The organism is Glycomyces rhizosphaerae (genome assembly GCF_042647865.1).
In the GTDB taxonomy this organism is placed as follows: domain Bacteria; phylum Actinomycetota; class Actinomycetes; order Mycobacteriales; family Micromonosporaceae; genus Glycomyces; species Glycomyces rhizosphaerae.
Genome location: NZ_JBHRWO010000008.1, coordinates 169,401 through 225,313, shown reverse-complemented (window position 1 = coordinate 225,313; position 55,913 = coordinate 169,401). Strand labels below are relative to the sequence as shown.

The following is a 55,913-nucleotide window of genomic DNA, read 5'->3' as shown; positions in this document are numbered from 1 at the left end:
CACGCGTGCGGGCCGCCACCCACCGGGATTACCGCGCGTCACCGCCGAAGGCGGTCCGGTACCAGTCGAGGGTCGCGGCGAGGGCCTCGCGCCACGGCGTCGGCTGCAGGCCGAAGACGGACTCGAAGTCGGCCGAGACCATGTTCTGCGGGATCCGGTGCTGGTAGAACATCTCGGCGTACTCGGCCATGAACTCCTCGTCGAACGGGCCGAACGCCACCGGCTCGGTGAGCGTCTCGACCTTCAGCTCCTGCCCGGTGAGCTCTTCAACGAGCGCATGGACGTCCTCGGTAGTCATCGCAGGGTTGGTGGGGAGGTGCCAGACCCGGCCGTCGCCGCGGGGGTCGGTGCCGAGCGCGGCGAGGCCGCGGGCGACGTCGGTGATGTAGGTGTAGCTGTGCGGCAAGGTGAGGTCGCCGATTCCCAGCGCCGTCCCGCCGGTGATCGCGCCGGGGAAGAAGGCCCCGCCGAAGCTGGAGTTGAGGACACCGGGACCGAAGAAGTCGGCCGACCTGCCGAGCGCCACGCTCACCTCGCCGCTGCGGTGGGCTTCGAGGTAGCGCCGGTCGAGATCGGCCCTGAGCTTGCCTTTGCGGCTCGTTGCGGCCCAAGGGGTCTGCTCGGTGATGGCCTCGCCGTCGGCTTCGCCGTACGGGTAGAGGGTGTCCAGGACGACGAGCCGCGCGCCGTGGCTCGCGGCCGCGGCGAGCACCGCTTCGGTGATGCCGGGCAGGAGGGACACCTGAAGGTGGTACGGCACATTGATCGCGTGGTAGATGACCGAGGCGCCCTCGGTGGCGGCGATGGCGGACTCGGTTGTCGAAAGGTCGGCCCGGACCCGCTCGATACGGTCGTCGGTCGACGGGATCTCGCCGCGGGAGATGTGGCGGACGCGGTGCCCTTGCCGGGCGAGTTCGGCGGTGATGGCGGTGCCTGCGGGACCGGCGCCGAGGACGACGTGAAGGGGCTGAAGGTTGGAGGACTGAGCGTTCATTGAAAACTCCCGGTTATTGAGTGGCTGACCACTCACTTAGTTGGCAAAAATTAGACCCGCCTCAGGCGGGTATCCGGTTTCGGACGGTCGAGGCGGTCAGGATTCTCGTTCGGGCGCATGTCGTTGCGGAGCCGAGTGGCGGATGCCTTCGGTGAGCAGGGAGGCCCATTCGGCGTCGGTGTCGAAGGCGTCGGTCACCGTGAGCAGGTGGCAGAGCTGACCGAAAGCCATGAACTGCTGGATCGCGGGGCCGTCCGCCTTCGAGCGTTCGGCGACGTAAGTAGTGATGTCGGCGAGGCCGCGGCGGACCGTTTCCGCGATCAGTGGTTCCGCCATCGCTGCCTGCGAGTTGACTTGCAGGATCAGCAGATCGCGGTCGGCGATGAGCTCGGCGTAGGCGCCGCCCATAGCCCAGAGCAGCGCCTCCGGCGAGTCGTTCTCGGCCTGTTCGGCGCCGCGTTCCAGCGCGGTCTTGATGCGCCGGTAGCACTCTTCGAGTGCGGTGGTGAAGAGCTGTGTCTTGGAGGAGAACAGCTTTGAGACGTAGGCGGGAGAGATGCCGGCATGCCGCGCCACGTCCGCGATCGTGACGGCGTGGAAGCCGCCGTGCGCGAAGGTCGCGATCGCGCTTGAGACGACGGTCGCCCGGCGGTCCTCCGCAGTGGAGAGCGTACGTGATGCTGGCATGTGAATGACTGTACACTCACTCTTTCGTCGACTGCAACCCCTCCCCCCGAAATGACCCGCGTTCACGCAAGCTCGGATTCGCGCAGGCCAGCGCTCAACTCCGGACCAAGCGTGGTCGGCCGGTTCGCCGGCGACCGGCCGGCGCCTCACTCCCGTCGCGGCCCAAATACGGCCTAGTCGTCCACGCGAGAGCCGAGTCAACCTGGCAGCGCGTCGAAGATCGCAAGGACTGCCAAGACCGCCAGGGCGATCATCGAGAGGATGGTGATCAGGATCGACACGGCGGCGAGCCAGAATTCGTCGGCGGGAATGCAGTCCGGACAGATCCATCCCTTGCGACGGCTGCGTTCCCAGCCGTCTACAAATCGTGCGGCGATTTCGGCAGTGTCCGGTGTCTGGGCTTCAGGCCCCGGTCTGCCGCATCGGCGGCAGCGGACGCGGTACATGGATGCTCCTGACCTTGGGTCCGGTGACGACCGCGGGGGTGCGCTCGTCGGAGACGAGGTGCGCTTCGGTTCCGGCCCCGATCGGTACGACCAGGCCGTGAACTGAGCTCGAACACACCGGGCAGCCGTACCGCCCGTCGCCTCTACCCGTTGTAAAGCATTGCACCTCAATCGAACACGCTAGAACTCAAGTCTTCCGGGTTTCGGCTGCGGGGATGCCGTCGCCAGGCACGGGACGGCCGTCGTGATCATTGTTGTTGTGAGGCAACTGAAGAGCACGACGGCCGCTGGAGCGCACCCTATTCGGGTGCGCTCTCTCCGCAGGTCCAGGTGACGGCGTTGTCGATGATCTGGCCGGCGTCGTCCTCGCCGATGTAGACGTCCCCGGCGATCAGGGTGCCGTCGGCGTTGATCTCCTGCGCGTAGTCGCCCAGGTGGCCCTCCACGTCCGGCTCGACGGCTCCCGGCAGTTTCACGACCGTCTCTCCGGCCTGGTAGGCCGCGGTCGCGGGCGTGCCCGGCACGTAGCCGGCCACGGTACCGTCGGAGCTGACCGCCACCTGCCGTTCGAGAGCGGTCAGCTCCGCGGTGCCTTCGGCCAGATTCCAGCGGACGCCCTGGGGTTGCGACCCCGAGCCCGGCACGAAGAACTGGCCGGAGGCCCAGTCGCCGTTGAGGTCCGTGGCGATGGAGAACCCCTCGCCCGGCTGGGCGCCATCGGGCGCCGGCAGCGGGGAACCGGTGCCGTCGGCGTCCCACGTGTACGCCGTCGCGGTGCCGTTCTCGTCGTACACCGCCCCGATGATCGTGCCGTCGTCGCCGATGTCATTGGCGACTCCTGAAAGCGCGCCGTCCGGCATCGCCAGCGCTACGGGATCGGACCCGTCGGCGGGCCACAGGAGCGGGACGCCGCCTTCGAAGGTCTGGCCGCTGCCGACGATGTCGCCGCCTTCGTTGATGCCCTCGGCGCGGCCGCCGTCCTCCCCGGGGAGGGGAAGCTCATTGAGGGCGCCCCCGCTCCAGCTGTAGGGGACGTCGCGCCCGTTGTCGCCGGTCGAGTATCCGGTGCCGTTCCCCGAGGAGTTCACGTCACGGATCCGCGGGTGGTCGCCGGGCATGGGCACCTCGGTGACCTCCCCGTTGGAGTACAGGCGCGGGAACGCCCCGAGTCCGTCGGGCCAGCTCTGGTCGAGCGGCAGTGCGTAGTAGGCGATGACGGAGCCGTCGTCGCTCATCCCGCTGACGCCGGTCGCGAGCAGGCCCTCTGGGATCGGGAGGGTCTCCATGACGCAGGTCTGCGCCGCGTCGGATGTGGTCGCTTCGGTCGGCTCCTCGGCCGAAGCGAGCTGGACTGAGACCACGGCGGTGGCTCCGGCCGCCGCAATCGCTGTCGTGGCCACCAGTGCTTTGCGGGCCTTGAACCTTCGTCGCACCTTCGTCGGCATCGCTTCGTTTTCCCTTTCGGACGGTGGATTCGACCGGCATCTACCGGTCTGTGCCACGGTACGGCGCGGCTTCTCCTCGAATCGGCGCTCCATTTCGGCCCGCGATTCGCGCCTGACATGACAAGTGCCTGGTGGCAAGCCATGTCACGCCGATCGCACGGCACACCTCCCGGCAACGGAGCCAGGCGAACTGCCGGTGTCCCGCCGGTTTTCCGCCTCGAAATCGTCGCGATCGACTGCTGTACTTGACGTATCGACGATGAGAAGGCGACCATGTTCAGCCAGGCCAAGTCCCTCGCGGCTCGCGCTGTCGGCGGCGACTCGTGATGCTCTTGCCCCGCACCGTGCTCTGGGTGCTGCTGATCAACGCCGTCCCAGTGGCGATGCTCGCCCTCATGGGCGGGTTGGTCTGGTTCAACGCCTGGTTCTTCACCGTCTCCTCCGTCATCGCGGTCAAGATCGCGATCTTCATCGTGCCGACAGTGCTGGTGCTCGGCCGCGGGCTGTGGGTGCTGTTCTCCAAGAGCGACAACTCGGTGCACGGCGTGCCGGTGCGCGAGCACGAGCAGCCGGAGCTGTGGGCGCTCGTCCGCAGGCTCGCCGTGGTCGCGGACACCAAGCCCCCGGACGACATTCATCTGGTCGCGGAGGCGAACGCCTCCGTCCGCGAGGACACCCGGCTGCTCGGGCTGATCTCCGCTCAGCGGCGCATGTTCATCGGCGCCCCGCTGGTAGCGACGATGAGTTCGGCCCAGCTCGCCGCGGTGCTGACCCACGAACTCGCCCACTACAGCAATCGCGACACCCGCTTCGCCGGCCTGGCCTACCGAAGCCGCAGCGCCTTCACACGCACGCTCGCCACGATCGATCGCGGCGACCGGCTCCAGCTGGGGCTGCATTTCCTCCTGCGGCACTACGGCGCGTTCGTGTTCCGTGCGTCGGCGAAGCTGAGCAGGCGCCAGGAGAGCCTGGCGGACGAGGCTGCCGCGGCCGCCGTCGGTTCGGCGGCCACCGCCTCCGCGCTCCGCGAGCTGGCGCCGATCAGCGGGTCGTGGGACGTGTTCGAGAACAACCACCTGGTCATCGGTTGGGACGCAGGCTATCTGCCGGCCGATGTGTTCGCCGGGTACCAACGATTGCACGTCTCACTGCACGACGCGCTGCACGGTCTGCGCACCGATCCGCCGGATGCGGCGGATCCGTTCGACTCGCATCCGCCACTGCGCGAACGGATCGCCGCCACCGACGCACTGGGCGCCGTCGGCACGATCCACGTCCCGGCCACGTCCGCGCTCGGCCTGCTGCGCGACCCCCTGCGGCTGCTGGACGCGGCGGTGCTGGCCGATCTGACGCCGGAGGCGAGGTCTAAGCGGCGCGCGGACTGGCCGACGTTGATCCGCATCAGCGGCATCAGTTCACTGACCGAGAACACCGACCGGGTACTGGCGAACGCCGCCCGGGTCACCGGCGGACCGCCGACGCTGCGCGCGTTGCTGGACGCGCTCGACGCGGGTCGGCTGATCGAACTGGGCGCGGACCCGGACCGGGCGGCCGATCCGTCGGACGGCCCCCGCGTGCTTCGTGAACGAGCCAGACTCATCGTCCACAAGGCATTGTTCGGCGCAGTCGCCGCGGCGCTCACCTCGGCGGGTGCAATGCACTGGACCGAATCCTGGCCGTCGGTCGGCACCATGCGGCTGGACGAGCGGTACCCCGACTCGCTGCCGGACCTGATCGACGCCGCCCTCGACGATCGCCCCGACACCTCGCGCCTGCGCGCGCTCCTCGATTCGGTAAGAGACTCACCAGGAAGGCCCGGCCATTATGGCGCTGCTGCTCGGTAAGAAGACCAAGGTCTTGATGGCCATGCGGAAGGAGGCCAAGCGCCGCGGCCTGTCGTGGAAGGCCTACCTCGAATCGACCAACGCCGAAGAACTGATCGCCTTGTGCCAGCAGATCGATCCGAGCATCGATCCGGCCGAACTGATCGAAGGCCTGCCCTCCGACCCGCCCGTCGACGTCGCCCAATGGGGCCTGCCGCCCAGGCACGCGCTGCGCACCGACCTGATCAGCCCCGTCCCGGTGATCACCACGGCGGTGACCGCGGCCAGGGCCGGCGATTGGCGACCGGCCGCCCACTTGCTCAACCGCAGCTACGGGGATTGGGCGTTGCGGGCCGCCGCGGTCCATGCGCTCGCCGAGACCGTGGCCGACGACCGCACCTGGCTGGAGGCGTGGAGGGCGTCCGGCACCGGCGACGACAAGCACATTGCGGCCGTCGATGCGCAGGGCCTGCTCTGGTTGGCCTGGAAGCTGCGCGGCGACAACAACAACGAGAACACCACGGCCCAGCAGTACGAGGCGTTCGTCCAGCTTCTGCCGCAGGCCGAGGCGGCGGCATGGAAAGCGGCCGAGCTGGCGCAGGAGGACCCGACGCCGTGGACCACGCTGGTCACGCTCGCCATGGGCCTCAACTTCGACAATGCCAAGTTCGGGGCGGTCTGGCGTGAACTGCTGGCCCGAGACCCGCTCCACCGCAGCGGACACGAGTTCGCGGGGCAGTACTGGTCCAATTTCGGCACGGACCGGATGCTCGGCTTCGCTCTCCAGGCCGCGCCGGCGTCCCCGTCGCTCGCCTTCCTGATCGTCCAGGCGGCGGCCGAGGGTGAGGACGAGAACGAGAACGTGTGGCAGCAGGCCGAGGTGCACCGCGCGCTCGACGCCATGCTGCACTGGCTGGGCACGCCCCAAGGCGGCGGCGGTGTGGACGCGAGCGCCGACCGGCGCTGGGCGGCTTACGGGCTGGTGAACGCCGGCCGGGGCGCCGAGGCACTGCCGCTGTTCCAGCAGTTGGGCATCGACGCCTCCGGCACCCCGTGGCATTACTGGGGGGACGCCGCGATCGCCAACTTCGACCGGTACCGTCGCAGGGCCTGCGCCGCCACCTCCGCCCGACAGTAGGACCGACATGGAAGACATCGTCGCCGGCGACCCGGACCGGAGCACCCGGAACGCCACGCCTCCACCTCGGTGGGCCCTGGCGTGGCGCCCGTTCGGATACCTGCTGGTCGGCCTGGTCTGGTTGGCGATCTGGGCGACCGTCTTCGCTTTGGGCTGGGGGATATTGATCTTCGGCGTCGTATCGGGTGAACTCACGGTCGCCGAGTTCACCGAACCCTCCATGTCGTCGGTGGGCTCCTTCCTCGCGATGGTCTTCCTCCTGGCCCCGCTGCTGGCCGTGATCATGGGCCCGGTCGTGCTGTGGTGGCTGCCGAACTGCTCCTGGCCTCTCGCGGCGCTGTCGTTCGTCTACATCGGCCGGTCCTTGCGTCCGTCCTTCCGCCACGAGAAACTGTCGTTCACCGCATATGGCGACCAGACCAACACGTTCGGTCGGCCCACGGTCTCGGGCACCTCGCTCTCGCTGCAGCCGGTGCGCAATACGGCGCTGACCCGTTTCCTCATGCGCTTCTATGTGGCCGGCTGGGAGCCCAGCGGCATCGGATTCCTCGCGATGACGCCCGCGGGAGTCGGCTGGCTGCTGCTCTTCCCCGCCATCGCGAAGGACGTCACCCTGACTACGAACATCGTGTGCGGCGTGCTCGGGGTCGGATTGATCGCATGGTCGTACGTATGGGCGCTGCGGACCACAACCCGCAGGCGGTCATGAGATCTGGGCTCCGCGAGTCAGTTCAGTCCCGAACACGTCGGTACCCGTTGACGGGCAGGTGGTCGAGCGAGGCGATCTTCACGGTGTCGCCTGGTTTGGTGGCATGGACTACCTGGTTCCGGCCGACGTAGATCGCGACGTGGCCCAACCCGTGTGAGAAGACCAGGTCGCCCGGAGCCAGTTCACCGCGGCTGATCGGCTCGGTCTGGTTCCATTGGGCTTGGGACGAGCGGGGCAGCGCTGCCGATCGCGAGTATGCGGCTACGACCAGTCCAGAACAGTCGTAGGCGTTCGGCCCGGTCTTGCCTGCACCGTACGGCTTTCCGATCTGGTCGTAGGCGAACTGGACGACCGAACTCGCGGATTCGGGGGCCTGTCCGGACTCTGGCGCAGGGGCGCTTGAGCGGGTTGCCGCCTCCTCCCGTTCGCGTTCTTCTGCTTCCTTGAGTGCGCGCCGGGCCCTTTCGATCTCGACGGTCAGCTGTTCAGACCGGTCGGTGAGTCGGGCGATCATCGGATTGATCACCTCGAGGCGCTCGCCGGCGCGCTCGGACGCCTCATAGCGGACGGCTTGCTCGGTCCGCACTTGCGCCAGCGACTCGATCTTGCTCGAGAGGTCATCGCTCGCTGTACCGATCGCTTCGGTAGCCCGCGTGAGCTGCGCCTCGACGGTGCCGAATTCCAGGTTGGCCTGCTCGACCAGAGCGTTGAGCTCCAGCCGTTCGGCCTCGAATCGGTCTGTCTCATCCTCAAGGGACGCGCGAGCTCGCACGAGATCGTTTACGTGCGCTCGAATCTCAGAGCTGTCGGCGTGGGCGAGGTCGATTTCATCAGCTTGCGCCGGAGTCACGGCGACCATTGCCGCGGTGAGGTGCGCCAGCGCCAGCGCGGCCATCCTGCGGACTGTTGCCGCTCGCACGAGTGGCTCGCTCCGCTGCGAATGATGGTCGGGGTCGACGGTGTTCGACATGGACATCGGCATCGGTTCATTCGCCTCGCTTGCGGTCGTCGGCGGAACCGGATGATGCGTATTCTGAGCGGGTTGCGCGTTCAGTTGCGATGGCATTCATAGAATTCCTCACTGTCGTTGGACCGGCGGGCCCCTCAGGAAAGGGGCGCCGCTTTCGTCCTACGCTGGCGCGGGCTCCGGGCGCCGGGAGGAGTTTTTGGAAGATTGATACATCGGGGTCCGGTCGCCGTATTGTGATCCGGTTTGCCCTCTCATGCGTCGAGCGTTCGCCTCGCACACCTTTGCGATTGGTAAGTGCCTCTTGCGGATCGGTCCTCACTCGGCCGTCGTCGCGAACGCTGCGAGCACCACACGGTGATACTCGCAGCGTTCACGCACTCCCTGCCGAGCAGGCTCCCGCAGGAGCCTGAAACCGTTGCGCCACTGGGGCACCCGGCGACCAAGATCGCCGGTGCCCCGCTCCCGACCAGACCTGCCGACCCGGACTCCTGTTCTAGGTGAGGAGGCCGGTGCGGAAGGCGATCGCTACAGCGTGGGCGCGGTCGCGAGCACCGAGCTTGCGGTACAAGTGCTTCGCGTGGGTCTTGACGGTGTCTTCGGAGACGAACAGGTCGATGGCGATCTCTGCGTTGCGTTTGCCTTCGGTCAGTGCGGTGAGGATCTGGAACTCCCGGTCGGACAGCGCTTTGAGCGCCGGCCGAGGCGGGCGCTGGCGTGGTACGGAACTGGTCGTGTTGGTCAGTCGCCGGCGGGCGAGGACGACCGTTTGGGCGAAGGCCACGAGCAGGTCGTCGCCGTCGCCGGTCATGGCCCGCATGACCCCGAGTGCTCCGGCGGCTGCCAGCATCGCGGCGGTGCGGGGGCTGGCGGCGCCCGTGAACACGAGACCGGTGGCCGGGAAACGGGTGCGAACGGTGCGGGTGAACTTGACCGGGTCGGGTGCGGCCAGGGCGACGTCGACCAGGACCACGTCCACGCGGCCCAGGCTGAGCTCGAGGAACAATGCCGGGGCGCAGTCGACGACCTTGACCTTCTGCGGCAGGTCCGTCTCGGCCGCGCACGCCGAGATGCGCTGGCCCGCCCCGGGAGTCTTGACATAGACGACAATGGTTTTCACATCACCGAGTCCTTTCTTGATGGGTGTGCAGCACGACAACCGGCTCGTCGCTCAAAGGGCCGGTTGCGGTGGCGCGGAGGCGGTGCCGGCAGCACCTGACGGGGCGTCTGCGACGCCCCGTCTCGGACTGGTGATCATCGTTCACACCTCGTGCCATGAGGGCTTAACGAACCAGCAGGGGAAAAGTGACGGAAGACACAGCAATTTGATGGTGAGCTCTCGTGTTAGCACTGATGCACGGCGGCAGGTCTCCTTCTCGAGCAATTGAGCCGGGATCGGTGCCTGCGCGGTCCAGCCGGGGCCCTGCCGAGAAGACATCCGAGGAGACAAGTGGTGGAAGGGTTGCGAAGTGCCGGTCTGCTCGTGAATTTCGCAAATCGGGGACGCGGCTGCTCTTCGTGAATAGCCTCAGGACGTCAGATTCGCAACTCCACTGGAGGGAGACGCCAATGAAGATGTCCAAGAAGAAACGTACGAAGGTCATTCGCCGGGTGGCGACGGGAGCGGTCGCCGCGTCGGCTGTAGGCGCGGCGGTCGCGGGGGTCGCCCTCGCGGCGCAGCGGACCGACCAGGCCGCCCCCAAGCTCCCGGCACCGGGCGCGACCATTGAGGTGGATCTCGCCTCGAAGGGGCTCGAGCTGGTCTTCGTGGGCCAGAAGGTCAAGACCGGCCCGCTCAAGGGTAAGGCGACCTTCGAGATCGAGTCGAACAAGGGCGACCCGTCCTCGGTGCAGACGAAGATCAGCGAGTTCTACCTGACCTCGCCGGCCAAGCAGGGCGGCGTCACCATCGCCATCGAACCGGCCAACCGGAACGTCAAGGACCGGTCGGTTCTGAGGCACAACCGGTCGGAGTCGCCGAAGCTTCAGCACACCCTCAAGGTGCCGCTGAACATCACGGTCCGGTACCCCGAGGTCCTGGGGCTGCCCGCCGACACCGAAGAGCCGTTGACGCTGAAAGCGGAGGAAGCGGCCGTCCTCGTCGGGACGCTGAGCGGTTTCCCGCCCAGAGGCACCCGCTACAAGCTCAAGGAGACGGCCGAGCTGTCGCTGCCGGGCCAGCCCGGCAACGATCTGGCGACGATCGTGAAGTTCCCGGTGAAGGTGGAAGGCTTTTAGGCCGCGTTCAGGGATGTCGCATGCCTCCGGCGGGATTGGTCGAGCCACGATTCGATCTCGGCCGGAGGCCTCAGTCGTCAGTCCCAACGGCACGGACGAGCAGTGAGGCCCTGCTCCCAAGGCCTGCCGTCAGGTGGCGAGCTCCTCATAGGCCTTCACGATGTCAAGGGCCTCGATCGTGGTCATTTCGGCCGTGCTCGGCGTGCCGCTGTCGCCGTATTCGCCGAGCAGCCGCAGGTCGCGCTGAGCGGCGGCCTTGTGGCAGAGTTCGCGGGCGAACCGGCCGTTGCCGAGCGCGTCGATCTGCCCCGAGTTCACGACGGCCGCACACCCGGCATGCAGGGCACGCTCGGCTTCGGCCGAGAGCGATTCGCCTGCGGCCGTCAGGATCGAGGTGCCGATGGCGGTGAGTTCCTCGGCCGAATACGACGGGAACTCGATCACTGTGGAGAAGCGCGATTTCAGGCCCGGGTTGGTGGCCAGCAATTCGTGGATCTCGTCGGTATAGCCGGCCAGGACGATGACGAGTCGGTCCCGACGGTTCTCGGCGGCCGTCAGGATCTCCTGCATCGCCTCATCGCCGAAGGCGTCGGCGTCGCCGTCATAGCCCTGGTTGGCCAGCGAATAGGCCTCGTCGATGAACAGGACACCGCCGGTCGCCTCGTCGATCTTCTCGCGGGTCTTCAGCGCGGTGGACCCCAGGTACTGGCCCACCAGGTCGCCGCGCTGGGTCTCCACGACCTTGCCGTGCTCGAGCAGACCAAGCCCCGCGAGGATCTCGCCCATGATGCGGGCGACCGTGGTCTTCCCGGTACCGGGCGGTCCGGTGAACACGAAGTGCTGCGGCCGACTCGAGCTCTGCAGTCCGCGTTGCCTCTTCAGGGCCGCCATTCGGAACTGGGCTTTGAGGGTGTGGATCTGGTCCTTGACCGGTTGGAGTCCGATCATGGCGTCCAGTCTCCGTCCGGCGTCGGCGAGCTGCTTCGCGCGATCATCCCCTCCCGGCCCGCCTCCGGAGAACGACCTCAGCGGTGACTCGGCGGTCGTCCGTGTCGTCCCGGCCGGGCGGGCGGCCTTGGCGCGCTCGGCGAACACCTCGTAGTCAGGAGCGAGACGGTAGGCGCGCTGGAACGCCTGCGTCGCCTGCTCATCCTCTCCCAGGGCTTCCAGTGCCGCTCCTCGCACGAAGTAGATGTGGGCGTTGTAGACGGGATCGCTGATGGCGGTCGGCAGGCCCTTGGCGGCGTTCAGTGCCTCATAGTGCGTCTTGAGTTGCACCAGGGACGCGGCGACATAGAACTGGGCCTCGTCGTGGAGCGATGCGTCCTTGATGCCGTGCGACTCCTCGAGCACCTCTTCCCACTCGCCTCTTTCGAAGGAGCAGCGAGTACGCAGCAACTTGATCCTGTCGTCCTGGTCGTGGTACTTGCTGTCGGCCGCGGCCAGCGCTTCACCGGCGCGTTCGAGCTGTCCGGAGTCGATCAGCCCGGCCATGAACGCCAGCCAGGCGTCGTAGGCATCGCGGAGGGGGTGGCTGACGAACATCCCGATCTCGAAGGACGACTTGAGGGCGAGTCCCGTGGCTTTTCGCAACCTGCCCAGGTTGGACCGATGTTCGAGCATGCCGAGCACCGCTTCGTCCAGCTGTTCCTGCCCGCAGGCGTGGACTCCGAGCCAGGCGTCCGCGGCGCGCGGATCGTATTCGAGGACGTGCTCGAAGCAGTCCGACGCACGCACGAGGTCGCCTTTGCGCAGAAGTTCGACCCCCCGGGACCAGACTTCCAAGACCGATGCCGTCGCCGTCGAGAAGGACATGTCCACTCCGGGTTGAGAAGGGGTGTAACCGGCCTCGCGCTGCTGCCCCGCCGCTCGGGCCATTCTGCCACCGGCAAGCGGGACTTGCGAGGCAGAAGACCGGCGGGAAACCGGCGGGAAATCCATGGCGCCCACCGATCGAAGACGCTGCGCAGCGAGGATCCGGTCAGACCCGAGCCGGGGGCGCGCCGGTGCGTCCGAAGTGCTCCTCGCTGAGAAACCCCGCACGAAAGGCGAGGGCGCCGAGCGCCTCCGGGGAAGCGGCGCCGAGCGTCCGGTTCAAGTCCCGGACCTCGCGGTTGACGGTGCTCCGGGACAGGAACAGCTCCTTGGCGATGACCTCCCTCGTCATGCCCCGCACCAGGTGGATGAGGATCTGGCGTTGCCGTGGAGTGACGTGGTCGTCGGGATCGAGATCCGGGAAGTGGGTGCCGGGCATCGGCATTCCTCCGTGCTGCATCGCATCGCCCGGGAGCCCGCGGGTCTCGCCGGTGATGTGGGGGACTGCTTGCGGCGATCATGATGTCGTCTCCCGCTTACAGCCGGCTTACACCCCTCGTCGGGCCACGAGTCGAGCAGTCGCCACTGCATTACCCTGTACCGAGACACGTACTCCTCGGCGAGGTCGGTGAACGAGTGCAGGCAGGTCTGGGCGCGCTGCGGTTCAAAGTACTGGGCCCCCTCGAAGTCGCCCGGGACGGCGAGCCGCTGCTCCAGCGCGCTGCGCTCCAGCGACGGCTGCTGGCGGCCCTGCTGGCCGGATCGGAGCGGGCCGTCCCGACCGACCTGCTCATCGAGGCGATCTGGGAAGGCTCGGCGCCCGGCAACGCCCGGGCAGCCCTGCTCGTATACCTGCATCGGCTGCGGCGGACCCTTGGCGATCCGCAGCGGATCTCGTTGGAGCCCAACGGGTATCGAATCCACGTGAGCGCCCTCGACTGCGACGCCCACGCCTTCGAGGACCTAGCGGCCACGGCGCGGCGAGAGCGAAGCGCGGGAAGGATCGAGCAGGCCGCCGATCACTATGCGCAGGCGATGCGAATGTGGCGGGGCGAACCCTATGCGGACGTCACGGGGACTGGTCTGATCGCCGCCGAGGCCGCTCGGCTCGGTGAACGACGGCTTCTCGCCCAGCAGGAACTCCTCGAAGTGAAGCTCGACCTCAGGATGCACGCCGCAGTGATCGGCGACCTCGAGGCGCTGGCGCGCTCGCATCCCTTCCGCGAGCGGCTGACCGCCTTGCGGATGCTCGCGCTGTACCGGGCCGGACGGCAGGCCGAGGCGCTGGAGGTGTTCCGCGAGAGCAGGGCAGTCCTGGCCGAGGAGCTGGGCATCGACCCGGGGCCGCTGCTGCAGCGCGTCCACGACGCGATCCTCCGCCGCGACGAGCACCTGGCGACGGTCGCGGCGGCGAGTCTGGACGGCACCTGGGTTCCGCTGGCCGACAAGGAGTCCGACGTCGCCGCTCCTAACGCGGCCACGCCGCGGGAGCTGCCGGCGGACGTCATCGGGTTCACCGGACGCGACGGCGAACTGCGCGAGTTGGAGGCCGCTCGGTCGGGACGCGCGGAGGACGGCATCCCGCCGTCCCCCGTCATCGTCCTTTCAGGAATGGGCGGGGTCGGCAAGACCGCGACGGCGGTCCACTGGGCACACCGCATCGCCGCCGACTACCCCGACGGCCAGCTGTTCCTCAACCTGCGCGGATACTCCACCGTCCCGGCGCGTCGGCCGATCGAGGCGCTGGCGGCGATGCTGCGATCGCTCGGACTGCCCAGCGACCAGGTGCCCGTCGAGGTCGAAGAGGCGGCCGCGCGCCTGCGGACCGAGACGGCCGGGAAACGGATGCTCATCCTCCTCGACAACGCGGCGTCGGCCGAGCAGGTGGCCCCACTGGTGCCGGGAAGTTCAACGTCGCTGGTGGTCGTGACCAGCCGGAACCACCTCGGCGACCTCCTCGCCCGGCACGGTGCCGCCCTCGTGGGCCTGTCACCGCTGACACCGGACGAGGCGACCGGACTCTTGAAGGCCCTGCTGCGGATCCCCCGCTCGGCGGACCGACCGGAGCTCGCAGAACTGGCCCGCCGCAGCGGCTTCCTGCCGCTGGCGCTGCGCATCGCGGCGGCGAACGCGGCCGGCCGGTCGTACTCCGCCGGCCCGAGCGAATACGCGGGGCGGGAATCGGCGGGCGGTCAGGCGACGCTCGTCGGCGGCCCCCATGCGGCCGTCAAGGCGACATTCGACCGCTCCTACCGGGTCCTGCCCGACGACGCCCGTAGAGTGCTCCGGCTGCTCGGCATCGTCCCGGTCCGATCGCTCGCGGTCGAAGCGGTGGCCGTGCTGGCGCAGACCGACACCGCCGCCACGGAGCGAGCGGTCGAACGGCTCGTCAACGCTCACATGGTCAATCGGGACGGACGCGGCAGGCTCTACCTGCACGATCTCATCAGGGACTACGCCGACGACCTGGTCGAAGCCGACGACCCCGTGCGAGAGGCAGCACTGAAGCGCCTGTTCGAGTGGTACCTCGACAGGGCGGATGCGGCGTGCCGCCGCAGGTACCCCGGCTCCGCAAGACTGTCGGATGCCGACCGGTCCGCCGGCTCCGCGGACGTGGCGGACGCGGCGCAGGCCGCGCAGTGGCTCGACGACGAGCGCGAGAACCTCATCGCCGTCGCCGTGTACGCCGGCGACCACGGCCACGGATCAGTGGCCTGGAAACTCGCCGACATCCTCCGCAGCCACGCGTGGGTCGAGGTGAGCGCCGCGGACTTCCTGGCGCTGGGGCAAGCGGCGTTGAACGGTGCCGGCGCAGTGGAGAGCGTCCCCGGGGAGGCGGTCGCCGAACTCTGCATCTCCACCGCGTACCTCAAGGCGCGCGACTACGCGGACGTGGTCCGCCACGCCGAACGCGCGATCGACCTCTCCCGCAGGGCCCGATGGGATTCCGGCAGAGCCTCGGCCCACCACAACATGGCGCTCGCCTGCTGGAACATCGGCAGGCTCCGAACCTCCCTCGCGCACGGCGAGGCCGCGCTCGCGATGAACCGAGCGTCCGGCAGGTCGCGCGCGGCCAGTGTCAATCTGGGCGTGCTGGGTGTGGTCCACGGCGAGCTGGGCGAATTGCGCACCGAGGCGCGACTGCACGAAGCGGCGCTCCGACTCGCCGAGGAGATCGGCAACCCCGGCCTCCAGGCATCGCATCTGCGGAGTCTCGCCGTGGTGTCGATCTGCCTGGGCTCAGTGGAGGCGGCACAGCGGCAACTGGACCGGGTCGTGCACCTCGAAGAGGGCGCGGAGGACGGCAGACTCAGCGGCCCGACGGCTGAGAACATGGCAGAAATCTGTTCCGTGTTCGGCAGGTACGACGAAGCGCTGGCCCACGCCGACAGGGCGATTCGGGAGGCGGAGCTGTGCGGCGACAGCAGCGGCAAGGCGCGCGGGCTGATCGCCGTCGCCTTGGCCCTCAACGGGATTGAGCGATTCGAGGGAGCTGTCGCCGCTGCCGCGCAGGCACTGCAGGTGGTGAATGGCGACTTGGCGGGTATCAGGATCAACGCCTTGATCGAGCGGTCCAAGGGGAGGCTCGCGCTCGGCGAGGTCGAGGCGGCGGGCGCGGACGCGGAGCTGATCCTCGAGCTGGCCGGGGCGGGGGAGTACCGGACCGGAGAGGCCATGGGGCTCAACCTCCTGGCCGAGGTGAGGCTTCGTCGCGGTGCCGTGGGCGAGGCCCGTGAGCTCGCGCAGCGCGCCCTCGACGACCACCGTTCCTGCGGTCATCGCCCGGGGGAGGCCTGGGCGCTCTGGGTGCTGGGGGCGACCGCGATTGAGGCGGGCGATGCGGCCGCCGCCCAAGGGCACTGGCGCGAGGTCGAGAAGATCTACGCCGGCATGGGCGCTCCGGTGCCGGCGAAGTTCAGGACCGGCACCGGCTGAGCCCCGGCCGTTGCGCTAGTCGTCCGTCTCCAGGGTGGCTCCGACGTCGGCGGCCTCCTGGATGATGCCGACGATCTCGACGGCGGAATCACTGTCCACGCATCCCCCGTTGCCGTTCGACACGCTGTCCTCGCCTACGGTCAGCGACCAGAAGTAGGGCGGCACCTCCGTCGTGCAGACCATGCCGTCGTCCGGACCCCTCGGAAAATCGGAGGCGTTCGCGAGCTCGTCGATCTCGGCGATCTGCTCCTCGGTCAGTGAACCGGAACCGGACTCGGTGCCGGTGCGCTGCCACGAGCCGTCCGCCGCGATCTCCACCGTCGCCTCCATGACGACTTCGTTCTGGTCGTCTTTCTCGGTGACGGAGAACGTCAGCTCGGGCATGGTCGGGGGTGCTCCGCCCCCGGAGTCCTCGGCGGATCCCTGCCCGCAGGCGCTCAGGGCGACGATGAACACGGCGGTGATGCTGTATTTCCACATGCGCCTGGGACGCGCCGGCGCCCGCGATGGTTCCCGACACAACGGGATTCCCCGGAAATGAGCCGATGTGCTCACGAGGTGAGCCGATCGGATCAACTGCGGGCGTAGACCTTGACGTTGTTCAGACCCGGTTCATAGCATCGGCGCGGTCGATCATCCGCGGCCCGCGGACCGATCGGTGATCACGGGAGGGGACGCGCCATGGCTGATCGAGTGCCCGACCCCGGGACCGGACTGCGGCCGCTTCGGCTGCGGGCGATGATGACCCAGGAGGAGCTCGCGCTCAAGTCGGGCGTCGGGACGCGCACGGTCCGCGACATCGAATCGGGCAAGGTGCGGCCGCAACCGAGGACGCTGCGCCTGCTCGTGGCGGCGCTGGGCCTGGGCGAGCCCGATCGGGCGACGCTCACCGGGACGACCGGACGGTTTGCCGTGCCCCGCGAGCTGCCGCGCGTGATCACCGCGTTCGCCGGTAGGGAGGCACACCTGGACTCGCTCCTCACCGCGGTCGACGACGGGGCCTCCATTGTCGCCGTAGACGGTATGGCCGGCATCGGGAAGACCTCCCTGGCGGTGCGGGCCGCGCACGCGCTCGCCTCCCGGTACCCCGACGGGCAGCTGTTCGTGAACCTCCGCGGGTTCGCCGACGCGGACAGGCCTCGCCCGGATCTCGCATCGGTGCTGGCACGGGTGCTGCGCAGCCTCGGCGTGGAGGATCAGGGCCTCTTCCCGGGCGTCGACGAGCTCACCGGCCGCTACCGCAGCGCTGTAGCGGGTCGTCGCGTGCTCGTGGTGCTCGACGATGCGGCGAACGCCGAGGAGGTGGAGGCGCTGCTGCCGGGAACGACGGACAGCCTTGTCCTGGCGACGAGTCGGCGCGTCCTGTCTCCTTTGGCGGGTGCGTGCTCGGTGCCGCTAGGACTGCCGCCGATGTGGGAAGCCGTGGCGATGCTCGCCGCCGCCGCCACAGGTCGGATCAGTGAGGAAGAAGCCGTCTTGGTCGCGGACCGCTGCGGGCGCCTGCCGCTGGCGATGGGTCTGGCGATGGCCCGCTTCCGCAGCCGAAGCCATTGGCGCGCAGCGGATCTGCTGCGCCGCCTCGAGGACGATGACCGGTTGCTCGACGAGCTCGACATGGGACGCCGCGGTGTCGCCGCGGCGCTGAACGCCTCCTACCTCGAGCTCGATGCCGCCCACCGGCGGCTGCTGCGTCGACTCGCTCTCGTCCCCGGCGGCGATGTCGACGCACGCGTCGCCGCCGTGCGCTGCGGCATCGACGACAAGCGAGCGGCGTCGATGTTGGAGTCCCTCGCGGACGTGCATCTCGTGGAGACCCGGTCGCCGGGACGATTCCGGCTGCACGACCTGGTGCGGCTGTTCGCCGCCCGCCTTGCGAGGCAGGAGGAGGCCGACAGCGAAGTGGACGAGGCCTACCTCCACCTGATCAGTGTCTGACCCCGGCTCGGCGCATCGCCGGGCCAAGCGCCGCAGCAGTGCTAAGCGGCGGCAAAGTAGGTGTAGGTGTCCACGTCCCAAGTGTTCAGCAGCGCGATCTCGATGATGGCGCCCTCGATCTTGTCGGTTTCGATGGGGACGCATCGGTTGGCGGTGAAGGACTCGCCGGGTGCGACCTCAGGGGCGTCGAGGATGTCATCGGGGACGAGGCCGCAGTCGCTTTGGAAGGTCCAGGACTCGTTGCGGACGCCGACCAGGAGGTCCATGGGAGCGGCGGCGGCGTCGGCCTTGTTGGTGCCGGTCAGCGTGATCATGAAGTACTGGGAGCCCTCGGCGGGGGCGGTGTTGGTGGCGTCGGTTTCCAAGATCGTCTCGGTCGCGTCGACTTCCACGGCGGTGATGGCGATGTCCCAGGTGTCGACCTGGCCGGGCGTGCACATGTCGAGCGGGGCGTCGATGCTTTCGCCGGCTTGGGGATCGGCGTCCGCGGGCACGTAGTCGCATTCGATGACCACAGGAGCGGCCGCGGTCGTCTCCTCGGCGGCGGCCTCGGAAGCGGTCTCGGTGTCTTCACTGGAATCGGCGGCGGTGCACGCGGTGAGGCCAGTGAGCCCCAGGAGACCGATCCCGGCGACGGCGAGCAACTTCTTGGCGGGCAGTGTGGCGATGGATGAGTCCACGATCGATCCTTCGAGCGGAGGCGTGTGTGACGCCTGTGAATCTACTTCAGCGGCGCCACGCCTCGACTACACCAGGCGGCGCTTGCGAACGCGGGCCCCGGCCGCGGGTTGCCGCAGGTCCGTCGCGGGTCCTACCAGCGGCAGGTGTTGTCCTGGGCGGCGGCCAGGGCGAGGGTGAGGCCGCCGTCCTCGCCGATGACGGGGGTGACGTTCTCGATGTCGACGCCGCAGCGTCCGTCCAAGGTGCTCTCGCCGCCTTCAAAGACTGCGGATCCCTTGCCGTTCAGGGTGATCCAACCCGGTTCGACGACCTCCAGGCGCAGGTCGCGGTTGAAGCGGACCTTCGGATAGATCTCGACGGCCCAGTCGAGTTCGCTGACCGAGGCGAATTCGGTGCGGCCGTCGTAGGCGATGCCGTAGTCGTAGGCGGCGCTGAACGGGCATCCGGCGGGGGCGAGGTCGGAGCTCTCGGCGCAGGTGTCGAGCCAGGCGGCCAGCTCCTCGTTGAGCCTGGACTCGATCGCTTCGCTGCCGGTGAGCGGATCGGTCATGACCGCGTTCAGGTCGAACGAGTCGAGGCTGTACGCGCCGAGGTCCGATCCGGGCAGGGCGAGCAGGGAGAGGTCGTCTTCCCCCGTCAACTCAGGGACGCTCGCGAACAGCGAGTAGGAGCCCGGATACAGCGCCACGGACACCGCCGCGCCGTCGGCGACGGCGACATCGCCGCGAACGCCGTTGATCTCGAGGGAGGAGAGCAGCGGACTTGTGACCGACACGTACATGTACGGGTTGGTGATCAGCAGGTCGTCGTCAGCGCTTTCGAGCTTGAAGGCGCCCTCGGCGCGGGTGTCGCCGGAGCGGATGACGGCGTGGACCGTGGTCTGGGACGCGGACTTGAGCTCGACCGATTCGATCTCCCAGTCCGAGGACGTCGCCTCGGCGGTCAGCCACGAGCGGTCGGCCTCCAGTGCGTAGGCCTCCGAGACGAGGGACTCGGCGCGGTCGACGTCCCGGTCGCGCAGCGCTTCGAGGTAGTCGCGGACGACCTCGACCGGCGCCGGTTCGCCGTTCACGACCGCGAGGATCGGCCAGGCGGCCAAGGCGACCGCTACCGCCAGCACCGCTTCGCTGAGGATCGACCAGCGGCGGGGGCGGGCCCAGGCCAGCGGTGTCATGCGTCGGGTCTCCTTCACTCGGTGCCCCGGCAGGTGTCCGTCGCGGGCTGTCCCAGCGGCGCCACCTCGAACGAGCCGTCCGGGGCGGCCAGGACGTGCAGCACGCCGCCGTCGAAGCGGCAGGCCGCGGTGAACGCCTCCCAAGTGCCCCAGTCCTCTGAGCCGGTGCCCTGCAAGGTGAGTCGGCCCGGTTCGGTGAAATCGACCAGCAGCACGGGTTCCCCGTACGTCCCCGTGCCGGGGACGACGGTCGCCACCGGGTACTCCTCAACCATCCACACAGGATCTCGGATCTCCTCGACGCGGCGCCGGTCGGCGGTGTCGACCATACCGTCGGTCGCGAACGGGCAGCCGGGAGGCGCGCTCAACCGGTATTCGATGCATGCGTCGATGTAGTCCTCGACCACGCCCTGCAGCGACGCCGCCGCGTCCTCGGCCGGTTCGGGAAGCGGCGTGCCGATCACCTCGGAGCCGTTCCCGCCATTGTCGCCCAGCAGAGCGACCGGATCGCCGCCGAAGAACCGGTAGACGCCCGGCAGCAGCAGCACCGTCCGGTTCGCCTGGCCGGCATACCAGTCCTGCCAGGACGTCTCGAGCGGCATCGGGACGGACCGGTCGTTCACCTGGAGCGACAGGTACGAAGAGGCCGACACGGTGACGGTCTGGAAGGGGGCGCTGAGGGTGTACTCGCCGTCGTCCTCGTAAACGGTGAAGACGCCCTCGGCCGTGCCTTCATCGGTGCCGATCGTCGCCGACACCGACTCCTCGAATCCCGAAGGGCTGCCGGACTGCTCGACCGACAAGAGGTCAAATTCGCCGATCGCGTCGGGATGGAGGAACGCGGCGGCCGAGCCGGCCGGGACGCCGCCATCGATGAAGCTGTAGGCCAGCTCGAAGTCCTTGTCCCGCACCGCCTCCATGAACGCCGTGACGACCTCGACCGCCGTGTTCGGTTCGCGCACTTGGTGCCACGTCGTCAACGGAAGGAGGGTCAGTGCCGAGAACAGCATGATCCAGCCGATGCGCAGGCCTTCGCGTCGGGTCGGGGACACGCGAGGATCGATTGAGGGCATGGGCACATCCGGGGGTCGGGGCTCGGTCGGATCGAGGATAACCGCAGGATGCCAGCTTGCGGCGCGTCGCTATCGTGCAAGTGCCCCTCACCCGCCCACCGCCTTGGAGGACCCATGCCGTCGGAGACCGACCGCCCGACGCTGTGGCGGGAGCTGCGCAGCTGGCCGCGGTCCGTGCAGCTCGGCTTCGCGGGCCTGGCCGTCGCGGTCTTCGCGGCGACCTTCGTGCTCGAGCCGCTCTACGAGCCCGACTTCCCCGACCGGTCCGAGTGGCCCGAAGGCACGATCCCGGACGGGATCGCGGTCGGCGAGCCCTCCGGCGGCCCGGAGGACCCAGGCCTCCCCGAGGGAGTCGAGGTGTACCAAGGGGAACCGCTGTGGACCGCCGCGTTCGCGTCGGACGGCGAGGAGGTCGCCCAAGTCGACCAGGGCGCCCTGCGATGGGCCGACGGGCGGATCGCACTGGAGCGGGACGGCGAGGACGTGTGGTCGTACGGCTGGGAGTCGTACAGACCCGAAGTCGGCATTGCCGGCGAGGTCGTCGTCATCTCCGAAGACCTCCGCGAGATCACCGGCGAGGAGTACGACTGGCCCGGCCGGCGTGACACCGTCGCGCTCGACCTCGACACCGGCGAAGAGGTCTGGCGCGACCAGGACGCCTCCTTCGTCTCGGCGTTCGCCGACGCGGTGATCATGACCGAGTGCACCGGCGCCCAAGACGACCGCATCGGCGACTGCACCCTCTACTCGCGCGACCCCGCCGACCTCTCCGTGCAGTGGTCGACCCCGACCTACGCCAGCGCCCAGACCGCGACGGACATCGCCTGGACCGGTGCGCCCGTACCGGACCGGCTCCTCGTCGAGTCCTACCCGACAGGTCACGGGGACCGCACCGTCGACGTCTACGAGGACGGCGAAAGCCTGCTCAGCGTCCCGACCCGCAGCAGCGCCGCGATCTCCGGGGACACACTGATCGTCTACGACGAGTACGACGACAACCCCGCGGACGAGTGCATCGCGACCCTCGCCGGATACCGCCTCGGCCGATCGGAGCCGGCCTGGGAGATCGAGGCGATGACCCGCAAGAGCGACGACTACGCCTCATGCGGCGGACTGCCCACGGCGGAGGCACGGGACGGCAAGCTGCCCTTGACCATCGACGGCGTGCCATCCATCGTGGACGTCGCGACGGGCGAAACCGTCTGGGAGGCCCCCACCGAGGGCCAGGCGATCGCGCTCGGACCGGACGCCGCCACGCTCGTCACCGTCGACTGGGAAGCCGAGGCGGACAACCTGATCGCCTTCGACACCGCGACCGGCGAGGAGCGCTGGCGCGCGAACGCGGTCTTCCGCAGCGACGACACCACTTGGCCCATCGGCTCGACGCTGTGGCTCTACAGCGGCGGGGACACATGGGGCTCGAGCGCCCATGACGTGTACGCCTACGATCTGGCCACCGGCGAGGGCGTCGCCCTGCCCGGCGACGCCGCCTACTTCGTCCCGGGCCGGATCGTCACGATCACCGGCGCCACCCACCCGGCCGTCCGCAACGTCTGGCCGACCGAGATCTGGTGACACGAGCCGAGCGCTGAGGAAGCCACCGTCCCGCACGCCGCAGTGCGCCAACGAGCTCCATCCGTCGGCGTGGTGTAACCACATGGAACCTGCGAGAACTGTGGGGCCGATCGACATGGTTATTGCGATCGGGTGTCCATAGCATTTATCGGCATGGATGATGTAACGCCCATCACTAGTGGTTCGACCGGGGTGGAAGGCGAGCTGTCCGGCCGGGTCGCGCTGGTGACCGGGGCCGGCTCCGGGATAGGGCGGGCCTGCGCTCTCGCGCTTGCCGAGGCCGGCGCCGAAGTCCATGCCGCGGACCGCGATCCCCGGACGGTGCGCGAGGTCGCCGAGTCGATCGGCGGCAAGGCGCATGTCGTCGACCTCGCCGCGCTCGAGTCGGTGACCCGGTTGCCGAACGAGGTCGACATCCTCGTCAACAACGCCGGATTCCAGCACGTCGCGCTCATCACCGACTTCCCCGCCGAGCGGTTCGAAGCCATGCAGCGGGTGATGGTGACCGCGCCGTTCCTGCTCATGCAGCGCTGCCTGCCGCACATGTACGCCCGGGGATGGGGGCGGGTCGTCAACCTCTCCAGCGTCCACGGCCTGCGCGCCAGCGCCTCCAAGGCCGGTTACGTCGCGGCCAAGCACGCCCTGGAGGGCCTGAGCAAGGTCGCCGCGATCGAGGGCGCGCCCCACGGCGTCACCAGCAACTGCATCAACCCCGGCTACGTGCGCACCCCGCTGGTGGACCGCCAGCTGGACGACCTCGCCGCAGCCGGCTCCACACGGGACGAAGTGCTCGCCGAGGTGCTGCTGCACCGGACCCCGCTCAAACGGCTGGTGGAGCCCGAAGAGGTCGCCGCCGCCGTCGTGTGGCTGTGCCGTCCCGTGGCCAGATCCGTGACCGGGTCCTCCGTGACCATCGACGGCGGCTGGACCGCCACCTGACCCCCGAACCGTGTCCGCCCACCCGAGAACAGGTACAGCAATGACCACTGACACCGCGACTACCCCCGCCTCCGAAGACGAGCGCCGCACCGGCATCGGCCGCATCGTCACCGCCAGCCTCGTCGGCACCACTGTGGAGTGGTACGACTTCTTCCTCTACGGCTCCGCCGCCGCCCTGGTGTTCAACACCGCCTTCTTCCCGGCCCACGATCCGCTGGTGGGCACCCTCCTGGCCTTCGCCACCTACGCCATCGGGTTCCTCGCCCGGCCGCTGGGCGGGCTGGTCTTCGGCCACTACGGCGACCGCCTCGGCCGCAAGAAGCTCCTGGTGCTCAGCCTGCTGATGATGGGCGCCGCCACCTTCGCGATGGGGCTCCTGCCCACCTACGCCGCCATCGGCGTGGCCGCCCCGATCCTGCTGACCCTGCTGCGGCTGGTCCAGGGCTTCGCCCTCGGCGGCGAATGGGGCGGCGCCGTCCTCATCGTCTCCGAGCACGGCGGCGAACGCCATCGCGGATTCTGGGCCTCCTGGCCCCAGGCCGGGGCGCCCGGCGGGAACCTCCTCGCCACGGGGGTGCTGGCGCTGCTGGCCGTAATCCAGACCGAGGAGGCGTTCCTGGCCTGGGGCTGGCGCATCCCGTTCCTGCTCTCGGGCATCCTCGTCCTCATCGGACTGTGGGTCCGCATGACGGTGTCCGAGTCGCCCGTCTTCCTGCAGGCGCAGGCGGAGTCCGCCGCGAACGGTGCCAAAGAGAAGCCCCCGATCGTCGAGGTCCTGCGCACCGGCTGGCGCGAGGTGCTCGGCGCCATCGGACTGCGGTTCGGGGAGAACATCTCCTACTACATCCTCACCGCGTTCCTGCTGGTGTACGTGACCGCGCAGCTCGAGCTCTCGAAGAGCCTGGCGCTCAACGCCGTCCTGATCGGCTCGGCGATCCACTTCGTCACCATTCCCATGTGGGGCGCGCTGTCCGACCGCATCGGCCGCCGCGCGGTCACCCTCATCGGTGCGATCGGCATGGCCGCGTGGGCGTTCGCGTTCTTCGCGCTCGCCGACACCGGGTCGTTCGCGGTGATCTGCCTGTCCGTCACCGTCGGCCTGCTGTTCCACGGGGCCATGTACGGGCCGCAGGCGGCCTTCGTCTCCGAGCTGTTCGACACCAAGGTCCGCTACTCGGGCGCGGCGATCGGCTCGCAGCTGGCGTCCGTCATCGCCGGGGGACTGGCGCCGCTCATCGCGGTGGCGCTGCTGAACCACTTCGGCTCGTCGGTCCCGGTCTCGGTCTACCTGTGCGGGGCCGCGATCGTGACCGCGATCGCCGCGGCGGTCATCCGCGAGACGCGCGGACGGGACCTCACCGTCGCCATCCGGCCCGAGCGATGACCACCGGTCGGCGGCCGGTCCGCTGACTAGACTCGGCCGTGCGGCGGCCGCGGCGCTGCCCGTCCGCACGGCCGATCCCGCGTGCCGCCCACAAGTACAGGGGAGGATTGCCGTGCCGGCCGAAGCAGACCCGCCCGCCCTCGGCGCCGACGCAGCGGCGCTGCGCCGGCTCTTCGACCTGCTGGCCGCCGACGCCTCAGCGGACCAGCTCGCCCAGCCGGCCCGGGAACTGCGGGCGGCGGGCGCGTCCGAGACGGCCGCGGCCGCCGTGGACGAGGCGACGGCGGTGGCCCTCCAGATCCGGCAGACGCTGCGGCAGCGGCGCCGCCGGGAGGCCGAGCTGGCCGCCCTGTTCGACACCGCCGGCGACCTCGCCAGGCTGGGGGACCTCGACTCCGTGCTCCGCGCCATCGTGCACCGCGCCCGCAACCTCCTGAACGCCGACATCTCCTACTTGAGCCTCCAGGACCCGGCGGCGGGAGACACCTACATGCGAGTCACCGACGGCTCCGTTTCGGCGAAGTTCCAGCGGCTGCGCCTGGGCATGGGGGAGGGCCTCGGCGGGCTGGTGGCCGAGACCGCACTGCCGTACGCCAGCACCGACTACACCTACGACACCCGGTTCCGCCACACCGGCCCCATCGACGAGGCCGTCGCCGAGGAAGGGCTGCACGGGATCGTCGGCGTGCCGCTGCGCACCGGCGAGTCGGTCATCGGCGTGCTGTTCGCCGCCGACCGCACCGCCCGCGACTTCGCGCCCGACGACATCGCCATGCTCGTCTCGCTGGCCGACCACGCGGCCGTCGCGATCGAGAGCGTCCGCCAGTTGGAGGAGGCAAGGGGCGCCCTGAGCCGACTGGAGGAGACCGCCGAGACCTCGGACCGGCTCAACCTCGCCCTGCGGCGGGCCGCCGAGGCGCACGACCAGCTGACCGGGCTGGTCCTGCGCGGCGGCGGGGTCGGCGATCTGGCCGCGCAGGCCGCCGCGCTGTTCGGCGGCCCGATCGGCATCTACGACGCCGAGGGCGACCAGCTGGCCCGCGCGGGAACCGGCGCGGTCGGCTTCGTCCCCGAACCCGCCGACGACCCGCACTTCGGCAAAGGCGCGATCCTCGCAAAAGGACTGTGGGTGTGCGCGATCACGGCCGGACCCGAATCGCTGGGCAGTATCGTGCTCGGCGGCCGGGAGGACCTCGGCGACGAGGACAAGCGGCTGTTCGAGCGGGTCTCGCTCGTCACCGCGCTGCTGCTCCTGCTGGAGCGGTCGGTGGCCGACGCCGAGGACAGGGTTCGCGGCGAGCTGCTGGACGACCTCCTCACCGGCGCCGGGCGGCGCGGCGGCGGCACCAGCCTCGCCCTGCGCGCCCGCAAGCTCGGCGTCGACCTTCAACTGCCGCATGCGGTTCTGACGCTGGGCTGCGAGGCCTCCGCGCGGCCGCGACTGGTCGCGGAGGCGACTAGGTGCGCCCGGGCCGAGCACGGGCTGGCCGGCAGCCGCGACGGCCGCCCGGTGCTGCTGCTCCCGACCGACGACCCCGGAGCGCTGGCCGCCCGTCTCGCCGCCCGCTTCGGCCGGTCGGTCGGCGGCCGCGTCACGGTTGCGGCCTCGGCCCCTGTCCGCGACGGCCTTCCGGACGCCTACCGCGAGGCCGAGCGCTGCATGGAGGCGATGCTGACCTTGGGCCGCAAGGGCGAAGGCGGCTGCATGGCCGACCTCGGATTCGTCGGCGTGCTCCTCGGCGACGCCGACGTCGGTGCGTTCGTCGAGCGGGTGATCGGCCCGGTGCTGGACTACGACCGCCTGCGAGGCACCGACCTGATCGGGACCTTGAACGCCTACTACGCCGCCGGCGGCAACCTCTCCAAGACGAAGGAGGCGCTGCACGTCCACGTCAACACCGTTTCCCAACGCCTGGACCGGATCTCAGCCGTCCTGGGACGCGGCTGGAACGACCCCGACCGGTGCCTGGAGCTGCAGATGGCATTGCGCCTCCACCGGCTCTCCGGCGGCGACCGGCAGACGACAATCGATGCGAGCAAGGGATTCCATCGGACCGCGAAGCGGTCCACGCCGAAGGAGGTATGAGTGACCGGGGAAGTGCTCTGGCGGCCGCGCGCCGACGCGGCGGACACGACGAGGATCGGGGCGTTCGGCAGGTGGCTGTCCGACCGGACGGGAGCGGATTCGGCGTCATACCAGGACATGTGGCGGTTCTCGACCGACCGGCCAGCGGCGTTCTGGGGAGCGGTCTGGGAGTACTTCGGCCTCGGCCGAACCGTCCCCGAAGACCGGGTCCTGCCCGACCCCGACATGCCCGGTGCCGCCTGGTTCCCCGACGAGCGGTTCAACTACGCCGAAGCCGTGCTCGCCGCCCCCGGTGTGGCCGAGGGCGACCCGATCATCAAGGCCTACTCCGACACACGCGACCCGTTTCAGTGGACGCTGGCCGAGCTGCGCGCGATGGTGGCCCGCCTGCGCGCGGGACTCCTCGCCCGCGGCGTGCGCCGCGGCGACCGCGTCGCCGCCTGGATGCCGAACGTCCCCGAGACTCACGCGCTCATGCTGGCGGCGGCCTCGATCGGGGCCGTGTTCACCTCCTGCCCGCCCGAGTTCGGCGCCAAGGCCGTCGTCGACCGGTTCCGGCAGGTCGAGCCGACCGTCCTTTTCGTCACCGACGGATACCGCTACGGCTGCAAGCGCATCGAGCGGGACCGCGACATCGAGCAGGTCGTCGCCGCCCTTGACGGCGGGCTCAGTGCGACCGTGACGTTCTCCTACCTCGACACCGGTTTCCGCGTCGGCGAGGCGTGGGAGGACTTCGCCTCCGGCGAGGGCGAACTCGCCTTCGAGCCGCTTCCGTTCTCCCACCCGCTCTACATCCTCTACTCCTCGGGCACCACGGGCCTGCCGAAGGCGATCGTGCACGGCCACGGCGGCATCGCCGTAGAGCACGCCAAGATGCTCGCCCTGCACCACGATCTGGGGCCGGGGGACCGGTTCTTCTGGTACTCGACCACCGGGTGGATGATGTGGAACTACCTCGCCTCCGCGCCGCTGGTCGGCGCCGCGATCGTCGCGTTCGACGGCGCCCCCGATCCTGAAGGGCTGTGGCGGCTGGTCGAGGAGGCCGGGGTGACCTACTTCGGCGCCTCCGCGCCGTACCTCATGGCCTGCCGGGAACGGGGCATCGTTCCCAAGGAACTGGCCGACCTTTCGAAGGTCCGCGGCATCGGCTCCACCGGCGCGCCACTGCCGCCGGAGGGATTCGACTACGTCTACGAAGCCGTCTCCGAGACGGCGCAGCTTCAGTCCCTCTCAGGCGGAACGGATCTGTGCACCGGCTTCGTCGGCGGGGCCCCGACCGTGCCGGTCCGGCGCGGAGCGCTGTCGTGCCTGTGCCTGGGCGCCAGGGTCGAATCGTTCGACGCTTCCGGCATGCACGCCCTGGATCGCGAGGGCGAGCTGGTGATCGCCGCGCCGATGCCCTCGATGCCCGTGGGGCTGTGGGGCGACCCGGACTTCGAGCGCTACCGGGACACCTACTTCACCCCGTTCAAGGGAGTGTGGCGCCACGGCGACTGGATCACCATCGCCGAGGACGGCTCGGCGGTCATCTCGGGCCGCTCCGATGCGACGCTCAACCGCGGCGGGGTCCGCATGGGCACCGCCGAGTTCTACGCCGTCATCGAGGCCGTCCCCGGCATCGTCGACTCCCTCGTGGTGCACCTGGACGACAAGGACGAGCTCATCGTGTTCGTGGAGGCCGCCGTCGAGGTCGACGACGAGCTCAAGCGGCGGATCGCCGCCGCCGTCCGGGCGGATCTCTCGCCCCGCCACGTCCCCGACGAGGTGATCGCGGTCCCGAAGATCCCGCGTACCCTGAGCGGCAAGAAGATCGAGGTGCCCGTCAAGCGGATCATCCAGGGCGTCCCGGTCGAAGCGGCCGTCGCCGTCGACTCCCTGGCCGACCCGGCGGCGCTCGATGCCTTCGTGCCGCGGGTGCCGGCGGCGGACTGAGCCGCCGAGTACGGGACCACCAGGGTCGGAGCCGAAACTGTGGCTTCGTCCCACATATCAATACATATCAATCTCACCTAATCTGGACTCCATTCGATCCCCGGTCGACGAGTTGCTCACGATGAGGTGAAAGCGATGATTTCCATGTTCGGGCGCGCCATGCGCGTCCTCTTTGCCATTGCCGCGGCCCTGGTGCTCACGCCCCTGGCGGGGAGTCCGGCCGGCGCCGCGTCCCTGCAACCGGTCGGCGGTTTCGGGACCAATCCCGGCGCGCTCGACATGTACGTGTACGTGCCCGACGGGCTTTCCGCCGGCGCCCCCGCCGTCGTCGCGATCCACGGTTGCGGCCAGGACGCGGCCACCTACCACGCCAACTCCGGGTGGCGGCGATTCGCCGACGAGTGGGGCTTCGCGCTCATCTATCCCCAGCAGCGCCAGGCGAACAACAGCTCGGGGTGCTTCAACTGGTTCCAGTCCGGCGACCAGTCCCGGGACGCGGGCGAGCCGGCCTCGATCGCGCAGATGCTCGACCACGCCGTCGAGACGTACTCGCTCGACTCCGAACGCGCGTACGTCACCGGCCTGTCCGCCGGCGGCGCCATGACCGCGATCATGCTGGCCGCCTATCCCGACCGCTTCGCGGCCGGTTCGGTCGTCGCGGGACTTCCCTACCAGTGCGCCTCGGACGTGGCCTCCGCGTTCACCTGCATGAACCCCGGTCGGAACCTCTCGCCGTCCGCGTGGGGCGATCTGGTTCGCGGGGCCCACCCCGGGTTCGACGGGCCCCGTCCCGGCGTGGCCATCTGGCACGGCACCGCCGACGACCGGGTCGTGAGCGCCAACGCCACCGAATCGGCCGAGCAGTGGACGGACGCCGCCGGAGTCCCGGCCGACCCGACCGATGTCACCGTCATCGCCCCGGGCGCCACCCGCACGACCTACGGCGAGGACGCCGTGCGGCTCTACACGGTCGAGGGCATGGGCCACGGCACCCCTGTCGACCCCGGTCCTAACCCCGACCAATGCGGCAGCGCCGCACCGAACTTCCTCGACACCGTCTGCTCGGCCCATCACGACGCCGTCTTTTTCGGCCTTGACGACGGCAGGACGCTTTGAGCTACCGGCGGCCCGGTCGAACGTCTCCATCGGACCTGCAGCTGCGATGTCGGCGGATCGCCTCCGCGCAGCGGTACGGCACTGAGCTCACTCCCGAAGCGGCCGTGGCCATCAGCCCGGACTGGCGACCGCGGGGCGACCGGGTCGCTTGACCGAGCCGCGGACCGAGCGGCCCAGTCTCCGAACTGCGGTGTCATGACTTCACCCACACCTGGACGACGAAGAACTCTCGCGCCACGGTCATGACCCGAGCGCCTTTTTCCTGCTTGGCGGGTTCGCGCCGCCTCATCCGCACTCGATCGGCTCGTATTGCGACCTCCTTGACATTATTTCTGAGTGTAGTCATACTTGAGGTAGCTCGGAAATATCGAGTGGTGTCAGCGCCAGAGGCAGGACGGCCAGGGATCTCCTTCGCCGGCAGGCGGCGCTCAACGACCAGAACGAGGAGCAAGGAGCGTCATGAAAGCGTTCGTCGTCAATAAGTACAAGGACCCGCTGGAGCTCGCGGACGTCCCCGAGCCGGTCGTGGGTGAGCGCGACGTGCTCGTCCAGGTGCAGGCCGCCGGTCTCAATCCTCTCGACGAGAAGATCCGGATCGGCGAGCTCAAGGCGATCCTGCCTTACAAGCTGCCGCTCGTCCTCGGCAATGACGTTGCCGGCACCGTCATCGGCGTCGGTTCCAAGGTCCGCGGCTTCGGCCTCGGCGACCAGGTCTACGCCCGGCCCGACAAGGACCGCATCGGGACGTTCGCCGAGCGCATCGCCGTCGCCGAGGACGATCTGGCCCTCAAACCGCGGTCCGTCACCATGGAGGAAGCCGGTTCGCTGCCGCTGGTCGCGCTGACCGCATGGCAGGCCCTCGTCGAGAAGGGGAACCTGCGCGCCGGGCAGAAGGTCCTCGTCCACGCCGGTGCCGGCGGCGTCGGGTCGATCGCGATCCAACTCGCCAAGCACCTGGGCGCCACGGTCGCCACCACGGCCAGTGCCGCCAACGCGGACTTCGTGCGCGAGCTCGGTGCCGACACCGTGATCGACTACCGCACCCAGGACTTCGAGCAGCTGCTGGGCGGGTATGACCTGGTGCTGGACAGCCTCGGCGGCGAGAACCTCGAGAAGTCCCTGCGCGTGCTGCGCCCCGGAGGCAAGGCGATCAGCATCGCAGGTCCTCCGGATGCGGCCGTCGCGCGCGAGCTCGGCGCCAACCCTGTGGTGCGTCTGGCGGTCACCGCCATGAGTGCCGGGATCCGCCGCCAGGCCAAGAAGCTCGGCGTGACCTACGAGTTCCTGTTCATGCGCGCCAGCGGTGCACAGCTCGGTGAGATCGCCGCCCTCATCGACGGCGGCGCGCTGCGCCCGATCGTCGGCAGGACCGCCTCCTTCGACCGGCTTCCCGAGGCCCTCGGGGCGCTGGAGCGGGGCGGCATCCGAGGAAAAGCCGTCATCACCAAAGCCTGACCCGACCGGTCGGTCTTCAGTAGCCTCATCCAGGTACAAGGAGTAATCATGAATCCGCGCAACGACCAGAGCAGACCGGTCGTCACGTCGTACGTCGAAGCGCCGACGAACACCGTCACCGCCAATGGCGTCACCTTCGTCTACCGCGAGCTGGGACCGAAGGGCGGGATCCCGGTCGTCTTCTTCGTCCATCTCGCCGCCACGCTCGACTACTGGGACCCGAAGATCGTCGACGCGATCGCCACGGACCGCCATGTCATCACGTTCGACCAGCGCGGTGTCGGCGCTTCCACCGGAGAGGTTCCCGACAGCATCGAGGCGATGGCCGACGACGCCTACGCGTTCATCACCGCGCTCGGCTTCGACAAGATCGACGTCTTCTCCTTCTCCCTGGGCGGCATGATCGCCCAGGCGCTCATCGCCGCGCACCCAGACCTGGTGCGCAAGCTGGTCCTCACCGGCACCGGCCCGAAGGGCGGCAAGGACATCGACAAGGTGGCCGGTATGACCTACCGCGACATCCTGAAGGCGACGCTGACGCGGTCGGATCCGCGGGAGTTCCTGTTCTTCAACCGCGACGCCACCGGCAAGCGAGCCGCGAAAGCGTACGTCCAGCGGACGACGGGCTCACACACCGAAGTCCGCGACGCGCCGATGAAGGTGAAGGGGTTCCAGACCCAGCTCAAGGCCATCAAGAAGTGGGGCCGCGGTGCGCCGCACGACCTGTCGAAGCTCACCCAGTCGACATTGATCGCCAACGGCGACCACGACCGCATGGTGCCCTCCGTCCTCTCCGAGGACATGCACCGCCGCATCAAGGACTCCGAACTGATCATCTACCCGGACTCCGGGCACGGCGGCGTCTTCCAGTACCACCGGGAGTTCGCGCCTGTCGCCGCCGCCTTCCTGAGCCGATGACCGGCACCCGAGCCGACCGAGGGAGATCCGCGATGTCCACGACACCGGCCTTCACCAGGAAGCCCTTCACCTCCTCGATCCTGCTGTGGGTGCGCGAGGACCGGTCCCGGCAGCAGGGGATGGGCCGCTGGAAGGGCCCGCACTCCGAGATCATCAGCGCCACGCCGGGATTCGAGGAGTACCGGCAGATCCACCTGGCCGAGACCAACCCCGGGCTGTGGCCCGAGGCCGACGGCGTCGAGACCGCCATCCCCGCCGACCGCAGGATCGACGGGGTCGCCGAGGTCACCATGAAGTCGGTGCTCTCACCGCTCTCGGGCCGCAAGCAGACCAAGCTCGCTTTTCTCGACGAGGTGAACCTGTTCCGGCGCACCGTGCTCTACGCCGGCCCGCCGTACTCGGCACGCTGGTACGGCGTCGCCGCGTCCGGTGATCGGGTGGGGGCGAGGGCCCTGGTCTACGTCAGGAAACGGGACGGCGTCGGCACCGGCGCCTTCCGGAGGATCCTCACCGACCGCCTCGTCCCCGCTCTCGCGGGCACCGGCGAGTTGAAGGAGCTTCGGACGCAGGTGTTCATGCCCTGGCGGCGGGGCCTGTGGAACACGCCGAACGTCGCACACGACAACCCGGTCGGGCAGCAGTTCCACGCCTCGCTGATGCTCGGTTTCACCGATGCGGGCGCGCTCGGCTCGTTCTTCGCGGGCGGTGCCGTCGCGGAGGTGTCGTCCAGGCTCCCGGCGTTCGCCTCAGCGGTCCATGCCTACGACGTGGAGCAGGCTCTCACCTTCGTCGAAGGCGGGAAGGTCTTGCCGAGGTACCGGGAGTGAGCGATCCCGAGCATCCACTGCCGATCGTCACGGCAAAGCGGCGGCGGACGCAAGGCGTCCGCCGCAGCTCCTTCGGTTGCCACTCAGGCGTTCGTGGCCTTCAGTTGGGGGTACATCGCCTCGATCGGGGCGCTCAGCGCGGCCTTGACCTGCCGGGACGTCTCGTCGGCGAGCACCTCGTACTCGCCGGCCTCGAGCCCGTCGAACACGGTCCGCACCAGATCCGCCGGGGCGGTCTTCGGGTCGGCGGTGTGCGCGGCCATCTGCGTGTCGACGTAGCCGACGTGGACGCCGACGACGTGCACGCCCTGGGGAGCGAGCTCCAGGCGCAGCGAGTTCGTCGCCGACCACAGCGCGGCCTTGGAGGCGCTGTAGATGCCGCCGAGGGCGAACCAGCTCGTCGCGGAGTGGATGTCGATGATGGCCGCGTGCTCCTTGGCCACCAGGATCGGCGCGAAGGCTCGGGCGAGGAACAGCGGGCCGAAGAGGTTCGTCTCGATGTTCGCTCGGATCTCCGCCTCGGTGTGCTCGAGGATGCCCGCGCTGGAGGGCAGGATCCCGGCGTTGTTGATCAGCACGGTCACGTCGGGCGCGGCCTCGACCGCGAAGCGGATGGAGGCCGGGTCGGTGACGTCGAGCGCGAGCGGGACGACGCGCTCGTCATCCCAGACGCGAGGGTTGCGGGCCGTGGCGTACACCTTGCTCGCGCCGCGAGCCAGCGCGTCGTGAACGAAGTGGGTGCCGATGCCGCCGTTGGCCCCGGTCACGAGGACGACGGCTCCGTTGAGTGCGGTCATGTTCCTGCCTTTCGGTCGACGTTCGGTTTCGCGTCGTCGTGGGAGAATGAACCGAGGCACTTCCGAGCCCACGCGATAACGACTATACTCACAACTGAGCTCAGTCATCTTCTATTCCCGAAGGATGCACCCATGTCAATCGCCCCGCAACGGGTCGGCCGACGTGAGCGGAACAAGCAGGAGAAGCTCGACCGCATCACGGCCGCCGCCAGCGAACTCTTCGCCGAGCGCGGCGTCGACGAGGTCACCACCCAGGAGATCGCCGACAAGGCCGACATCGGCACCGGCACCCTGTTCCTCTACGCCAAGAACAAAGGCGAGCTGCTGCTGCTCGTGCAGAACTCCACCTACGCCGACGCGCTCGCCGAAGGCAAGGCGGCGGCCGAGACCCTCACCGACCCGCTCGAAGCGGTGATGGCGATCATCGGTGCGGTCGTGGCGTGCAATCGCAAGCAGATCGACAACGGCCGCACCTACCTGCGCGAGATGGTCTTCGGCGACCCCACCGAACCTCACCACCGCGAGGCCCTCTCGCTCACCGTCCAGACCGAGGAGGCGGTCGCCGCCGTCCTGCAGCGAGGCCACGGAATCGACGCCGAGGAGGCGGCGACGCTCGCCCACGTCGTCTCGGCGGTCATGTTCATCAGCATGGCGGCCACCGTCAACATCGGACGCACCGTCGACGAGATCCTCAACGAGATCCGAGGTCAGCTCCAGGTTCTCCTACCGCGTTGACGCGCATGGCGAAAGGATGCGCTACGCCTTGGCCGACGAGCTATGCACCGTCGTCGCCATCGCGTAGGGAATGGACCATGCTTCGTCCGGAACGCGTCTGACCGCTCGGTCTCGGTCAAGCCGGTCAGCATTCCGACCTCGACGGATCGGACCGCTGCGCTCGCCTTCTCCAGGCTGCGTCGGCCGCGGGGCACATTCACCTTCGCCGACCCCGACGGCTACCAGATCACTCTCCACGACCGCACCTGGCAGACCGAACGCCACCGGACGCGGCGCGGTCTGCGCTGATCAGGTCGAGGTCAGTTGCCCGGCGAGGAGGGCGACCCCCATGACGGCGACGAACCAGCCGAAGGCGCGGCGCAGGACGGCCGGGTCGATGCGGCCGACCAGGCGTCCGCCGATGAGGCTGCCGACGACGGCCAGGGCGGTCATGCCCAGGGTGAGGGGCCAGTCGATCGTGGTCGAGTGGAGGTATCCGGCCAGGCCGGCGAAGGATTTGGCGGCGATGACCAGCAGGGACGTACCGATCGCGAGCGGCATGGAGAGTCCGCCGAGGATCACCAGGGCCGGGACGACGAGGAAGCCGCCGCCCGCGCCGACGAGGCCGGTGAACATGCCGACGGCCGCGCCTTCGGCGAGGATCTTGAGGACTGGTCGGCGTCGCGGCACGGCCTCGGCGTTGGCCTCGCATTGCTTGCAGCGCCGGATCATCGCGACGGCGGTCAGCACCATCATCAGCGCGAAGCCGGTGAGCAGCACCGCGCCGGGAAGGTACTCGGCGATCCTGCCTCCGGCGTAGGCGCCGGCCATGCCGGCCGCACCGAAGAGGACGCCGGTGCGCCACTGCACCCGGCCGGCCCGGGCGTGCGCACCCAGGGCGACCAGGGCTGTGGCCCCGACGATGAACAGCGACATGGCGATCGCGGCCTTCGGTTCGATCCCGGCGAGATAGACCAGGACCGGGACGGTGAGGATCGAGCCGCCGCCGCCGAGTAGGCCCAGCAGCAGGCCGATGACGACCGCGGCGGCGAGGGTCGCCGCGAGAGCGGCCGTCACCGGCCCGCTCCGGCGAGGCGGCGCAGCGAATCCTCGATGGGCGGGACGGCGCTGACCCGGTTGTACGGCAGCCTCGCGAGCAGCATCCCCATCAGACAGGAATTGCGGAGTGCGGCGAAGGTGAGTCCGGCGCCGATGAGTCCGGCGAAGAACACCGCCGCGGGCCACAGCAGGCTCGCCAGGACCGAGATCAGGACGATGCCTCCGGCGACGAGCCGCACTTGGCGTTCGAGATCCCAGCGCTTGCGTCCCTTGACGACCGGGCCGTCGGCGGCGGTCCAGGCGATCATGCCGCCGTCGAGGACGGCGGTGTCGGCGAGCCCCGCCGCGGCGAGTTTGGCCTGACACTGAGCGGCGCGGCGGCCGCTTTGGCACACCAGGATCATGCGGCCGCCCGCGTCGGCGACGATGCGCCGCAGGTGTGCGTCGACCTGGTCCAGCGGGAGGTTGATCGCACCGGGGAGGTGCGCGCTTGCAAATTCGCCGGGAGTGCGGACGTCGACGACGAGCGTGTCGGGGCCGGTCGCGATCAACTCGCGGGCGGATCGGGGGTCGATGGTGGTCATTTCGCTCCTTCGAGTGCGGTGGCGAGGTGGGGGATGCCGGCTCCGGTGAGGACGGCGGGTGTGAAGCCGTTGCGGTGCAAGAGGCTTGCGGCGATGAGGGCACGGCGGCCGGAGCCGCAGGCGATGTGGACGGGTTTGGCGGGGTCGAGTTCGGCGGGGATGCCGTCCGTGAACAGGTCGGGCAGGAACCGCCAGACCGCGCCGGGCACGGCGACGGCGTCGTGTTCGGAGGGCATGCGGACGTCGAGGAGCTGGGAGTCCGGATCGCTCAAGGACTGCGCGAAGTCGTCGAGTTCGAGCAGTGCGAACGATGCCGTGGCGGCCGCGCCGGGGTCGGTGATGACACCGGCGACGGTGTCGACGCCGATCTGGGCGAGCTGGGTGACCGCCTCGGTCACGTCCTGGTCCACTTCGGCGACCAGCGCCAGTGGCAGGCCGCGGGACGTGAGCCATCCGGTCCACGATCCGAAGTCGTCGGCCAGCTCGATCAGCGTCGATCCGGGCAGGAAGCCGCGGGAGGCGACCGCACGGGGACGCATGTCGACGACGGCGGTGTCCGCCGGGAGATCGTCCAGGTCGGACGGTGTCAGGATCGGCGATGCGGTCGGGGGCATCGGCGGGACGCCGATCGTGTTGGCCGGGCCCATGTACCGGTAGAAGGCCGGGATCGGCGCCGGGGCGGCCATGAGCCGCTCGGCGAACTCGTCGGCGCCGGCGATGGCGAGCAGCGGGTTCGTCTCGCGCTCGTCGCCGATGGTCGAGGTGGTCCGCAGCGCGCCGGTGGTGGTGCAGAACGAGCCGGCGCCGTGCGTCGGCAGGAGGGTCACCTCGGGCGGCAGGTCGGCGAGGCGGTGCAGGGATCCGTGCTGGAGCTTGGCGAGGGTCCCGGCGCGCTCGGGACCGAGCAGGTCGGGGCGTCCGGCCGCGGCCACCAGTAGGCTGCCGCCGGAGAACACCGCTTGCGGCTCGCCGTCGATGAGGACCAGGTAGCTGGTGTGCTCGGGCGTGTGGCCGGGGGTGTGGATCGGGCGCAGGCTCAAGCCCGCCTCGCCCTTGATGTCCTCGAGGTGGAAGGCGGGTGTGTGCCGGTAGGCCGGTGCCGCGGCCGCCGGGAGCACGAGCTCGGCCCCGGCGCGCAGCGCGGCCTGCTCGCCGCCGGAGACGTAGTCGTTGTGCAGGTGCGTCTCCAGGACGAACCGCAGGTCCACATCGCGGCGGGCCGCCTCGGCGAGGAAACGGTCGATGTCGCGCTGCGGGTCGACGAGGACGCCGAGTCCTTCATGGACGAGCAGGTAGCTGGTGTCCCCGAGCCCTGGGGTCGGGAACGAGATGATCTCCATGGTTTCCTCCAAATCGATGAGATACCCCGGGGGGTATGTTCCGGGCGCACTGCGGCGCCCGCGGTGAAACGGATCAGCCGGTGTGGCGACCGCGCGCGAGCGTGCCCCCGGCACGATGCCAAGCGGTGGTGCCGCCGGCCACCGACACCGCGTCGCGCCCGGTGCGGCGAAGCAGGTCGGCGGCGACCTTGCTGCGGTTGCCGCTGGCGCAGACGACATGGACCCGCCCGGCCGGGACGTGGTCGAGCCGCGCGGCAAGGCGGTCGAGCGGGATCGAAATGGCGCCCGGCACGTGCCCGGTGGCGTACTCGACCCGGTCGCGGACGTCGATGACGACCTCCCCGCGGTGGTGTGCGGCCTGAAAGGCGCGCAGTGACTCCTCGTTCGGCATATGGACTCCCCTCATACCCCTGGGGGTATCTGTCGTCGAAAGAAATGCGCCCGGCACAAGCCAGGCGCGCAGTATCAGGCCAGGGCCATGAACAGTTTCTCGAGCTCAGTCTCGGTCAGCGGCTCCTCCTCGCCGCGCTCGGCGGCGCGGCGGCATTCGCGCATGCCGGAGGCGATGAGTTTGAAGCCCGCTCGATCGATCGCCTTGGACGCGGCCGCGAGCTGCGTCAGCACCTTCACGCAGTCGTCACCCTCTTCGATCATCGCGACCACGGCCGCCAGCTGCCCTTGGGCGCGCTTCAGCCGGTTCAGGGCGTCCCCGGCCAGAGCCTCGTTCATCTGCATGTCGACCAACATACCCCCAGGGGTATCAGAATGCAAACTCGGCGACCTCGGGGTGGTGCAGCCTCACCCTCCTCAACGCCGGCTGAACTGGTCGCCGAGTGCGGCCTCCGGCAATGGGTACATCGGAGGCGCCGTTGCGGCCTGTAGTGATCGCGGGCCGAGATGCCGCCGGTCAAGCCTCGGAGAGCGGGTGAGTCCGGTCGCCTCCGGACTCGACAGCCTGATTCTGCGCCCATCGCGATCCCGATCCAGGCCGTGCGACCGAGCCTGTTTGCGGGGACATCGGCGCTGGGGGAGAACCTGGCGCTCACCTGTCCGACACGCCGGAGCGACGAGGGCAAGGCGGCCGCTCGACCAAGGGGATTCCTTCACGCCTTTTGCGAGGCGAGTCGTTTGAGCAGCCACCAGCTGATCGCGCCCGAGTAGATCGCTCCGGCCGCCAGGTAGGGCCACGGGTTCCCGCCGTCCCAGACTTCCCAGAAGGCCTTGGCGGGCCAGTAGGTCGGGATGAATCCGAAGCCGAGCATCGCCGGGTGGTCGAAGAAGAACGGCACCATTGGGAGCCCGAACAACAGCATGCCGATCGCGCGGACGATCGCCAGCCCTTCGACCTTGTTGCGGGCCAAGGCGGCCAGGCCGAAGCCGACCATCGCGGCGTTGAGTCCGCACAGGAGGGTGATCGGGACGGAGGCAACGACGATCTCGGCCGGGACCTGCCCTGTCAGCGCCATCGCGGCCACCAGTGAGAGCGTGGTGGCGGCGATGGTGGTCGCCGCCCGGTAGAGCGGATAGGTCATCGGCGGCGCGGGCGTGACCCGCAGCGCGGCGAGTGTCCGCTGGTCCTTGTCGTCCATGAGCAGCATCCCGCAGACGGCGCCGAGGACGGCGATCGGTCCGACCACGATGAAGGCGCTGAGGATGAGCGGGTGGTAGGGGACCAGGTCGAAGCCGTGTTCGCGGTCGAGATAGCGCGTGAGCATGGGCAGCAGCCACATCGTGGCCGCGTAGATGAACGGGCCGAAGACGATCCCGGCGAGGAGGCTGTCGCGGCGGATGTTGCGCAGGTCGTTGCGGCCGAAGGCCGCGATGGCGCCGGGCATGTCACTCGCCCCCTTCACTGGCGGCGATATGCCGGTCGAACATCTTGCGGGAGAGGAGGCCGAGCGCGGCGACCGCGGCGACCGGGTAGGCCAGGGCGTAGAGCCATTGCCAGGCGGCCAGGTCGACCCGGCCGAACGAGTGGCCCATGAGCAGGAGCACCCCTTGGGTCGGCACGAGGTAGGTGATCGGGTGTTCCCACAGGCCCGAGTGGTTCAGGAGCGGGACGTTGAGGACCGCGAGCACCAGTGTGGACGGGATGATCCACTCGCTGATCGAGGTGAACGGCGTCGCCGAGATGAAGCTGCACGTCAGGAACAGCAGCGCGCACAGCACCACCCCGGCCGTGAACGTGAATGGCTCGAAGTCGAGGCCGACGCCCGAGAAGGCGATGACCAGCGACAGCAGCAGGCCTAGCGCGGCGAGCGCGGTGAGCTTCGCGGTGTAGTAGTCGCGGAACCGCAAGGGGGAGACCAGGAGCGCGAAGAGCGTGCGCTCGCCGCGTTCGAAGAACACGGCCCCGGCGATGAAGAAGAACCCGACCAGGGCCAGGTCGCCGAAGATGATGTAGGTCATCGAGGCGGCCTTGAGCTGCCCGGGGATGAGGTAGACGACGACCTCCCAGAGCAGCGCCGAGAACGCCGCCGCATAAAGGAACCCGTATCGCCATTGCAGGCGCAGCTCGAGCCGCAGGGCTTGGACGAGGACGCCGGTCATGACAGCTTCCTCCCGGTGACGTCGATGAAGACGTCCTCCAAGTCGGCCTCCTGGCTGTGCACCGATTCGATCGCGGCCTCGTTCAGGAGCGAGCGGAACGCCTCGTCCTCGCCGAGCCCGTCGAGCGGGAAGTCCTTGGTGGCCAGGTCGTCCGAGCCGTCGACGCGGTAGGTGACGGTGACCTGGCGCCTGCTGCGGGAGAGCTTGTGCTCGGTGGGGGAGGCCAGGGCGGTGATGCGCCCGTCGACGACGAAGGCGACCCGGTCGCACAGCTGGTCGGCGGTGGTCATGTCGTGGGTGGTGAGGAAGACGGTGCGTCCCTCGGCTCGCAGTTCGCCCACGATGTCCTTGACGATGCGGGCGTTCGCCGGGTCCATGCCCGAAGTCGGCTCGTCGAGGAACAGCAGCTGCGGGCGGTGCAAGAGGGCGCGGATGAACACCAGGCGCATCTGCATCCCCTTGGAGTACTTGGCGACCCGGGTGTGGGCGGCGTCGGCGAGCCCGACCCGGTCGAGCAGCTCCATGGGGTCCTCGGTGGGGCCCTGGTAAAGGGAGGCGAAGAACTGGAGGTTCTCCAGACCGGTGAGCTTGAGGTAGTGGTTGGGCAGCTCGAAGGAGACGCCGATCCGCTCGTAGTACTCGGACTTCCAGGCGGCGGGGTCCTTGCCCCAGACCGCGACCGAGCCGCCGTGCCCGGTGAGGAGACCAGTGAGGATCTTCTGCGTGGTGGACTTGCCGGCGCCGGAGGGGCCGAGGAAGCCGAAGATCTCGCCGGCGTCGACGGTGAAGTCGATGCCGCGCACCGCCGGCTCGAGGGACTTGGGGTAGGTGAAGGTGAGGCCTTCGATGTCGATGACATGGCTCATCGGGGTCACTGCTTTCGCTGTTCGTGCCAGAGGGTCTCGATGCGTCCGTACTGCTCGGCGAGGAAGGTGTACATCTCCTTGGCCTCTTCGAGGCGCTGTCGGGACTCGGGAGGCGCGTCGGCCAGGAGTTCGAGCCCGCGTTCGGTCTGCTTGATCCACTCGTGGGCCTGCCTGGCCTTCTCGGCGGCCTCGTCGAGCCAGAAGCCGGGACGCAGCCGCCAGTGGGTGCGCCGCGATCCGGGGACTGCCTGGCGAACGACGGCCTTGTTGGCCGAGAGCATCTTCATCGCCATGCTCACCGAGCCGCGGCTGATGTCGAGCGCTTCGGCGAGTTCTTCCGCCGTCTGGTGCGGCGGTTCGCAGACCAGGAGCCAACCGAGGATGCGGCCGGGGATGCGGGGCAGGCCGTAACTCTCGAAGTAGAGGCCGATCTCGTCGGCGTATTCGTGGTGGCCGGTGCGTTCGCCGGTCATGGTGTCTCCCTTCGACGACCGATTCGACGGTACCTCAGATTGTCAGAGATTTCAATAATGATTGAAAAATATGAAGCTTTTGAGCGACGGTGCCGACGATCCCCGAAGACGGTCCGGCGCGATTCGGGTGGTCATGGCCGCTCCGGTGCCCGTCGATGCGGCCTCGGCCTGCTGGTCAGACGGGTTGCCGCGCTGTTGTAGGGTCGGGGCTGGTGTGCCGGGAAGTCGGGTCGGCGTGGTTGTTCGCTGCACGACGATCGGAGCCCGCTTGCACACTCTCTACAGATCCAAAACCGACCGTCAGGTCGTCGCACGGTGGTGCCGGTCCCGGCTCGACGCCTGGGAGGTGCCGCACCGGTGCGAAACGGTCGAAGTCGTTGACGCCCAAGTGCATCTGACCTTCGTCGGTTCCGGACCGTTCCGCGTCCTGTTCGTGCCCGGCACGAACTTCAACGCCGCCAGCAGCCTCACGCTCGCCGAGTCCCTCGCGCGCCGTCGGGGTGTCATCCTGGTCGACCTGCCCGGCCAGCCGGGCCTCGGCAGCGGTGAACGCCCGCGCGCCGCGCATCGGGGCTGGTACGGGCGCAAACTCGCCGAAGTCCTCGACGCGATCGACGCCGAACCGATGGTGGCCCTTGGTCATTCGCTCGGCGGCGCGGTGCTGCTGGCATGCGACTCTGACCGGATCGCCGGGCGGGTCCTCCTCGCTCCGGCCGGCCTCGTCCCGCTGCATGTCGACCTGCGCATGCTGGTGCCCTCGCTGCTATGGCTGCTCGCACCGACACTCGGGCGGACCGAGTCGATGCTGCACGGCTTCACCGCAACCGGCAACGCAGCACCAGCGGCGATCGCGCAATGGCTCTACCTGGTCGCATCCCACTGCCGGTCCACACTCGCACCCCCGCCGCTGCCGGACGAGACGCTGCAACGGCGCGTCGGCTCACCCCTGATCGTCGCGACCGGCGCACACGACCGGTTCCTCCCTCCCGAACGCCTCGGTCCGGCGGCCAGGGAGAAACTGGGAGTCGACCTCGAGGTCATCGACGGCGCCGGCCACCTTGCCGGAGACGAACGCCCCGAAGCGGTCACCGACCTGGTCGACGCACTGATGAACCGCACCACCGAATGAAACCTGGAGCAATGATGACCGACACCGACCCCGCACCACCCGCCTACACCAGCGGGTGCGGCAACGTCACCATCGTGGACGGCGGCGGCCCGACCCCGACCGTCCAACTGACGACCGAGGCAGTGCGGATGCCCGTGCGCGACCTCGCCGAACTCATCACGCACACCGCGCGGGACGCCGCCGACGCGGTGCGGGCCGCAGCGGACTCGTCCCCTGGTTCGGTCACCGACGCGCTGGCTCAGCTCAAAGACCTGCGCGACGGTCTGCGCGAGGACGGACTCAACGCCGTCATCGAGCGCAATCGAGCCCGGTTCGGCGCCGACGACGACCTGCCGCCCGAAGACCCGCGGGTCCAGTCGCGGTCGGCGCTCAGTTCCGAATACCCGACGGCCAACCTCGACATGGCGATCGCGATGCTCGAGCGATTCCAAGGCGCGCAAGGCGGACAGGGACCCGGCGACGGATCCGACGAGGCGCTCGGCACCGCCACCAGCCCCGAAGGCGACGTCACGGTGGAGGCCACCGGCGAATACCCGATCGCCCGCCTCCTGCTCGGCATCCACGCCCGCGAGCTCGGCCCGGACGCCCTGGCCAAGGAGATCAACAAGACCATCGCGCTCGCCGCCGAGGACCTCAGCGAACGCCAGCGCGCGGGCATCGACGCCATGGGACTCCCGTTGACCATGGACCAGGTCGACGGCATGCCGGCCGAAGCGCAGGCATACGCGCGCAAATCGATCGGCCAGGCGGCGTTCCTGCGCCAAGACCACGACGAACAGATCCGCCGGATCCGAGGACAGTGAGGACGACATGCCGAAAGTAGACCCCGAGACGATCCGCCAGCTCGGCACCAACATCAAGAGCAACGTCACCCCCACTCTGGAGGAGGCCAATGAGATCCTTCCGAACCTGCGCGGCATCGACCAGGCGCTGTACACCTCCGTGGACCCCTCGCTCGCCATGGTCTACACGACCGCCGTGAGCTACATGAACGAGATGGTCCAAGGCGCCGCCGAGTGCTTCCAGACCATGAACGACAACCTCGAAGGCTGCGCCACCGCTTGGGAGGACGCCGACTCGGCGGGCGCCGCCGACTTCAAGTGACCACCGAAACCCTCTGAACCGCAAAGGAACCGCTCGATGTCAATCGGCGCACCCGAACCCGAATCCTTCCAGGGCATGATGGACACGTTCGCCGTCATGGCCCCGGCCGCGGCGGTCGAGATCGTCCTGCCCGCCTTCACCTTCGGCGTCTCCTGCACGCAGATCGCCCACATCATCTACATGAACCAGTGCAACCCCGGCCAGATCATGATGGTCGGCGCCTACTGGTTCCAGCTCGCGGAGAAGTACATCACCGCCGCCCAGGCCCTCCAGGACGAGATCGACGCGATGGACGCCGAGTCCTGGGAAGGGGACGACTGCCAAGCCTTCATCGATCAGGCCGGGAAAGTCAAGACGCAGTTGTGGACCATCGCGCTCTTCGCGATCGAAGTCGGCATCGGCCTGTTCTCCATCGCCGCGCTACTGGCGGTCATGGTCACCGCCTACACCGCCCTCGCGACGATCCTCATGGCCATGGCGCTGGTGTACTGGCCGCTGCAGGCGTTCCCCCCCACCGCGGCCGCCGCCCAATCGGTCAGAGCCGCGGCGATGACCGTCGCCGCCACCGGACTCACCATTCTGAAGGCCCTCAACAAAGCGCTCACGGCCCTGGGCAAGATACTCGCAGCCGCCATCGGTGCGGGCATGGGCGTCTCCTGGATCGCGCTCGCCACCCAGGGCAACGTGGTCAACCCGCTCGACCTGGTCGGCCCCACCGCCTTCAACATGGCGCAAGGGCTCGCCCAGTTGGGACTGCGGAACGCGCTGGCACCCTCGAGCGGCAAGCACGTCGCCCCGGGACTCGGGCACCTGTTCGTGGGCGGCCAAGGCGCCTACAACACCGGGCTCAACGTCAACGACCTGGCGCAGGACGGCAGTGTCGACGGCAAGAACGACCCTCGGGGCGAGACCGGTCTGGATCCGGGCAACCTCGACTTCATCCCCGCGATCGACGCCCCCGAATGGGCGAACGACGACGCCCCTGACTGGGGCTGATGGAACCGACCAGGGAAGACCGGTAGCGCATGAGCACTGACGACCTCATCGGGTTGGGCTTCGGCCTGCTCGCCATCGCGCTGCTCGTCTCCTGGCCGGTGCTGCCCGGAACGCGGCGCTTCGCCGGGTTCAAGACGTTCCCGCCGTTCCGGGCCTGGACCGCACGGCCGCATCCCGATGCGGCCGTGGCGGTCCAGGCCGGACGCCGGATCGACCTGTCGCCGAGCGACACCGGCGCGGCCAACGCCACCGTCGTCGTCCGCACCGCCTGGGGGAACCAGCACTCGCGTGAATGGAGCCCCTCCCTGCGAGTCTCCCGACCGTTGGTGCCCGTGGTCGGCGTCGACGGCGTCCCGGCCTCATGGGGTTGGGGCACCACCAAGCTGACACTGCCGCCCGGCGCGCACCTGATCACGGTCACGAGCAGCCATTCGCGCTGCTACAAGACCGTGAACCTCGAACGCGGCCAACGGATCGACCTCGACTACACGAGCATCGTCGGCGCCACCGCGCACCGCCACTACGAGGCCGGCAACCAGGCTCACGACCTCACGCGGTTCCGTGAACGGCGCCGCGGCCCGGGCAGCACCGGGTGGTACTTCCTGATCGTCCTGGGCGGCATGGCGATCATGGGCGGCGCGACCGCGGCCGCGGTCGCGAACCCGTCCGGTTTCTCGGCCGCCCTCGGCAACACGGCCGTCATCGCCGCCATCGCCGTCGGGCTCGGCGTAGGTGTCGCCGTCATCGCCGGATCGCTGGCCAAGCAGGCGCGACTGCGCCGGACGACGGTGGCCGACCCGCCCGCGGATCGGGACCCGCAGGGACCGCGCATCCTCGATGCCGATGCGCCCGAACGGATCGCGCCCGCCCCGGGATGGGCCGGGCTCGGCATCCACCTGCGGTTCATGATCGACGCGTACGCCCCGGACACGCTTGCGGCGCTCGCGGGGGGCCCTAACCCGAGTGTGATGCAGCGGTGGCGGGCGATTCGCATCGGCGAACCGGAAGCACCGGTCTGCAGACCATGGATCCCCGCGCCCGAGGTGTTCGTCGACGGCAAGGCGGTGCGGGCGAGCTGGACCCGGATGTGGCTGCAGCTCCAGCCCGGTGAGCACGAGCTGGTGGTGCGCGTCGCGGCGCCGCGGCGGCAGATCGGCTCGCAGACGGTCGTCGACCTGAACCGAGCCGAGTACCGGCGGACGATCCGCCTGACAGCGGGGGAGACCTACGAGGAAACCCTCACCGCCGAGATCACCGCGGTGCCGCGACCCGATCGACCCGAACTGGCCGAGTTCCGCGCCCGCCTGCGCTGAACGGCGGGCGACGCCGCGGTGCCGACGCGGTCAGCTGACGAGGGGTCGTTCGGTCGGGAAGCTGTAGCGGCGCTGGCGGGTTCGCAGTGCGAGCGAGGCGGCGACCGAGACGGTGCCCACGCGGCCGACGAACATCAACACGATGAGCACGAGCTGGCTCGTCGCGGGCAGCTCGGGAGTGATGCCGGTGGACAGTCCCACGGTCCCGAACGCGGACACCGCCTCGAACAGGACCCGGTCGAGACTGAAGGCGGTGTCGAGCATGATGAACGCGGTGCCGAGAGCGACCGCCGCCACGCCGAGCAGCGCGACCGTGAGGGCCTGGCGCTGGGTCTCGGAAGGGATCCTGCGGCCGGCCACGGCCACGTCGGGTTCGCCGCGGACCTCGGACCAGATCACCACTGCCAGTATGGCGAACGTGGTCACCTTGATGCCGCCCGCCGTGCCCGCAGGCCCGCCGCCGATGAACATCAGCGCGTCGGTCACCAGCCAGGTCTCCGGTCGCAGGTCGCCGACCGAGAGGTTGTTGAACCCGGACGTGCGCGGTTGCACCCCGGCGACGAAGGCCGCCAGGAGTTTGTCGCCGGTCCTCAAGGGGCCGAGGGTCGCCGGGTTGCGCCACTCGAGCAGCGCATAGGCGGCAAAACCCGCGAGCAGCAGGAACCCGGTGGTGACGACGGCGATCTGGGTGTGCAGCGACCACCCGGTGCGGGGTCTGCGGCGCCCGTTCTCGCGCAGCGCCGCGGGCACGCGGGCTTTGCGGACCACCTCGACCAGCACCGGGAACCCGATGCCGCCCAGGATGATCGCCAAGCACATCGGGAGCGTGATGATCGGGTCGGTCACGAACTGCATGAGGCTGTCGGCCTCCAGGCCGAACCCGGCGTTGTTGAACGCCGAGACGGCATGGAACACGCCGTGCCAGACCGCCTCTCCGTTCCCGTAACCGTAGTAGTGGTGGAACCTGAGGTAGAGCGTTACCGCGACCGCCGCCTCGACCGCGAGCGTGAGCACCGCGACCCAGCGCACGACGGTGCCGACGTCCCCGAGCCGCATCGCACTGTTCTCGCTGACCGCCAGCAGCCGCCCGCGCAGGCGCATCCGCCCCAGCACCAGGATGCCGAGCAGCGAACCGGCCATGATGATCCCGAACCCGCCGACCTGGATGAGCCCGGCGATCACGACTTCGCCGAACCCCGACCAGTACGTCGCGGTGTCGACCACGACCAGCCCTGTCACGCACACGGCCGAGACCGAGGTGAACAACGCGGTCAACGGTGTCGCGGCCTGGCCCGACTCCGTGGCGACCGGCAGCGTGAGCAGCCCGGCCCCGACCAGAATGACCCCGAGGAACGCCAAGGGAACCACTCGGGCCGGATGTCGCAGCGCTCGTCTCACAAACGAGCATTATGCTCCCGCGCCCCGACCGCCCGCGAGGCGAGGCGATCGACGGGCCGTTTCGCTGTCGCAAACCCGACTGGCCCGCAAGCGGTTTCGGGGCTCCCGATTGTCGGTGAGGGCCGGGATGATGATGCCCGCGAACGTCGGCAGGCAGGCTATGGGAGGTCGGATGCGAAGCAGGGCAGGTTGGCTGGCGAGGTTGGTGCCGCGGCAGCGGAAACGCGATTCGGGCGAGGAGCATACGGCCGCTGAGGCGCTGCCCGAGTTGGAGGACATCGCCTGGTACCGGCATGCGGAGGAAGTGGAGACGGCCTCGTTCTGGCGCATGGCGCGGCAGCTGCCCGGACTGGTCGGGCAGGCGCTGCGGACCGCCTGGTCGGCTTCTCCGGCTTGGACGGTCGCGGCGATCGGGCTCAATGTGATCGCCGGGGTCGCGACCACGACGGCGCTCCTGGCGGTCTCGGACATCTCGACGACCTTGTTCGCGGCGGCGCCGACCTGGGATCGCGTGTTGGCCGCAGGCCCGGCACTGGCGCTGCTGGTGGGGGCGACGGCGGCCCGGGCCGGGCTGGGCGTCGGCGCCGGGTTCGCGCAGCAGCGGTTGAACCCGCTCGTGCTCAATCGGACTGAACGCGAGTTCTACCGCCTCATCACCGCGGTGCCGCGCGCGGCGTTCGACGACGACACGTTCGCGGACCGCCTGAAGGCCGCGAAAGACCGCGGGTCGCGGGCGGTCGTTGATCTCGTCGGCGACGTCGTCGACCTGGTGACGGCGGCGGTCACGGTCGTGGCGGTGGCGGCCGCGCTCGCGGTCATCGAGCCGGTGCTGATCCCGCTGCTGTTCGCGGCGGCGCTCCCCACGGGTTGGGCGGCGGTCCGGTCGGCGCGGCTCATGTACGTCTCGAACCGGTCGCGCGTCTCGCGCCGACGCCGACTGTGGATGGTCGAGTGGCTGATGGACAACCGCTGGACGGCCGACGACCAGCGGTACCACGAAGCGGGCCAATGGCTGCGAGGCCAGCATCAGGCGATGGTCGACCAGGAGACCCGCGCGGACTTCGAGGTCATCCGGTCGCAGACCCTCACGCGTGCGGTCGGTCAGCTCGTCGCCGGGGTCGCCATAGCGGGGGTGTACGGGGTGCTCTTGTGGATGCTCGCGACCGGGACCGTGCCGCTCGCCGTCGCCGCGGCGGCAGTCGTGGCGATCGGCCAGGGCCGGGCCGGGATGGAGAGCCTCCTCGTCGCGGTGAACACGGTGTACGAGGACGGCCTGTACGCCGCGGACCGGCACGAATTCGACGCCCTTGCGGCCGAACGCATCGCCGCGCAACCCCACCTGGCGGGCCCCGCACCCGTCGCGACCGGCTCGGATCCGCTGCCGGTGCCGCAAACGATCGAACTGGTCGACGTGTCCTTCCGCTACCCAGGCAAGGACACCGATGCGGTCACCGGGGTGAGCCTCACGATCGAACGCGGCCGGACGCTCGCACTCGTGGGCGAGAACGGGTCGGGCAAGACCACCGTCGCGAAGCTCCTCGCCGGCCTCTACACGCCGACGTCGGGGCAGATCCTGTGGGACGGCGTCGACATCACCCGGATCGACCCCGCCCGGTGGCGCTGCCACGTGGCGGTGATCGCCCAGCAGGTGCAGCAGTGGCCGTTCACCGCGGAACTGTCGGTGCGGCTAGGGCGTTCCGGCGAGCCGGTCGACCGCGAACGACTGGAGTCGGCGGCACGGGACGCCGGCGCGCTCGACATGATCGAAGGGTTCGAGCACGGATGGAGCCAGCTCCTGGACACCCAGTTCCGGGGCGGCACCGACCTTTCCGGCGGGCAATGGCAGCGGCTGTCGTCCGCGCGCGGCCTCTACCGCGACAGGGGCGGGCTTCTCGTCGCCGATGAGCCTTCGGCCGCACTGGACGCCCGCGCCGAGGCGCTGCTGTTCGACACGCTGCGCGCCCGCGCCGGTTCCGCCACGACCGTCCTGATCTCGCACCGGCTCCAAGGCGTAGTGCACGCCGACGCGATCGCGGTCTTGGACGAGGGGAAGCTCATCGAACTCGGCCCTCACCGGGATCTGGTCGTTGCCGACGGCGTCTACGCGGACCTGTGGCGTCTGCAGTCAAAGTCCTACGCGACCTAGTGCCGTCGCCGGGAGACCCTCGACGAGTTGATCGCCATGGCCGAGCGGGTGTCGCTGGTCGGCGTGGTCGAGAAGATCACCGTGCCGTCCTGATCACGCACGGCGAGAACGACAGGCAGATCCCCCTGGAATACGCCCGCGCCTGCTATGACGAGGCGGTCAACCGCCCGCAGCGCGAGCTGAAGATCTTCACCGCCGCCGACGGCGGCGTCGAGCACATCGGGATCGACAACCTCAAGCTCTTCGGCGACTACATCGCCGACTGGATCGAGGAGACCTGGCAGCGCCCGTGACCGAATCCGCAACACCGCAGGGACGTTGCACGGAGGGGGCGGCCCTCGCCCGCCGTCCTCGGCGAAAGACGGCCATGTCGTACCCTCCGGGCATACTCCCGGCCATGGTTGAGATCAACACCCGCCCGCTGCGCGACCGGCGCGACCTCGAAGCAGTGCTGCGCAAAGGCTTCGACCTGATCGCGCCGGTCGCTCCCGGGCTCCGGCATCGCCTGGTGGGGACCGGGGCGGCCTGCCTGCAGGGGGTCGACCTGCCGGTCGGTGACGTAGACCTGCTCCTCGATCGGCGATCCGACGTCGACGCGGTCGCCGCGGCACTGGCGCATCTGCCGTGCCCGGCCCCACCGCAATGGATCGAGGTCTCTCGTCAGTACTTCGCCTGCTACGAGCTCGACGGCGTCGGATTCAGCTTCAGCACCCTGGAGCAGCCCTGTGACGACGACGGGTGGGAATGCCAAGGACCCGGCCCCTGGCGGCACTACGCGACCGTCGACTGCGGCGGCCATCGCATCGACTGCGTGCGCCTGGAGCTGCGACTGACCACTGAATTCCTCCGCGATCGGCCCGACCGGTACCGCCCCATACTGGCCCACCTCGCCACTCACGGCGCCGACCTCGAACTCCTGGACCAGAGCCTCACCGTCCGAAACGTCCCGGAACCGCTTGCGCGACTGGCACAGGAACTTCCAGGAATCAGTGAGCGTCGACTACCGGGACGGGCCTTAGACCGACCAGAACACGAGCAGGCCGCGGTCGGTGGCCGCGGCCTCCCGCAACCAGCCCACGTGGATGTCGATGATCCCCTTGAACTGGGAGAAGTCCAGGCCGTGACCGGCTGCCTGGCCCATGTACGAAAGCTCGATCCCCTCGCCGGCCGCCCGCATCGCCTCCCAAGGCAGTGCTTCGATGCGCTCGAGCATGAGCTCGACCGACGACGGCCGCAGTGCGTAGAGCACGTCGAAGTCGTCAGGCCCGCCCGAGTCCGCTTTGAGATCGTTGATGTCGCTCATCTTCTGCGGGTAGATCGTGTCGAAGACCGGGGCGGTCCGGGCCAGGAGCTCCGGCTCCAGATGATCGCTCAGCTCCAGGTAGAACGTGCCAGCCGCAGTGAAGGCCTTGCCCGGCGGCGCCCACTGCTCCTCGGCGAACGGCACCACCTGGGGTACCTCGGGCCACGGCAGGGGCGTTCGCCGACGCCTGGCCCGTTCGACTTCGAAGTCGATCTGCGCGCTGGCGTCCCAGTAGAAGTCGAGGCCGCCGGCGGCCCGATACGCCTCCACGGCCGGTTTCCAGTCCATGATCAGCGCGTAGATGTCGATCCCCATACCCTGCAATTATTCCGGAAGCGGGCGGGATCGGTCCCGGCACCGGAGCATGTCACGGCATCTCGATGACGATCTTTCCCAGGTTGTCCCCGGCGGCGAGCCTCGCGAACGCCGCGGGCGCCTCCTCCAGGGGATAGACCCGGTCGACCACCCCGACCGCCTCGCCGTCGATCAGCAAGGCGGTGACCTCCTCCAGATCGGCGCGCGACTGCGGCACCGCCAGGACCCTGACCCGCTTCCCGTCCTTCCGGATCGACCAACCGGCGGCGAACATCGCGAGCAGCACGCGGGCGTGCCCGCCGACCATGAGGTACATCCCGCCGGGGCGCAGCGCCCGGTGGACGCGGAACGGCGAGCGGTGCCCCACGAGATCGACGACCCGGTCGTATCGGCCGCGCTGGTCGGCCCAGTCCTCGTGTTCGAACGCGATCGTGTCGTCGGCCCCGACCCGCAGGAGATGCTCGGCCTTGTCCGCGCGGTCCACGGCCGTCACCGTCGCACCGAGGTGCTTGGCGAGCCCGATGACGAGCGCGCCGCCCGCCCCTCCAGCGCCGTTGACCAGCACCCGGTCGCCCGACTTGATGCCGCGCGTCGACTTGAACGCGATGCACCCCGCCTGCGGGATCGCCGCCGCGTCCAGGAAGGACAAGCCTGTCGGCTTGCGGGCCAGCAGCCTCGGCGCGGTCGCGACGTACTCGGCGAGACCGCCGCGGTATCCGGCCAGTTCCCCGAACACCGCATCGCCCACCGCGAACTCGGTGACCGCACTCCCGACCGCCGCCACGACCCCCGCGATGTCCGAACCCGGCACCGGATTGCGCGGGCGACGCAGTCCGCCCAAGCGTGCATAGAAGGGGCTGCCGACGAGGTTCTCCCGGTCCGATCCGTTGAGGGACGCGGCCCTGATGCGGATCAGCACCTCGTCGTCAGCGGGGACCGGTTCGGGAACGTCGCCGACGCGGACGACTTCGGCCGGCCCGTACCGATCTTGAAGGACGGCTCGCATGAGGACTCCTGTCTCGCAACCGCAGATCGCTCCACTGTAGTTCGAGTCAGCCGCTCGACCGCGGCCGAGCGGAGCGACAACTGCCCGGACCACCAGGTCCGGGCAGTTGACGTTCGGTCGCTGGTCCATCTGCTCGATGACGAGCAGGGGCGTGGCCTTGGAGGTAGTCGTTCCAGCTCCGGCGGGCAGCCGCGACCGGGCCGCGGCTGCCCGAGACCTATTGGAGGGTCCAGCGCTGGTTGCCGCCGCCGTTGCAGGTCCAGAGGACGATCGGGGTGCCGTTGGCGGTGGCGCCCCCGTTGGCGTCGAGGCAAAGGCCGTTGTGGACGTTGGTGATGGTGCCGTTCGCGTTCACGTTCCAGCGCTGGTTCGCGCCGCCCGAGCAGTCCCAGATCACGGCCCTGGTGCCGTTGGTAGTACCCCAGCCCTGCGCGTCGAGGCACTTGCCGCCGATCTTCAGTTCGCCCGCGGAGGTGCGGGTCAGCTGCTGGTTGACACCGCCGTAGCAGTCCCACAGGTGCGCTTGCGTTCCGTTCGCCGCCGGAGAACCCGGGACGTCCACGCAGCGGTTCGAGGCGGCGCCCACGATCGCGGTCGTGCCGCTCTGCTGCCCGGTCAGGCCGAAGAAGCGCAGCGTCTCGGTTTCCTGCGGCGGCGGGTAGTGGTCGACGCCCTGCATGCTGATCGCCTCGACGAGGGCCTGGCCGCCGGTGCCGCCGTAGCGGGTGCGGGTCCAGTTCGACTGCGGCTGGTCGGTGTAGTCGGCGGTCTGGTCCGTGCCGTTGACGTTGGTCCACTGGTCGATCTGCTCTTGGAAGTTCGGGTAGGTGAGCGCGGTGTCCTCGGTCCCGTGCCAGATCTGCATGCGCGGCCACGGCCCGCTGTAGCCGGAGTTGGCATTGCGTACCGCATCGCCCCACTGCTGCGGTGTGCGGTTGACCCTGCCTTCGGAGCACTCGGAGTTCCATTGCGAGCCATCGGTGGTGGCGAAGCACGTGAAGGGCACGCCGGCGTAGGCCGATCCGGCCTTGAAGACCTCGGGGTAGACCCCGAGCAGGACGTTGGTCATCATCGCGCCCGAGGAGAATCCGGTGGCGTAGACGCGGTCGCGGTCGGCGCCGTAGGTCGCGATCGCGTAGTCCACCATGGACTTGATGCTGACCGAGTCGCTGCCGGTGCCCGAGAGCGAGGCCTGCGACGACACGTCGAAGCACTTGTAGGAGCGGGTCACCGAGGGGTAGACCACGATGTAGCCGTACTGCTCCGCCAGCTCGTCGAACTTCCAGCCGCTGTAGTACTCGGTCGCCGACCCGTTGCACCAGTGGACGCCGACCACGACCGCCGGGTTCGGCGCGACGTTGTCGGGCACGTACACGTACATGTCGAGGCCGCCGGGGTTGTTGCCGAAGTCGCTGATCTGGGTCAGCTGCGCGGCGTATGCGGGCTTCGGGCCGGCGAGCGCGAGGAGCGCGGCCGTGGCCGCGACGATCAACGCTAGTGCCGTGATCGCGCTGCGGCGCAATCGGATGGTCGATGCCATGAAGGCTTCCTTGTCTCGAGACGGCGCAGGCCGGCGGTCTGCGTTCAGGGAACGGCAGGAGGATGAGAGGGTGGGGCCGGCGCGAGCGGGCCCGGACCGGCCCGCTCATCGGTCCTTACTGGACGTCGACCCAGTAGCTGCTGGTGTCGACGCGGCCGCTGCCGATGAAGACCTCGGTGCCGGCCTGGATGCTGGAGAGGTACTTGTCGCCGCCCAGCCAGCCCCGCCAGATCAGGTCTCCGGTGAAGTCCCGCAGGTTGAGGTTCACAGAGGTGGTGTTCGACGTGCGGACGAACGAGAAGACGTTCCAGCCGACGCCGTTTCCCGCGTCGATCCAGCCCCGGTAGAGGTCCCAGGAGGCGCCGCCGATGCCGACGGTCGTCTGGTAGGTGCCGGCAGGCCCGGCCCCGCCTGAGCGGTAGGGCCAGATCATGATCTCGTCGGTCGGGTTGTTCGACCCGGTGGGATTCGACATCGGGTGCAGCCAAAGGTCGTACGCGACGTTCATAGTCCCTGACTGGCTCACCGAATAATTCCAGGTGGTCGGGATGGAGCGGTAATCGCCGACGCGCACCGGCAACTCGGTGCCGGGCCGCTGCCAGCCCCAGTGCCAGCCGAGGACGACGCTGGAGTAGCTCTTCACCGAGTTCGACTGGCCGCTCCAGTCCCAGGTGGTGCCCCACCCGACGGTGTCACCGGACTGCCAGCTGTCCCATGAGCACTGCCAACCCGAACCCGAGCCCGCGCCCCACAGGTTGTTGGTCACGAAGTACTTGCCCATGGCGACCGTGCCGCCCGAGGCGCAGGTTCCGGCGGCCTGCGCGGGCGAGGCCGTCAGCAGCGTCGAGGCCAGTGCGGCACTGAGCGCGACGGCCGCACCGATGGCCATACGTCTGATGAACGCGGTTCGTTTCGTTGGCATCATTGCCTCCCTGGCTCGGCACCATGGCGCTCTTGCAGCTGTTGCGCCGAAGTTTGTTGGACCTTCCATCAGAAACAATGATGTGTGTCGACATGTAAATTTGTCAATAGATTGGATGTCTGTACGGGAGGTTCGTCGCGGTCGGAGCGGACGTCGTTTTCGACAGACCCACGATCGTGGTGCTGTAGATCCTCGGCGCGAGGTGTCCGAACGGATACGATGCTGCTCGGCGATTCCATCGATGTGTTCGGAGGCGGCCGGTGAGTGCCAGCCATGAAGTGCAACCTGAGGTGCAGGCAGTGGAGGTCGTAGAGCCGGAACTTGTCCGCGATCCCGATTCGGTCCATGAGAGCCGATTCCCGGGGTCGGCCGCGTACTGGGAGCAGCGCTACGCCAGGGGTGGAAACTCCGGCGCGGGCTCGCGCGGCGCGCACGCCGAGTTCAAAGCGGAGGTGATCAACGGATTCGTTGCAGAGCAAGGCATCGAGACCGTCATCGAGTTCGGCTGCGGCGACGGCGACCAGCTCGCGCTCGCGTCCTATCCTCGCTACCTCGGATTCGACGTGACTCCCACGCAACTGCGTCGGACCATGGCCCGGTTCGCGGACGACCCCGCCAAGAGCTTCGCGCTCTATGATCCCGAGTGCTTCTCGGACGCTGCAGGACTCGTCACCGCCGACCTGGTCCTGTCGCTCGACGTGATCTACCACCTCATCGAGGACAACGTCTACGACGTGCACCTGCGGCATGTCTTCGGTGCCGCCCGGAGGTACGTGGTGCTGTTCAGCAGCGACGGCGACGATCCCTCGTTGTCCGGGGCCTTCGCGCCCCACGTACGCCACCGCCCGGTGCTGCGGGACGTGGCGGAGCGCTTTCCCGAATGGGAGTTGCTGCAGCGCATCGACAACCCCCGAGCGTGGCGCCGCGAAGGTGCTTCGGGCTCGGTCGCCGACTTCTTCATCTACAGTCGGAGGTCCCAGGGCTCCGCGTGAGTGAAGGCTCGCATACGTCTTCTCGGCATGGAGTCGCGGCGGTAGGGTCGCCCGCATGGAGACGGACGGGACG

General features: G+C 69.1%; 52 protein-coding genes and 1 pseudogene (1 of these 53 only partly in view). 25 read left to right on the top strand and 28 right to left on the bottom strand.

Annotated features, from left to right (window positions below):
• Positions 1-28 precede the first annotated feature (28 nt).
• From ACFO8M_RS09175 to ACFO8M_RS09160, 4 genes are all read right to left on the bottom strand, one after another.
• Positions 29-994: an NAD-dependent epimerase/dehydratase family protein gene (locus tag ACFO8M_RS09175; protein ID WP_387973647.1), complete on the bottom strand. Its 966-nt coding sequence runs from the start codon at positions 992-994 to the stop codon at positions 29-31.
• A 96-nt stretch (positions 995-1,090) separates the two neighbouring features.
• On the bottom strand, positions 1,091-1,681 hold the full coding sequence (locus ACFO8M_RS09170; RefSeq protein ID WP_387973644.1) for a TetR/AcrR family transcriptional regulator: 591 nt from the start codon (positions 1,679-1,681) through the stop codon (positions 1,091-1,093).
• 197 nt (positions 1,682-1,878) lie between these two features.
• Complete coding sequence (locus ACFO8M_RS09165; protein ID WP_387973641.1) at positions 1,879-2,127, bottom strand: hypothetical protein; 249 nt, start codon at positions 2,125-2,127, stop codon at positions 1,879-1,881.
• A gap of 299 nt (positions 2,128-2,426) precedes the next feature.
• A complete protein-coding gene (locus ACFO8M_RS09160) occupies positions 2,427-3,572 on the bottom strand; it encodes a hypothetical protein (RefSeq protein ID WP_387973638.1) in 1,146 nt (381 codons plus the stop codon).
• Positions 3,573-3,898: 326 nt separating this feature from the next.
• Here ACFO8M_RS09160 and ACFO8M_RS09155 point away from each other — a divergent pair, with 326 nt between their 5' ends.
• Genes ACFO8M_RS09155 through ACFO8M_RS09145 form a run of 3 tightly spaced genes read left to right on the top strand, consistent with a single transcriptional unit; the run spans position 3,899 to position 7,242 of the window.
• Positions 3,899-5,416, top strand: a complete 1,518-nt coding sequence (locus tag ACFO8M_RS09155; protein WP_387973715.1) for a M48 family metalloprotease — start codon at positions 3,899-3,901, stop codon at positions 5,414-5,416.
• A complete protein-coding gene (locus ACFO8M_RS09150) occupies positions 5,397-6,533 on the top strand; it encodes a DUF4034 domain-containing protein (protein ID WP_387973635.1) in 1,137 nt (378 codons plus the stop codon). The genes ACFO8M_RS09155 and ACFO8M_RS09150 overlap by 20 nt, the downstream gene beginning before the upstream one ends.
• A gap of 7 nt (positions 6,534-6,540) precedes the next feature.
• Complete coding sequence (locus ACFO8M_RS09145) at positions 6,541-7,242, top strand: hypothetical protein (RefSeq protein ID WP_387973632.1); 702 nt, start codon at positions 6,541-6,543, stop codon at positions 7,240-7,242.
• Between the two features lie 22 nt (positions 7,243-7,264).
• On the opposite strand, the gene ACFO8M_RS09140 is transcribed toward ACFO8M_RS09145, so the two are convergent.
• Together ACFO8M_RS09140 and ACFO8M_RS09135 are read right to left on the bottom strand one after the other, a co-directional pair.
• Positions 7,265-8,308: a C40 family peptidase gene (locus ACFO8M_RS09140; protein ID WP_387973629.1), complete on the bottom strand. Its 1,044-nt coding sequence runs from the start codon at positions 8,306-8,308 to the stop codon at positions 7,265-7,267.
• A gap of 397 nt (positions 8,309-8,705) precedes the next feature.
• On the bottom strand, positions 8,706-9,329 hold the full coding sequence (locus ACFO8M_RS09135; protein ID WP_387973626.1) for a response regulator transcription factor: 624 nt from the start codon (positions 9,327-9,329) through the stop codon (positions 8,706-8,708).
• A 449-nt stretch (positions 9,330-9,778) separates the two neighbouring features.
• On the opposite strand from ACFO8M_RS09135, the gene ACFO8M_RS09130 reads away from it, so the two are divergent.
• On the top strand, positions 9,779-10,447 hold the full coding sequence (locus ACFO8M_RS09130) for a hypothetical protein (RefSeq protein ID WP_387973623.1): 669 nt from the start codon (positions 9,779-9,781) through the stop codon (positions 10,445-10,447).
• A 129-nt stretch (positions 10,448-10,576) separates the two neighbouring features.
• Here the strand turns inward: ACFO8M_RS09130 and ACFO8M_RS09125 are convergent, their stop codons facing one another.
• A complete protein-coding gene (locus ACFO8M_RS09125; RefSeq protein ID WP_387973620.1) occupies positions 10,577-12,262 on the bottom strand; it encodes an AAA family ATPase in 1,686 nt (561 codons plus the stop codon).
• A gap of 166 nt (positions 12,263-12,428) precedes the next feature.
• Positions 12,429-12,701 (bottom strand): response regulator transcription factor, encoded by a 273-nt coding sequence (locus ACFO8M_RS09120; protein ID WP_387973617.1) that lies wholly within the window; start codon positions 12,699-12,701, stop codon positions 12,429-12,431.
• 197 nt (positions 12,702-12,898) lie between these two features.
• On the opposite strand from ACFO8M_RS09120, the gene ACFO8M_RS09115 reads away from it, so the two are divergent.
• A complete protein-coding gene (locus tag ACFO8M_RS09115; RefSeq protein ID WP_387973614.1) occupies positions 12,899-16,198 on the top strand; it encodes an AfsR/SARP family transcriptional regulator in 3,300 nt (1,099 codons plus the stop codon).
• 15 nt (positions 16,199-16,213) lie between these two features.
• Here the strand turns inward: ACFO8M_RS09115 and ACFO8M_RS09110 are convergent, their stop codons facing one another.
• A complete protein-coding gene (locus ACFO8M_RS09110; protein WP_387973611.1) occupies positions 16,214-16,678 on the bottom strand; it encodes a hypothetical protein in 465 nt (154 codons plus the stop codon).
• A 201-nt stretch (positions 16,679-16,879) separates the two neighbouring features.
• Between ACFO8M_RS09110 and ACFO8M_RS09105 the strand changes: the two genes are divergently transcribed.
• Positions 16,880-18,133: a helix-turn-helix domain-containing protein gene (locus ACFO8M_RS09105; RefSeq protein WP_387973608.1), complete on the top strand. Its 1,254-nt coding sequence runs from the start codon at positions 16,880-16,882 to the stop codon at positions 18,131-18,133.
• Positions 18,134-18,174: 41 nt separating this feature from the next.
• Here ACFO8M_RS09105 and ACFO8M_RS09100 read toward each other — a convergent pair whose 3' ends face one another.
• From ACFO8M_RS09100 to ACFO8M_RS09090, 3 genes are all read right to left on the bottom strand, one after another.
• The gene (locus ACFO8M_RS09100) at positions 18,175-18,813 is read right to left on the bottom strand and encodes a hypothetical protein (RefSeq protein ID WP_387973605.1); all 639 of its coding nucleotides are present in this window, start codon (positions 18,811-18,813) and stop codon (positions 18,175-18,177) included.
• A 131-nt stretch (positions 18,814-18,944) separates the two neighbouring features.
• The gene (locus ACFO8M_RS09095; RefSeq protein ID WP_387973602.1) at positions 18,945-19,988 is read right to left on the bottom strand and encodes a hypothetical protein; all 1,044 of its coding nucleotides are present in this window, start codon (positions 19,986-19,988) and stop codon (positions 18,945-18,947) included.
• Positions 19,989-20,002: 14 nt separating this feature from the next.
• On the bottom strand, positions 20,003-21,040 hold the full coding sequence (locus ACFO8M_RS09090; protein ID WP_387973599.1) for a hypothetical protein: 1,038 nt from the start codon (positions 21,038-21,040) through the stop codon (positions 20,003-20,005).
• Between the two features lie 135 nt (positions 21,041-21,175).
• Here ACFO8M_RS09090 and ACFO8M_RS09085 point away from each other — a divergent pair, with 135 nt between their 5' ends.
• From ACFO8M_RS09085 to ACFO8M_RS09045, 9 genes are all read left to right on the top strand, one after another.
• Positions 21,176-22,636 carry an outer membrane protein assembly factor BamB family protein gene (locus ACFO8M_RS09085; RefSeq protein ID WP_387973596.1) on the top strand — a complete coding sequence of 487 codons (1,461 nt, stop codon included), beginning with the start codon at positions 21,176-21,178 and terminating at the stop codon, positions 22,634-22,636.
• 153 nt (positions 22,637-22,789) lie between these two features.
• Entirely contained in the window at positions 22,790-23,575 is a 786-nt protein-coding gene (locus tag ACFO8M_RS09080; RefSeq protein ID WP_387973593.1) for a 3-hydroxybutyrate dehydrogenase, read from the top strand.
• Between the two features lie 40 nt (positions 23,576-23,615).
• A complete protein-coding gene (locus tag ACFO8M_RS09075; RefSeq protein WP_387973590.1) occupies positions 23,616-24,959 on the top strand; it encodes an MFS transporter in 1,344 nt (447 codons plus the stop codon).
• A gap of 112 nt (positions 24,960-25,071) precedes the next feature.
• Positions 25,072-27,045: a helix-turn-helix domain-containing protein gene (locus ACFO8M_RS09070; RefSeq protein ID WP_387973587.1), complete on the top strand. Its 1,974-nt coding sequence runs from the start codon at positions 25,072-25,074 to the stop codon at positions 27,043-27,045.
• The gene (locus ACFO8M_RS09065; protein WP_387973584.1) at positions 27,046-28,977 is read left to right on the top strand and encodes an acetoacetate--CoA ligase; all 1,932 of its coding nucleotides are present in this window, start codon (positions 27,046-27,048) and stop codon (positions 28,975-28,977) included. It abuts the gene before it with no gap.
• Positions 28,978-29,112: 135 nt separating this feature from the next.
• A complete protein-coding gene (locus tag ACFO8M_RS09060) occupies positions 29,113-30,093 on the top strand; it encodes an extracellular catalytic domain type 1 short-chain-length polyhydroxyalkanoate depolymerase (RefSeq protein WP_387973581.1) in 981 nt (326 codons plus the stop codon).
• 459 nt (positions 30,094-30,552) lie between these two features.
• Positions 30,553-31,548, top strand: coding sequence for an NADP-dependent oxidoreductase (locus tag ACFO8M_RS09055; protein WP_387973578.1), 996 nt, complete (start codon positions 30,553-30,555; stop codon positions 31,546-31,548).
• Between the two features lie 48 nt (positions 31,549-31,596).
• Positions 31,597-32,466 (top strand): alpha/beta fold hydrolase, encoded by an 870-nt coding sequence (locus ACFO8M_RS09050; RefSeq protein WP_387973575.1) that lies wholly within the window; start codon positions 31,597-31,599, stop codon positions 32,464-32,466.
• 32 nt (positions 32,467-32,498) lie between these two features.
• Positions 32,499-33,293, top strand: a complete 795-nt coding sequence (locus tag ACFO8M_RS09045; RefSeq protein ID WP_387973572.1) for a strictosidine synthase — start codon at positions 32,499-32,501, stop codon at positions 33,291-33,293.
• Between the two features lie 83 nt (positions 33,294-33,376).
• Here ACFO8M_RS09045 and ACFO8M_RS09040 read toward each other — a convergent pair whose 3' ends face one another.
• Positions 33,377-34,090, bottom strand: coding sequence for an SDR family oxidoreductase (locus ACFO8M_RS09040; RefSeq protein ID WP_387973569.1), 714 nt, complete (start codon positions 34,088-34,090; stop codon positions 33,377-33,379).
• Between the two features lie 132 nt (positions 34,091-34,222).
• Between ACFO8M_RS09040 and ACFO8M_RS09035 the strand changes: the two genes are divergently transcribed.
• Entirely contained in the window at positions 34,223-34,825 is a 603-nt protein-coding gene (locus ACFO8M_RS09035; protein WP_387973566.1) for a TetR/AcrR family transcriptional regulator, read from the top strand.
• A gap of 40 nt (positions 34,826-34,865) precedes the next feature.
• Here ACFO8M_RS09035 and ACFO8M_RS09030 read toward each other — a convergent pair.
• The 10 genes and pseudogenes from ACFO8M_RS09030 to ACFO8M_RS08985 all read right to left on the bottom strand — a co-directional run.
• Positions 34,866-35,016 (bottom strand): annotated as a pseudogene (locus ACFO8M_RS09030) (MarR family transcriptional regulator); the annotation flags it as partial.
• A 97-nt stretch (positions 35,017-35,113) separates the two neighbouring features.
• Positions 35,114-35,881 (bottom strand): sulfite exporter TauE/SafE family protein, encoded by a 768-nt coding sequence (locus ACFO8M_RS09025; RefSeq protein WP_387973563.1) that lies wholly within the window; start codon positions 35,879-35,881, stop codon positions 35,114-35,116.
• Positions 35,878-36,447, bottom strand: coding sequence for a rhodanese-like domain-containing protein (locus ACFO8M_RS09020; RefSeq protein ID WP_387973560.1), 570 nt, complete (start codon positions 36,445-36,447; stop codon positions 35,878-35,880). The genes ACFO8M_RS09025 and ACFO8M_RS09020 overlap by 4 nt, the downstream gene beginning before the upstream one ends.
• Positions 36,444-37,787 (bottom strand): MBL fold metallo-hydrolase, encoded by a 1,344-nt coding sequence (locus ACFO8M_RS09015; RefSeq protein WP_387973557.1) that lies wholly within the window; start codon positions 37,785-37,787, stop codon positions 36,444-36,446. Before ACFO8M_RS09015 ends, ACFO8M_RS09020 begins: the two co-directional genes overlap by 4 nt.
• A gap of 73 nt (positions 37,788-37,860) precedes the next feature.
• Positions 37,861-38,178: a rhodanese-like domain-containing protein gene (locus tag ACFO8M_RS09010; RefSeq protein WP_387973554.1), complete on the bottom strand. Its 318-nt coding sequence runs from the start codon at positions 38,176-38,178 to the stop codon at positions 37,861-37,863.
• A 74-nt stretch (positions 38,179-38,252) separates the two neighbouring features.
• Entirely contained in the window at positions 38,253-38,522 is a 270-nt protein-coding gene (locus ACFO8M_RS09005) for a metal-sensitive transcriptional regulator (protein WP_387973551.1), read from the bottom strand.
• Between the two features lie 368 nt (positions 38,523-38,890).
• The gene (locus ACFO8M_RS09000; RefSeq protein WP_387973549.1) at positions 38,891-39,622 is read right to left on the bottom strand and encodes an ABC transporter permease; all 732 of its coding nucleotides are present in this window, start codon (positions 39,620-39,622) and stop codon (positions 38,891-38,893) included.
• Between the two features lies 1 nt (position 39,623).
• On the bottom strand, positions 39,624-40,337 hold the full coding sequence (locus ACFO8M_RS08995; protein ID WP_387973546.1) for a fluoroquinolone export ABC transporter permease subunit: 714 nt from the start codon (positions 40,335-40,337) through the stop codon (positions 39,624-39,626).
• On the bottom strand, positions 40,334-41,203 hold the full coding sequence (locus ACFO8M_RS08990; RefSeq protein ID WP_387973543.1) for an ABC transporter ATP-binding protein: 870 nt from the start codon (positions 41,201-41,203) through the stop codon (positions 40,334-40,336). The genes ACFO8M_RS08995 and ACFO8M_RS08990 overlap by 4 nt, the downstream gene beginning before the upstream one ends.
• A gap of 5 nt (positions 41,204-41,208) precedes the next feature.
• Entirely contained in the window at positions 41,209-41,676 is a 468-nt protein-coding gene (locus ACFO8M_RS08985; protein WP_387973540.1) for a GbsR/MarR family transcriptional regulator, read from the bottom strand.
• 268 nt (positions 41,677-41,944) lie between these two features.
• Between ACFO8M_RS08985 and ACFO8M_RS08980 the strand changes: the two genes are divergently transcribed.
• The 5 genes from ACFO8M_RS08980 to ACFO8M_RS08960 are packed head-to-tail and all read left to right on the top strand — an operon-like array spanning position 41,945 to position 46,218.
• Positions 41,945-42,805 (top strand): alpha/beta fold hydrolase, encoded by an 861-nt coding sequence (locus ACFO8M_RS08980; RefSeq protein ID WP_387973537.1) that lies wholly within the window; start codon positions 41,945-41,947, stop codon positions 42,803-42,805.
• 14 nt (positions 42,806-42,819) lie between these two features.
• Positions 42,820-43,608 (top strand): hypothetical protein, encoded by a 789-nt coding sequence (locus tag ACFO8M_RS08975; protein WP_387973535.1) that lies wholly within the window; start codon positions 42,820-42,822, stop codon positions 43,606-43,608.
• Positions 43,609-43,615: 7 nt separating this feature from the next.
• Positions 43,616-43,909, top strand: a complete 294-nt coding sequence (locus ACFO8M_RS08970; RefSeq protein ID WP_387973533.1) for a hypothetical protein — start codon at positions 43,616-43,618, stop codon at positions 43,907-43,909.
• A 36-nt stretch (positions 43,910-43,945) separates the two neighbouring features.
• A complete protein-coding gene (locus tag ACFO8M_RS08965) occupies positions 43,946-44,905 on the top strand; it encodes a hypothetical protein (protein ID WP_387973531.1) in 960 nt (319 codons plus the stop codon).
• A gap of 29 nt (positions 44,906-44,934) precedes the next feature.
• Positions 44,935-46,218, top strand: a complete 1,284-nt coding sequence (locus ACFO8M_RS08960) for a hypothetical protein (RefSeq protein WP_387973529.1) — start codon at positions 44,935-44,937, stop codon at positions 46,216-46,218.
• Positions 46,219-46,248: 30 nt separating this feature from the next.
• Here the strand turns inward: ACFO8M_RS08960 and ACFO8M_RS08955 are convergent, their stop codons facing one another.
• Positions 46,249-47,616 carry a TrkH family potassium uptake protein gene (locus tag ACFO8M_RS08955; RefSeq protein WP_387973526.1) on the bottom strand — a complete coding sequence of 456 codons (1,368 nt, stop codon included), beginning with the start codon at positions 47,614-47,616 and terminating at the stop codon, positions 46,249-46,251.
• Between the two features lie 172 nt (positions 47,617-47,788).
• Here ACFO8M_RS08955 and ACFO8M_RS08950 point away from each other — a divergent pair, with 172 nt between their 5' ends.
• Positions 47,789-49,762, top strand: a complete 1,974-nt coding sequence (locus ACFO8M_RS08950; protein ID WP_387973524.1) for an ATP-binding cassette domain-containing protein — start codon at positions 47,789-47,791, stop codon at positions 49,760-49,762.
• Entirely contained in the window at positions 49,729-50,055 is a 327-nt protein-coding gene (locus tag ACFO8M_RS08945) for a hypothetical protein (RefSeq protein ID WP_387973521.1), read from the top strand. The genes ACFO8M_RS08950 and ACFO8M_RS08945 overlap by 34 nt, the downstream gene beginning before the upstream one ends.
• 722 nt (positions 50,056-50,777) lie before the next feature.
• On the opposite strand, the gene ACFO8M_RS08940 is transcribed toward ACFO8M_RS08945, so the two are convergent.
• The 4 genes from ACFO8M_RS08940 to ACFO8M_RS08925 all read right to left on the bottom strand — a co-directional run bounded on the left by ACFO8M_RS08940 (position 50,778) and on the right by ACFO8M_RS08925 (position 54,848).
• Positions 50,778-51,380 (bottom strand): hypothetical protein, encoded by a 603-nt coding sequence (locus ACFO8M_RS08940; RefSeq protein ID WP_387973519.1) that lies wholly within the window; start codon positions 51,378-51,380, stop codon positions 50,778-50,780.
• 52 nt (positions 51,381-51,432) lie between these two features.
• On the bottom strand, positions 51,433-52,386 hold the full coding sequence (locus ACFO8M_RS08935; RefSeq protein WP_387973516.1) for an NAD(P)-dependent alcohol dehydrogenase: 954 nt from the start codon (positions 52,384-52,386) through the stop codon (positions 51,433-51,435).
• 217 nt (positions 52,387-52,603) lie between these two features.
• Positions 52,604-53,926, bottom strand: a complete 1,323-nt coding sequence (locus tag ACFO8M_RS08930) for an extracellular catalytic domain type 1 short-chain-length polyhydroxyalkanoate depolymerase (RefSeq protein ID WP_387973513.1) — start codon at positions 53,924-53,926, stop codon at positions 52,604-52,606.
• 115 nt (positions 53,927-54,041) lie between these two features.
• A complete protein-coding gene (locus ACFO8M_RS08925; RefSeq protein ID WP_387973510.1) occupies positions 54,042-54,848 on the bottom strand; it encodes a GH12 family glycosyl hydrolase domain-containing protein in 807 nt (268 codons plus the stop codon).
• 299 nt (positions 54,849-55,147) lie between these two features.
• Between ACFO8M_RS08925 and ACFO8M_RS08920 the strand changes: the two genes are divergently transcribed.
• Positions 55,148-55,840: a class I SAM-dependent methyltransferase gene (locus ACFO8M_RS08920; protein ID WP_387973507.1), complete on the top strand. Its 693-nt coding sequence runs from the start codon at positions 55,148-55,150 to the stop codon at positions 55,838-55,840.
• Between the two features lie 55 nt (positions 55,841-55,895).
• Positions 55,896-55,913 carry the start of a hypothetical protein gene (locus ACFO8M_RS08915; protein WP_387973504.1) on the top strand. It continues 342 nt past the right edge of the window, so only the first 18 of its 360 coding nucleotides appear in the window; the start codon lies at positions 55,896-55,898; the stop codon falls past the right edge of the window.

Coding starts and splice junctions, on each gene's coding strand:
- ACFO8M_RS09170 (WP_387973644.1), bottom strand. CDS start 1,681: ATGCCAGCATCACGTACGCTCTCCACTGCGGAGGACCGCCGGGCGACC.
- ACFO8M_RS08950 (WP_387973524.1), top strand. CDS start 47,789: ATGCGAAGCAGGGCAGGTTGGCTGGCGAGGTTGGTGCCGCGGCAGCGG.
- ACFO8M_RS09130 (WP_387973623.1), top strand. CDS start 9,779: ATGAAGATGTCCAAGAAGAAACGTACGAAGGTCATTCGCCGGGTGGCG.
- ACFO8M_RS09155 (WP_387973715.1), top strand. CDS start 3,899: ATGCTCTTGCCCCGCACCGTGCTCTGGGTGCTGCTGATCAACGCCGTC.
- ACFO8M_RS09020 (WP_387973560.1), bottom strand. CDS start 36,447: ATGACCACCATCGACCCCCGATCCGCCCGCGAGTTGATCGCGACCGGC.
- ACFO8M_RS09110 (WP_387973611.1), bottom strand. CDS start 16,678: ATGTGGAAATACAGCATCACCGCCGTGTTCATCGTCGCCCTGAGCGCC.
- ACFO8M_RS08985 (WP_387973540.1), bottom strand. CDS start 41,676: ATGACCGGCGAACGCACCGGCCACCACGAATACGCCGACGAGATCGGC.
- ACFO8M_RS09000 (WP_387973549.1), bottom strand. CDS start 39,622: ATGCCCGGCGCCATCGCGGCCTTCGGCCGCAACGACCTGCGCAACATC.
- ACFO8M_RS09105 (WP_387973608.1), top strand. CDS start 16,880: ATGGCTGATCGAGTGCCCGACCCCGGGACCGGACTGCGGCCGCTTCGG.
- ACFO8M_RS08995 (WP_387973546.1), bottom strand. CDS start 40,337: ATGACCGGCGTCCTCGTCCAAGCCCTGCGGCTCGAGCTGCGCCTGCAA.
- ACFO8M_RS09120 (WP_387973617.1), bottom strand. CDS start 12,701: ATGCCCGGCACCCACTTCCCGGATCTCGATCCCGACGACCACGTCACT.
- ACFO8M_RS09080 (WP_387973593.1), top strand. CDS start 22,790: ATGGATGATGTAACGCCCATCACTAGTGGTTCGACCGGGGTGGAAGGC.
- ACFO8M_RS08940 (WP_387973519.1), bottom strand. CDS start 51,380: ATGGGGATCGACATCTACGCGCTGATCATGGACTGGAAACCGGCCGTG.
- ACFO8M_RS08930 (WP_387973513.1), bottom strand. CDS start 53,926: ATGGCATCGACCATCCGATTGCGCCGCAGCGCGATCACGGCACTAGCG.
- ACFO8M_RS09125 (WP_387973620.1), bottom strand. CDS start 12,262: ATGTCCTTCTCGACGGCGACGGCATCGGTCTTGGAAGTCTGGTCCCGG.
- ACFO8M_RS09045 (WP_387973572.1), top strand. CDS start 32,499: ATGTCCACGACACCGGCCTTCACCAGGAAGCCCTTCACCTCCTCGATC.
- ACFO8M_RS09005 (WP_387973551.1), bottom strand. CDS start 38,522: ATGCAGATGAACGAGGCTCTGGCCGGGGACGCCCTGAACCGGCTGAAG.
- ACFO8M_RS08960 (WP_387973529.1), top strand. CDS start 44,935: ATGAGCACTGACGACCTCATCGGGTTGGGCTTCGGCCTGCTCGCCATC.
- ACFO8M_RS09085 (WP_387973596.1), top strand. CDS start 21,176: ATGCCGTCGGAGACCGACCGCCCGACGCTGTGGCGGGAGCTGCGCAGC.
- ACFO8M_RS09060 (WP_387973581.1), top strand. CDS start 29,113: ATGATTTCCATGTTCGGGCGCGCCATGCGCGTCCTCTTTGCCATTGCC.
- ACFO8M_RS08970 (WP_387973533.1), top strand. CDS start 43,616: ATGCCGAAAGTAGACCCCGAGACGATCCGCCAGCTCGGCACCAACATC.
- ACFO8M_RS09010 (WP_387973554.1), bottom strand. CDS start 38,178: ATGCCGAACGAGGAGTCACTGCGCGCCTTTCAGGCCGCACACCACCGC.
- ACFO8M_RS09150 (WP_387973635.1), top strand. CDS start 5,397: ATGGCGCTGCTGCTCGGTAAGAAGACCAAGGTCTTGATGGCCATGCGG.
- ACFO8M_RS09175 (WP_387973647.1), bottom strand. CDS start 994: ATGAACGCTCAGTCCTCCAACCTTCAGCCCCTTCACGTCGTCCTCGGC.
- ACFO8M_RS09075 (WP_387973590.1), top strand. CDS start 23,616: ATGACCACTGACACCGCGACTACCCCCGCCTCCGAAGACGAGCGCCGC.
- ACFO8M_RS09160 (WP_387973638.1), bottom strand. CDS start 3,572: ATGCCGACGAAGGTGCGACGAAGGTTCAAGGCCCGCAAAGCACTGGTG.
- ACFO8M_RS09050 (WP_387973575.1), top strand. CDS start 31,597: ATGAATCCGCGCAACGACCAGAGCAGACCGGTCGTCACGTCGTACGTC.
- ACFO8M_RS09055 (WP_387973578.1), top strand. CDS start 30,553: ATGAAAGCGTTCGTCGTCAATAAGTACAAGGACCCGCTGGAGCTCGCG.
- ACFO8M_RS08990 (WP_387973543.1), bottom strand. CDS start 41,203: ATGAGCCATGTCATCGACATCGAAGGCCTCACCTTCACCTACCCCAAG.
- ACFO8M_RS08925 (WP_387973510.1), bottom strand. CDS start 54,848: ATGCCAACGAAACGAACCGCGTTCATCAGACGTATGGCCATCGGTGCG.
- ACFO8M_RS09165 (WP_387973641.1), bottom strand. CDS start 2,127: ATGTACCGCGTCCGCTGCCGCCGATGCGGCAGACCGGGGCCTGAAGCC.
- ACFO8M_RS09035 (WP_387973566.1), top strand. CDS start 34,223: ATGTCAATCGCCCCGCAACGGGTCGGCCGACGTGAGCGGAACAAGCAG.
- ACFO8M_RS09015 (WP_387973557.1), bottom strand. CDS start 37,787: ATGGAGATCATCTCGTTCCCGACCCCAGGGCTCGGGGACACCAGCTAC.
- ACFO8M_RS09095 (WP_387973602.1), bottom strand. CDS start 19,988: ATGACACCGCTGGCCTGGGCCCGCCCCCGCCGCTGGTCGATCCTCAGC.
- ACFO8M_RS09140 (WP_387973629.1), bottom strand. CDS start 8,308: ATGCCATCGCAACTGAACGCGCAACCCGCTCAGAATACGCATCATCCG.
- ACFO8M_RS08935 (WP_387973516.1), bottom strand. CDS start 52,386: ATGCGAGCCGTCCTTCAAGATCGGTACGGGCCGGCCGAAGTCGTCCGC.
- ACFO8M_RS09145 (WP_387973632.1), top strand. CDS start 6,541: ATGGAAGACATCGTCGCCGGCGACCCGGACCGGAGCACCCGGAACGCC.
- ACFO8M_RS09040 (WP_387973569.1), bottom strand. CDS start 34,090: ATGACCGCACTCAACGGAGCCGTCGTCCTCGTGACCGGGGCCAACGGC.
- ACFO8M_RS08975 (WP_387973535.1), top strand. CDS start 42,820: ATGACCGACACCGACCCCGCACCACCCGCCTACACCAGCGGGTGCGGC.
- ACFO8M_RS08965 (WP_387973531.1), top strand. CDS start 43,946: ATGTCAATCGGCGCACCCGAACCCGAATCCTTCCAGGGCATGATGGAC.